This window comes from Polaromonas sp., assembly GCF_013817205.1.
Lineage (GTDB): Bacteria > Pseudomonadota > Gammaproteobacteria > Burkholderiales > Burkholderiaceae_C > Polaromonas.
On the sequence record NZ_JACDDD010000017.1, the window covers coordinates 7,603 to 51,763 of the forward strand.

A 44,161-nucleotide genomic window follows, 5' to 3' on the forward strand; every position below is an offset into this window, starting at 1 on the left:
GGGCTGCGCCGCCGTCAGAAACGCGGCCCAGTTGGCGTGGCGCGTGAGCTCGGCGTACTCGTGGTAATCCAGCCCGGCGCGCCGCATGTGTTTGTCGTCCATCGAAAACCCCAGCGGCTCAATCAGGTGCAGCCGGCAGCCGGTGTTCGCAGCAAGGCGGATCACGTTGCCCGTGTTGGGCGGGATTTCGGGCTCGACCAGAACAATGTTGAACATGGGCTGATTGTCGCCGCCGACAGTGGCTATTCGGTTCGGGCGAAAACCATCGCAGTCACAGTCGCTGCGCCGGCTTCACGCAAGGCCTGTGCGGCAGCAAACAGGGAGGCGCCGCTGGTCATCACGTCGTCGACCAGCAGGGCGCGGCGGCCGCGAAGGTCCGCCACCCGCAGGGGGTCAACGGCAAAGGCGTCCTGAAGATTGCGCAGGCGGGCTTCGCGCCCGAGCCGCGCTTGCGGCGCGGTGTCCCGGATGCGCAGCAGCAGGCGGGCGTCAGACCGGGCCAGGGTGCCGCTTTGCCGCGCCAGCGACGTGGCGAGTTCCCAGGCCTGGTTGAAGCCGCGCGACTGCAGCCGCTGCGCCGACAGCGGCAGGGGGATCAGCAAGTCGTCAGGACGCAGGCCGTGCAGCGTGTTGCGCACCCCGGGAACCTCCAGCAGCAGCGCGGCGAAGTTGTTCGCCCAGGCCGGGTCGTTGCCGAACTTGTAGCGGGCCACCAGGTCCGACCAGGGATAGGCGTAGGGCACGGCCGCAAAACAGGCGTCCAGGGGCGGCGGCTGGCGCACGCAGGCGGCGCAGCGCAGTGAAGGCAGCCCGCGACCCTTGGACAGGGCGGCCGGGAGCGTGAGCGCGCAGCTGATGCAGCGCGCGTGTACCTGGCCGAAGCGGCTGACGCAGGCGGCGCACACCCGGCGTGCCGGCCAGCTGTGGCAGACAGCGCACTGGCTGGCCACTGACCGCAGCAGCGAGGCCGGCGAAACCGGATAAAGCAGGCGCAGCGACATCGTGTCAATATACTCGGCGATTGTTTTCCAGCCCTCATGCCCACAGAACGCCCGCCCACCCTCGACCCGACTGCCGCGGCGCGCTGGCAGCGTGTGGCGCCGGCTGCCTCGCCGTGGTTGCATGAGGAAGTGGCGCAGCGCATGCTGGACCGACTGCAATGGATACGGCTGCAACCGCAAGCCTGGCTGCACTGGGGCGCCCTGCGCGGCGGTGTGGTGGCCCATGCCCGGCTCGCAGACCGCTATCCAGATTCAACGTGTTTTGTGCTCGAAGCCCATGCGGGACGTGCGCGAGAAGCTATCAAAAGCATAGCGGTTCCCTGGTGGCATCCGAAGCGCTGGACCGGCCCGGGCGTGCGATTCGACGCGCCGCCGCCGGGGACCGCAGACATGCTTTGGGCCAACATGGCTCTGCACGAGGCCGCCGACCCGCAGGTTCTGATCGCCGAGTGGCACCGGGCGATCCGGGTGGGGGGCTTTCTGATGTTTTCCTGCCTCGGGCCGGATACCGCACGTGAGTTGCGTGACATCTACGCCGCACTCGGCTGGCCGCCGGCCGGCCACCAACTGACCGACATGCACGACTGGGGCGACATGCTGGTGCAGGCCGGTTTTGCGGAGCCGGTGATGGACATGGAGCGCATCACGCTGACCTTTGAAACACCCGAGCGGCTGTTGCAGGAGTTGCGCGAACTTGGGCGCAATTTTCACCCGCTGCGGTTTCCGGCACTGCGCAGCCGTGCCTGGAAAGCCCGCCTGCTGCAGGCGCTGGACGCGCGCTTGCCGCGCGACGCGGATGGCCGCCTGGAATTGACCTTTGAAATCATCTACGGGCATGCGATGAAGGCGCAGCCCAAGGTCAAAGTCAGTGCCATGAGCGCGGTTTCCGTGGCGGACATGCGTGCGATGTTGCAGGGTTCTCGGCATCGACCCTGAGGGGAGGGCTGGCCTGTCCCCCCATGGCTTTGCACGGGGTAAACCCGGCTACAATCCAGACACAATTTTTGGGTATGTTCCCACGCACCCGCGGCCGAAAGTGTTTGATCGGCGCCATTTTTTGAGTCTTGCCCCGTGCCGCACGTCTCTCCGGCTTTTCGTTTCGCCACGGCTTCCGGCCAGGACGGTCAGGGCCAGCCGGCGGTCCAATGGCTTCTCAAGCGCAATTGCTCGGTCACACCGGCGCAGCTGGTGTGGCTGTACGTGTCGCTGTGCGTGCTGTCGCTGGGTATTGCAGGGTTCTTCTGGTCCCAGGGTGCGACTCTGGTGATGCCATTTGCGTGCCTGGAATTGCTGGTGGTTGGGGCGGCCTTTTCTGCCTATGCCCGGCATGCCACGGACGGGGAGCGCATCGTGTTGCAGGGCGGGCATCTGGTGGTTGAACTCGAAAGCGCGGGGCGCTTGGAGCGTGCGGAATTCAACCGGCAGTGGGTGCGTGTTGAGCCCAGGTGTGGTGACGGCTCGCTGATCGAAGTATCGGGGCAGGGCAGGTCGGTCAGTGTGGGGCGACATGTGCGTCCCGACTTGAGGCCGGCATTGGCCCGCGAGATCCGCCACGCCTTGCGCGGATGCTGAGACGGAGCCGGAAGCAGGGCGTGAAGTGGAGGGCTGATGCAGTGGGCCACATGGCTAACTTTATAATCAGCTGCTTAATCAGTCGGTAATTGAGGCAATAAAAGTGATCACGATGAACGCACGTACAACGATAGGATCGGGAATGAAGCACGCAGGCCGGGGTTTGATGTCAGTGGCTGCGAAAGCCGGTTCCGGGCTTGCCACCGCTGCAGCCCTGATGGGCGTCTGGGTCAGCACGGCCGCCCATGCGGTCAACGATTTGCCGGGCGGCCCGGCCGTGAATCAGCTCAACCTGCATCCTGCTGTGACCAAGATCGCCGAAGAGCAGCAGTGGCTGCACTGGTTCATGATGATCATCTGCCTGGTGATTTTCCTGGCGGTGTTCGGCGTGATGTTTTATTCCATCTGGAAGCACCGCAAGTCGGTGGGCCACAAGTCGGCGAACTTCCATGAGTCCACCACAGTCGAGATCATCTGGACCATTGTTCCCTTCGTCATCGTCATATTGATGGCGCTGCCAGCCACCAAGGTGCTGGTTGCCTCCAAGGACACCACCAGCGCCGATCTGACCATCAAGGCCACCGGCATGCAGTGGAAATGGGGTTACGACTACATCAAGGGCGAGGGCGAAGGCATCGGCTTTGTGTCAACGCTGGACAGCACGCACCGCGAAATGTCCAACAAGGGCGGCCCAGCCAAGGGGCAGGGCGTCGATGACTACCTGCTCAAGGTCGACAACCCGCTGGTGGTGCCGGTGGACCGCAAAATCCGCATCATCACGACTGCCAACGATGTGATCCACGCCTTCATGGTGCCGGCTTTCGGCATCAAGCAGGACGCGATCCCCGGCTTTGTGCGTGACACCTGGTTCCGTGCTGAAAAAACTGGCGACTTCTATGGCCAGTGTGCCGAGTTGTGCGGCAAGGAACACGCTTACATGCCCATCCATGTCAAGGTCCTGTCTGCCGAGGACTACAGCAAGTGGGTGGGCGTCAAGGTCAAGGAAGCCGCCGCGAAAGCTGACGATCCTTCCAAGGTCTGGGCTTTGCCCGAGTTGAAGGCTCGCGGCGAGAAGGTCTATGCCGCCAATTGCGCTGCCTGCCACCAGGCGACCGGCAAGGGCGCCGGCCCGATCAAGGCGTTGGACGGCTCGGCCCTCGTGGCTGACAAGGACCACGGCAAACAGATCGCCATCCTGCTCAATGGCGCAGCCGGTGGTGCCATGCCGCCGTGGAAGACACTGAGCGACACCGATCTCGCCGCCGTTGCGACCTACACCAAAAACAGCTGGTCCAACCAGACCGGCCAGATTGTGCAGCCTGCGGAATTCCAGGCCGCACGCAAGTAAGACACTTTTTCAGATTCAGGCTCGACCCCCGGTCAGCCGCAAAGACAAAGCTACAGGCACAAGCCACCAAAGGAAGCCAAGATGAGTGCAGTTCTCGACCATCATGATCACGCGCATGACGACCACGACCACGCCCCAACGGGCTGGCGCCGATGGGTCTTCGCGACCAACCACAAGGATATCGGTACGCTGTACCTGTTGTTCAGCTTTGCCATGTTTATGGTGGGCGGTATGCTGGCGCTAGGTATCCGTGCAGAGCTGTTTCAGCCCGGCCTGCAACTGGTGAACCCGGAGCTGTTCAACCAACTCACCACCATGCACGGCCTGATCATGGTGTTCGGCGCGATCATGCCGGCTTTTGTCGGCTTCGCGAACTGGATGATCCCGCTGCAGATCGGCGCGGCCGACATGGCGTTTGCGCGCATGAACAACTTCAGCTTCTGGCTGCTGATTCCTGCCGGCCTGATGATTGTTGGCTCCTTCTTCATGCCCGGCGGCGCCCCCGCAGCCGGCTGGACGCTGTACGCGCCACTGACCCTGCAGATGGGCCCCTCAATGGATGCCGGCATTTTTGCCCTGCACATCCTGGGTGCCTCGTCCATCATGGGGTCGATCAACATCATCGTGACCATCCTCAACATGCGCGCTCCCGGCATGACCCTGATGAAGATGCCGATGTTCTGCTGGACTTGGCTGATCACCGCTTACCTGCTGATCGCCGTGATGCCTGTTCTGGCCGGCGCCATCACCATGACGCTGACGGACCGCCACTTCGGCACCAGCTTCTTCAACCCCGCCGGCGGCGGCGACCCGGTGATGTATCAGCACATCTTCTGGTTCTTCGGCCACCCCGAGGTATACATCATGATCTTGCCGGCCTTCGGCATCGTCAGCCAGATCATTCCGGCATTCGCACGCAAGCGTCTGTTCGGCTACGCCTCCATGGTGTACGCCACCGGCTCCATTGCCATCCTGAGTTTTGTCGTGTGGGCTCACCACATGTTCACCACCGGCATGCCGGTGACTGGCCAGCTGTTCTTCATGTACTCGACCATGCTGATTGCGGTGCCGACCGGTGTGAAAATTTTTAACTGGATCGCGACCATGTGGAAGGGCTCGATGACCTTCGAGACGCCCATGTTGTTTGCGGTTGGCTTCATTTTTGTGTTTACCATGGGTGGGTTTACCGGCCTGATCCTGGCCGTGGCGCCGATTGACATCCAGCTGCAGGACACCTACTACGTGGTGGCCCACTTCCACTATGTGCTGGTGGCCGGATCCCTGTATGCGCTGTTCGCCGGTTATTACTACTGGGCGCCCAAGTGGACCGGTGTGATGTACAACGAACGCCGAGGCAAGATTCACTTCTGGTGGTCGTTGATCTCCTTCAATGTGACCTTTTTCCCGATGCACTTCCTGGGTCTGGCTGGCATGCCGCGCCGCTACGCCGACTACCCGATGCAGTTCGCCGATTTCAACGCGATCGCCAGCGTCGGCGCCTTCTTCTTCGGCATCGCGCAGGTCTACTTCTTCTTGTTCATCGTCCTGCCGACCATGATGGGCAAGGGCGAGAAAGCACCGCAACGCCCCTGGAATGATCCGGACGGCGCCGGCGCCGAAGGCCTGGAGTGGGAAGTTCCATCGCCCGCGCCTTTCCATACCTTCGAGACACCACCGCGCCTGGACGCCACAGCGACCAAGGTGATCGGATAATCGTCCCTAGACCGGACCATGCGCGCCATGACACCTGAACAGAAAAAGAACAACCTGCGGCTTGGCCTGACCCTGGCCTCGATTGCGGTCGTGTTTTTTCTTGGCTTCATGGCCAAGCTTGTGTTCTTCGGCCGGGGGTAAAACATGGGCCTGAAGCGCGAAAATTTCCGCATGGTGGGCAAGCTGGGCGTGATTGTGCTCGGCATGTTCTGCTTCGGTTACGCGCTGGTGCCCATCTACAAGGCGATTTGCGAAATGACCGGCATCAATGTGCTGGCCCTCGGTGACCGGCAGATTCCCGGCGCCACGCCGAAGATGTCGGCCAACACGCAAGTCGACACCACCCGCAGCATCACGGTCGAGTTTGACGCCAATGCGCGCGGTCCGTGGATGTTCAGGCCTGCGGTCAGCTCGATCAAGGTCCATCCGGGCGAACTGGCCACGGTGATGTATGAGTTCCAGAACGTGCAGAACCGCACCATGTCGGCCCAGGCGATTCCGAGTTATGCGCCCATGCAGGCGGGTTCACATTTCAACAAGCTCGAGTGTTTCTGCTTCAGCCAGTACACGCTGGCGCCCGGCGAAAAAAAGCAGTGGCCCGTGGCCTTTGTAATTGATCCCAAGCTGTCCAAAGACGTGACCACCATCACGCTGTCCTATACCTTCTTCGAAGTCGGTGGCAAGACGCCGGCGGCGCCGGTGGCCGCTGTTAACCGGGCTTCCAGAGTGGAGTCGGGCGCGTGAGCACGCCGGTGACTCAGCGCAGGGGCTCGATCTGGCGCACCGTCAAGGCGGTCGGCTGGTCCTTTGTCGGCCTGCGTGCCCGCAGTGACTACGAGCAGGACGTGGCGCAGCTCAACCCGGTGCACATCGTTGTGGTGGGGCTGGTCGGTCTGCTGGTGTTTGTCGGTAGCCTGATGCTTCTGGCGACCTGGGTGGTTGGCAAGTAGGCCGCAGGCCACCACGCCTTTGATCTATTGATTTCAAGAATTTAGCGAAAACAGGAGTTGGAAATGTCTTCAGCAGCGCATACAGGCACCCCGTATTATTTTGTTCCGGCGCCCTCGGCTTACCCGGTGATGACGGCTGTCGGGCTGTTCTTCGTGATCCTGGGTGCGGGTCAGTGGATCAACGGCTCCGGTTGGGGGGCCTGGTCGCTGGCCTTTGGCATGGTCTGGTGGCTGACGGTGCTGTTCTTCTGGTTTCGCGCAGCGGCGCGCGAAAGCGAAGGCGGCCTGTACGGGCACAAGATCGAGTTGTCCTACCGCTGGAGCATGAGCTGGTTCATCTTCTCGGAAGTGATGTTTTTCGGCGCCTTCTTCACGGCGCTGTGGTGGGCGCGCTCCCACTCACTGCCTGCGCTGGGCAGCCTGGAAAACGCGCTGCTCTGGCCTGACTTCAAGGCGGTCTGGCCCAGCTCCGTCCCCGGCGTGACCGGCTCCCCCGCCGACATCATCGAGCCCTTCACCACCATGGGCCCGTTCTGGCTGCCGACCATCAACACCGCGTTGCTGCTGACCTCGGGCGTGACGCTGACGATTGCCCACCACGCGCTGCGTGAAAACCACCGCGGCAAGACCATCGCCTTCATGTGGGTGACGGTGCTGCTCGGCATCATTTTCCTGTGTGTGCAGGGTTATGAATATTTCCACGCCTACAGTGACCTGAACCTGAAACTGAGCTCCGGCGTCTACGGCTCGACCTTCTTCATGCTGACCGGTTTCCACGGCTTCCATGTGTTTGTCGGCATGTTGATGCTGCTGTTCATCACGCTGCGCCTGCAAAGCGGCCACTTCACAGCCGACCGCCACTTCGGTTTCGAGGGTGCGGCCTGGTACTGGCATTTTGTGGACGTGGTGTGGCTCGGCCTCTACATCCTTGTGTATTGGATGTAACCCGGCCCCCCAGAAGAAAAGCGCCGCGAGGCGCTTTTTTTACTTGCCCGCCGGAATGCCGGTAGGCTGGATATAACCCATCTTCCAGGCGATCAGGATGCAGATGAACAGCACGATGGAAAAGCCGACACGAAATGCCAGCGCGCGTGCCATGTTGCTGGTTTTCGCCTTGCCGCCCGTGCCGTCCTTCAGCATGAAAAACAGCGCTGAGGCCAGGCTGGCGAGAATGGCCAAAAACGCGAATGCAACGAGGTAATTCATGAACCGGATTATCCGCGCATGAGTCCACGCCTGCTCCAGCCGCGTTTTGTGGTGCTGACGCTGGCGACCGTGCTGATGGTCGCCCTGACTTTTTCTCTGGGCCAGTGGCAAATGCGCCGCGCCGCGCAGAAACAGACGCTGCAGGCTGCCATTGATGCACAAAAAAGGCTTCCAGCCCTTGATGGACAAGTGTTAGCAGCTATCAAAAACGTAGCAAATGTGATGCACCGCGAGGCCACGCTGCAAGGCCACTGGCAAGCTGCGCACACGGTCTACCTGGACAACCGGCCCATGGACGGCAAGTCCGGCTTCTGGGTGATGACGCCGCTGCTGCTTGCCGGCACGGATCGGGCAGTTCTGGTACAGCGCGGCTGGGTGCTGCGTGACTTCACCGACCGCACCCGCTTGCCCGCCGTGCTGACGCCCGACGGTGTGGTCAGCGTCAGCGGACGCATGGCCCCGCCACCGTCCAAGCTATATGAGTTTGACGGGGCAGCGCAAGGCCGCATCCGGCAAAATCTCGACCTGACGGCTTTTGCTGCCGAAACCGGTTTGCAGCTGCTCCCGGTGTCCTTGCTGCAGACCGGCGCCGCCAGCGAGGGCTTGCTGCGCAACTGGCCGGCGCCCAATACCGGCGTCGACAAGCATTACGGCTATGCCTTCCAGTGGTTTGCGCTGTGCGCCTTGCTGGTCGGTCTGTATGTCTGGTTCCAGCTGCTGCTTCCGCGTCGCAGGTCTTCTGTCCCTTCTTCTGTTTCCGATGGCGATTCAACGTGACTCCTTCCCAGCCTCCCTCCCCCGTGCCAGCCGGCCGTGACCAGCCACTGGACCTGACCGTGCACAGCCTGCCGCAGGCCGGTGCGGCCGCTGCGATGGCGCGGCCCGACACGCGAAGGGGTCGCTGGAAAATGCTGGCCGTGCTGTTGGTGTGTGCCGCACCGGTGATTGCCTCCTACTTCACCTACTACGTGATCCGTCCGGAAGGACGGCGCAATTACGGCGAGCTGGTCGATCCGCAGCGGCCGCTGCCGGCGCTGGCCGCCGTGTCGCCTGAGGGCCAGCGTATCGAATTGCCCGCGCTCAAGGGGCAGTGGCTGTTGGTCAGTGTGGCCGGCGGGGCCTGCGACACTGTCTGCCAGCAGCACCTGTATTTCCAGCGCCAGTTGCGCGAATCGCTGGGCCGCGAAAAAGACCGGCTGGACCGCGTCTGGCTGGTCAGCGATGAGGCGGCGATCCCGTCGGCACTCAACACCGCCCTGCAAGGGGCCACCGTACTGCGTGTGGCGGGTCTGGAGCAGTGGCTGCGGCCCGCAGAGGGGCACAAGCTCGCGGACCACGTGTATGTGGTGGACCCGATTGGCAACTGGATGATGCGTTTCCCGGCCAACATGGACGCTGCCGGCGCGGCGCAGGCCAAGCGCGATCTGGAGCGCCTGTTGCGTGCTTCCAACTCCTGGGATAAAGCAGGCCGCTAGATATGACCCCCACGCTTTTCACTGCGCCTTCGGCTGCGTGTAATGCGCTGCCCCCCGGGGGGGCCGCTGCGCCTGCGGGCTGGCAGAGCCAGACCCGCGGCCCCCGCTTGCAGAAGCCGGGCACGACACATCCTCGTTTTTGCCAGTTCGAGCCGCGGAACCGGCTTTGCCGGGCCGCAGGCGGGCGGCCCCCTCGGGGGGCAGGCAGCGACACGAAGTGCGCGACCGTGGGAGCGCCGTGACCGATCTCTACAACCTCAGCCCGACGCTGCGCCTGATGGGCATGGGCCTGGTGCTGGCGCTGGGCCCGCTGGCCTGGGTCTGGCTGCGCAACAAAAACCAGCCGATGGCGCGGCGCCTGCGTGTACTGACCCTGCTGACGCTGTTCCTGACCTTCGACCTGGTGTTGTTTGGCGCCTTCACGCGGCTGACCGATTCGGGCCTGGGGTGCCCCGATTGGCCGGGCTGTTACGGCCACGCCAGCCCCGTGGGCGCCGCCCAGCCGATCAGTGAGGCGCAGGCGGCCATGCCCACCGGGCCGGTGACCCATTCCAAGGCCTGGATAGAAATGATCCACCGCTACCTGGCCACCGGCGTGGGTGTATTGATCCTGACACTGGCGGTGGCAACCTGGCTTGCACGCCGTGCGCAGAAGGGCTCCAGGCCAGCCGGGGCCGCGGAACCGGCTTTGCCGGGCCGCAGGCGCAGCGGCCCCCCCGGGGGGCAGCGACTTACACGCAGTGAAGAGTGTGGGGGCGTTATTTCTGTGTGGTGGCCGCTGGCAACCCTGGTCTGGGTCTGCATCCAGGGCGCTTTCGGCGCACTGACGGTCACCATGAAGCTGTTTCCGCTGATCGTGACCCTGCATTTGCTGGGCGGGCTGATCCTGCTGGCCTTGTTGCAGGCGCAGGCGGTGCGGTATGCGCAGGCCCACGAGGCGACGCGACCGGCGGTGTTGTCCAGCGGTGTCCGGATTTTGCTGGTGGCGACCTTTGTGCTGCTGTGGCTGCAGATCGCCCTGGGCGGCTGGGTCAGCACCAACTATGCGGTGCTGGCCTGCAACGAGTTTCCGGCCTGCCAGGGCAGCTTCTGGCCGGCCATGGATTTCCGCGAGGGCTTCACGCTCTGGCGTCATCTGGGTGTCGGGCGGGACGGCGACAACATCAGCTTTCAGGCGCTGACGGCGATTCACTATGTGCACCGGATCGCTGCTTATGTGGTGTTTACCGCCTTGCTGGCGCTGGCCTGGCAGCTCAGGCGCATTCCCGCGATGCGTTCTTATGGCAACTGGACGGCCGGTCTGGCGCTGTGGCAGTTCGCCACCGGCCTGAGCAATGTGGTGCTCGGCTGGCCGTTGGTCGCTGCGGTGTCACACACCGGCGGTGCAGCGGCACTGGCGGTGGTGCTGACCGGGGCGCTTTTTTCCAGCAGGCGGGTGCCGCACCCCGCAACTGCGGCAAAATTGAGGGCTTCCTCCTTATGAACCCCTCAGATTCCTCTGCCTCCGTGGCGATCCCGGCTTTTGTGCCGTCGAAGTTCGCGCAGTTCTATGCGCTGACCAAGCCGCGCGTGGTGCAACTCATCGTGTTTTGCGCGTTGATCGGCATGGTGCTGGCGGTGCCCGGCGTACCGGGCTGGGCAGAGATCAGGCTGGCCCTGATCGCCTGTGTCGGCATCTGGCTGGTGGCGGGCGCAGCCGCGGCCTTCAACTGCCTGGTGGAGCAGCAGATTGATTCGAAAATGAAACGCACGGCCTGGCGCGCCACGGCGCAGGGGCAGATCAGCAACCCGTTGACGCTGGCGTTTTCCAGCGTGCTGTGCGCCGGCGGCTCGGTGATCCTGTATGTGTGGGTGAATCCGCTGACCATGTGGCTGACGTTTGCGACCTTTGTCGGTTATGCGGTGGTCTACACCGTCATCCTGAAGCCGCTGACGCCGCAAAACATCGTGATCGGCGGCGCATCCGGCGCCATGCCGCCCGTACTGGGATGGGCCGCGATGACGGGCAACGTGGCGCCCGAGGCGTTGATTTTGTTCCTGATCATCTTCCTGTGGACGCCGCCGCATTTCTGGGCGCTGGCGCTGTACCGGGTGGAGGATTACCGCAAGTCCGGCCTGCCCATGTTGCCGGTGACCCACGGCAACGAGTTCACGCGCCTGCAGGTCTTTCTCTATACGCTGGTGCTATTTGCCGCCTGCCTGATGCCCTTTGTTTTCAAGATGAGTGGCTGGCTCTACCTGGCCGCGGCCATTGTCTTGAGTTTCGGGTTCAGCTGGTACGCCTGGCGGCTGTGGCGCAACTATTCCGACGCGCTGGCTCGCAAGACCTTCCGCTTTTCACTGATTCACCTCTCCGCCCTGTTTGCGGCACTGCTGCTGGACCACTACCTCGTATGAGCCTCTCTCCGATTTCTTCCGGCAAAAGGAATGCTATCAAGTTGATAGCTGGTGGCGCTTTGTTGACGGGGGCTGGCGGCTTTTTTGGCCTGATTTCTGGCTGTACCGATGCCAAACCGCAGTTTGCCAGCATCGACATCACCGGCGCTGACTACGCGAAGGACTTTGCGCTGACCGACCACAACGGCCAGATGCGCAGCATCAAGGACTTCGCCGGCAAGGTGGTCGTCATTTTCTTCGGCTTCACCCAGTGCCCAGATGTCTGCCCGACCTCGATGGCCGAGCTGGCCGAGATCAAAAAAATGCTGGGCGCCGACGGTGGCCGCCTGCAGGGGCTGTTCGTTTCGCTGGACCCGGAGCGCGACACGCCCGAGGTGCTGAAAGCCTACATGGCCAATTTCGATCCGGGCTTTCTGGCGCTGCGCCCGGACCTCGACAAGTTGCCGCAGGTGGCCAAAGACTTCAAGATTTTCTACAAGAAGGTCGAGGGCAAGACGCCGGGCAGCTATACGCTGGACCATTCCGCCGGGAGTTATGTGTTCGACCCGCAGGGCCGGGTGCGACTGTACAGCCGCTACGGCAGCGGCGCGCCGGCCCTGGCGGGCGACGTCAAGCTGCTGCTCAAGGGCCATTAAGTCCTTCCTGCGGGCAAAAAAAAGCCTGCAGACGATGGTCGAATGCAGGCTTTGCGCGATGGCCGCTGTCGCGGCATCACGGGCAAGGAGTCAGGCTCGCTCAGGCATAAGCGGCCAGGACCTTCTTCATTTTTTTCATGGCCGCCACCTCGATCTGGCGGATACGCTCCGCGCTGACCTTGTACTCGGCCGCCAAGTCGTGCAGCGTCATGCCGCCTGAGCCGTCGTCGTTGACCTTGAGCCAGCGTTCCTCGACGATGCGGCGTGAACGGTCATCCAGGCCTTCCAGCGCCGTCGTGATGCCGTCGCTGGCCAGGTAATCGCGCTGGCGCGACTCCATCAGCTGCGTCGGCTCCTGTGTCGCATCAGACAGGTAGGCAATCGGGCCGAAGGCGTCTTCACCGTCATCACTCGGGCTGGGATCGAGCAGCACGTCGCCGCCCGACATGCGCTGCTCCATCTCGATGACTTCCTCGCGTTTGACGTTGAGGGTTTTCGCCATCGAGCTGATCTGGTCTTCGGTCAGGGTGTCCCGGTGCGTCGCCACATCGGCGTCGTCCTTGAAGCCCTGCTTCATGGAGCGCAGGTTGAAAAACAGCTTGCGCTGGGCTTTGGTGGTCGCCACCTTGACCATGCGCCAGTTCTTCAGGATGTACTCGTGCATCTCGGCCTTGATCCAGTGCAACGCATAGCTGACCAAACGTACCCCCTGGTCCGGATCGAAGCGTTTGACCGCCTTCATGAGGCCGATATTGCCTTCCTGGATCAGGTCGGCGTGGGGCAGGCCGTAACCCAGGTATTTACGGGAAGTCGCCACGACCAGGCGCAAGTGAGAGAGCACCAACTTCCCGGCAGCGTCAAGGTCGTTGTTGTCCTTCAGGCTGCGCGCGAACTCCTGCTCCTGCTCCAGAGTCAGCATGGGTAGGCGGTTGACCGCAGAAATGTAAGCGTCCAGATTGCCCAGAGGCGGCAGCAGCGACCACGGATTGGCGCTCGCCAAGGCCGAGCTGGCGGGTGTCACTTTGGGGGAAAGTGCATAGGACATGAGGCAAAACTCCTTTTCTGAAGTCAAATATTAGCACTCTGTTAGAGAGAGTGCTAAACAATAGGTTCAATGACGTTGCATAGGGTCAGGCTATACGAGTAAACCCTGAGTCACTTCTATTGGTACTTTATCCTGCGCCTTGGTTCCCGCCGCTCATGTAGGAGAGCAACCACATTGCAGGCGGCCGAACAGGGGCTCTTGCGCGGGCAAGCGGCTGCAGCGTATCCGCCGGACGAGGCGGGGAGCAGGCGCTTGAGGTCAGGGCAGGCGTTTGTCGCCGCGTATTTCGCGGACTTCCACATCGACCACTTCGGCGTCGCGCGCCGCCGTGCTGCCTGGGGCGCCGGGGCGCGTCCAGAAGGAGTCAGGTGAAAATTTCTGGAAGCGCCCGAACACCATGGGTTGGGGTTTTTTGCCAGTGATCAGGGCCTTGAGCAGGCCCAGGGTCATCACGACCAGGGCCGCAGCCAGCAGGCTCACGGCAAACACCGCCGCAAACACCCAGAGAACCAGACGCAGGACAAAACGCAGAAAGCTGCTGATGAAGGAGGGCAAGTGTGGGTTCCCGTTAAAACCAGTTGGAACCAGATGCGGGCCAATGGTTGCACTTCAAGTTACCAGCGCAGGCCCAGTTTGGTGAAAAGCTTGCTCAGCACAAACAGCGGGCCCACCCACAGGTACTGGATGTCCTCGAAAAACGACGGTTTCTTGCCTTCCAGCTTGTGGCCGATGAATTGCAGTATCCAGGCGCCGACAAAAATCGCGACCGACAGCTCCAACACCAGCGAACCCATGGCAAACAGCACTGCCACGCTGAGCGCCGACCACAGCAGCATGGTCACCAGAAACGCCAGCGACAAGCGCACGTAATACACCATGCTCGCCGCGATGAAGGCATAGGCCACATAGGGATGCAGGGCAAACATCATGCCGACCAAGCTCAGCATGATGAGGGGGATGGCGATGAAATGAATGATTTCGTTTGCCGGGTTGCGGTGGCTTTCCTCGTAATGCGCCAGCAACTGGTCCACGCGGCGCACGCCGGCGGAGTCGGGGGAAGCGCTGATTGTCATGATGCTCTCCAGCGCCGGAAGGAATCCGGCATCAGAATCACTTTAAGGCATTCCGCTGCAACAGGTCATCAGGGGAATCACGGTTTGCGGCCCGCCCTCTGACGCCTGGGTGACGCTTCAGCTGGCGGTAATCCTGGCAGTGCGGATGATGCGGCTCCAGCGGTCGATCTCGCTTTTGAGGAACGCCCCGAACTCGTCCGCGCCTTTGCTTGTGACGCGGAAGCCCTGCAGGCGCGCGCGTTCCTCGACCTCGGCGCTGAACATGATCTTGATCATTTCGCGCGAATAGAGGTCCACGATGGCGTCCGGCGTTTTGGCCTGGATCATCGCGCCGGTCCAGTTTTCAACAAACAGTCCCGGCATGCCCGCCTCCATGGCCGTCGGCACGTCCGGGACCATGGGATGGCGGCTCAGGCTGCAGATGGCCAGGGCGCGCAGCTTGCCACCCTTGACGTGGGCAATCGACTCCGGAAAGTTGGAGAAGATCACATCGAGCTGTCCGCCGATCAGGTCGGTCATGGAGGGTGCGCCACCCTTGTACGGGACATGCGTCATCTGCGTCTTGTTCAGGTCGTTGAACAGCGCCATGGTCAGGTGCGGCGGTGTGCCGTTGCCGCTGGAGCCGGCGTTGAGCTGCTTTGTTTTCGACACGGCGATCAGGTCCTTGAAGTCCTTGATGGGGCTGCCGGCCGGCACCACCACCAGCATGGGAGAACCGGCCAGCAGCGCGACCGGGCGCAGATCTTTGGTGAAGCTGTAGGGCGCATTCGGGAACAGCGCCACATTGGCCGCATGGGTCAGCGTGATGGCCAGCAGGCTGCTGCCGTCGGGCGCCGATTTGGCGACCTGCTCGGCGCCGATCTGCGCATTGCCGCCGGCCTTGTTCTCGACCACCACCGGGACTTTCCAGGCTTCGGTGAGTTTTTGCGCCACGGTGCGCGCCATCATGTCGGTCAGGCCGCCGGGCGCAAAAGGCACGACGTATTTGAGGGTGCTGCCAGGTTTCGGAAAGGGCTGCGCCTGGGCCCAGGACGGGACCGAGGCCAGCATGGCCCCGGCGGCGGATGCGCCAACGATGTCTCGACGTTTCATGTCTGTCTCCTCTTTTTCAGGTTGAAGCCTGTCCATGCACGCCTGCCCTCGCAGAATGCGTCACCACCGACCAGCTTATGCCGCCAGCATTTCGAGCTGGTTTTTCAGGGCCTCCGGAATCGTCAGCCCAGATTGCGTTGCCTGTTGCTCCAGGCCTGTCCTGCGCGCGCCCGCCAGGCGCACCCCGTCGTCGAGCAGCATCTCGGCGATCAGGGTTTCCATGCGGTCCTCATACACCTCCCGGCCAGCCAGCGCCCCGGGGTCTATCACCACAAAGGCCTGGCCGATGCGTGGCGCATCACCTTCATCGACGAAAAACGACGAGGCTTCGAAGCCGAACTGGGCACCGATGACGGCGGTCACCAGCAGCTCGACGATCAGCGCCAGCATGGAGCCCTTGGGGCTGCTGACGGCGCCCAGGGGCAGCATGGAGCCGGCCAGCCCGGCCTGCGCATCGGTGGTCGGCTGGCCCTTGCTGTCCAGCGCCCAGCCCAGGGGAATGGGACGGCCTTCCTTCGCCGCCAGCATCACCTTGCCGCGCGCGACTTCGCTGAGCGACAGGTCGATCATCAGCGGGTCGGCGTTGCGACGCGGAAAGGCCGCCGCCACCGGGTTGGTGCCGAAAATCGGGTGTTTGCCGCCCGCTGCCGGCATGGCCGCCGGCGAATTGGCAAAGCCCAGGCCGACCATGCCGGCGTCAGCCACGGCGCGCAAGTGATCCACCAGTACGCCGCAGTGGTGGCTGTTGGTGACGCCGGCAAAACACACACCCAGTGATTGGGCCGTGGTGATCGCGGTGGCCACCGCCAGATCGCAGGCGGGAAAGGCCAGGCCTTGGTTTGCATCGACCAGCAGGGCTGCGCCTTTGTGGCGGGCGATCACCGCCTGTGCATGACCGTCGGCCCGGCCGTTGCGCAAATGCGTGGCGTACTGCGCCACGCGGCTCAGGCCGTGCGAGGCCAGGCCTTGCGCCTCGGCCCGGACCAAGGCCAGGGCCGTGCTGGCCGCCATGGCCTCGCCGGCGCCGGCCTTGCACAGTGCGCGTGTGACCAGCATGCGCGCTTCTTCCATCGACAGGTGAGACATTACTTCAGGCTTTCCAGAATTTTGTCGGCGATCATGAACGAGACCCGCTCATTGGCCTGACGGCTGAGGCCGGACACATGTGGCGTCAGCAACAGCCGTGGACAATCCTGCAGCATCGCGCTGGGCTGCAGCGGCTCCACGTCAAACACATCGATGGCTGCGCCGCCCAGTCGCCCGGCGCGCAGGGCGACCGCCACAGCCGCCAGGTCCACGATGTGGCCGCGCGAGGTGTTGATCAGGATGGCGCCCGGTTTCATCGTCGCGATTCGGGCAGCGTTGAACAGGCCGCGCGTCGTGTCCACCAGCGGCACGTGCAGTGTCACTACGTCCGCGTTGGCCACCAGCTCATTCAAGCCTACGGCCTGCACACCCGCTTGGGCAAACGCAGGCGCATCCCTGGCCAGCATGGCGTCGAAGGCGACGACCTTCATGCCCAAGGCTTGCGCCAGACGGGCGGTGGTCTGGCCGATGACGCCGAAACCGATGATGCCCAAGGTCTGGCCGGCCGTCTCGCGCCCCTCGCTCAAGGGGACGCGTGGCCACAGTCCTGCTGCCACCGCCGGGGTGGACGCATAAGCGGCGCGGAGCAGCATCATCGCGCTGGCGAGGACGTATTCGGCCACGCTGAGCGCGTTGGCGCCACTGGCCGGGATCACGCGCATGCGCCTGGCCTCGCAGCCGGCCACATCGATGTTGTCCAGTCCCACGCCGAGCCGGCCCACTACCTTGCAGCGCCCCAAGGCCGAAAGCAGGGCGTTTCGCACCTGCGTGCGGTTGCGCACGATCAGCACTTCGGCGCGCTGCGCCTCGGTCATCAGACGCGGCATGTCATCTACCAGCACAGGGTCGTAGAGGACGTCGTGGTCGGCGGCCAGCTGCGCCACGGCGCGCTCGTCCATGAACTCGCTGATGACAATGCGTGCCCGCGCCGTCACGACCTCTCCTGGACAGGTGTAAAGGCTGGGCAATTTTCCGCCGGGCCGCCCCAAGAAAAATCAGCCCTTTCCCCCCGCGAATGGGTCAGCGCACTGCCGGCGGCCCGCGAAGCGACAAGCGTGGGGGCCATATTCAGGCGGATTCGAACAGGCGTGTCAGTACAAACTCGCGATGTCCCAGTGCCTCAGCCGCCGTCAAGCGGCCGTTTGCCGTGCGCAACATGCTTTCCAGCAGCTTGTCACCCGCCTGGTCCAGCGTGATCTCGCGCTGCAGCAGCCCGGAGGTGTCCACATCGATGTGTTCGCTCATCAGACGCACTGTGCGCGGGTTGGAGCAGATCTTGATCACCGGGACAATCGCATTGCCGATCACATTACCCTGGCCGGTGGGAAAGAAGTGCACGGCGTAGCCGGAAGCGGCGCACAACGTGACCATTTCGGCGGCAGCGCTCGACGAGTCCATGAACCACAGCCCCGGGTGGGTGGGCATCTCGGCCTTGTCAATGACGCCGTCCACCGTGCATTTCTTGCCGATTTTCTGGATGTTGCCAAGCGCTTTTTCCTCGATGGTGGTCAGGCCACCCGCGATGTTGCCCTTAGTAGGCTGCGAGTCCGACAGGTCGCTGGTCTTGTGGCGGTCAATCATGGCCTGGTAGCGATCAAACATGAACATGAAGCGCTCGCGCACGGCATCGTTGGCGCAGCGGTCGGCAACGATTTTTTCCCCGCCGGTGATTTCGGAGGTTTCGCCGAAACACAGGTGGTTGCCCAGCGGGTGCAGCTTGTCGAAGGCGTTGCCAACGGTCGGGTTGGCGCCGCAGCCGGAGGTGGTGTCTGACTCGCCGCACTTGGTGGAAACCCAGAGGTCAGAGATCGGGCAGACCTCGCGCTGCTTTTCGCTGGCCCACTGCACATATTCGCGTGCCGCTTTGGAGGCACGCATGATGGTCTCGTGGTCGCCATGGCCTTCGATGCCGAAGCCCGTCACCGGCTTGCCGGTCGTGGCGATACCGTCCACCACCTTCTTGGTCCAGCTGTCCTCAATGCCGATGACCACGACGGCGGCGACGTTGGGGTTGCAGCCCGCGCCGATCAGTGTGCGGAAATGCAATTCCAGGTCGGCACCGAACTGTAGCCGGCCGTAGGGGTGCGGAATCGCCATTGCGCCCTTGATGTTGTGGGCCACGGCCTCGGCCGCGGCATTGGACAGGTCGTCCAGCGGGAGAATGATCACGTGGTTGCGCACGCCGACCCGGCCGTTTTCGCGGCGGTAGCCGAGGAAAGTGGTGTTTTTATCGATGACTGACATGGCATGTTCCTTGATGAATTATTTTTCAGTGATCGCCGTGGATCTGACCCAGCGTGACCGCTTCGCCTTCGCGTGCAAAGACCCAGGCCACTGGCGATGCCCACCCTGGTGGCAGGCGGCCGCAGGCCGCTTCGGGGGGTCACCAGCGTTTTGTCTTGATGTTGTGTACGTGCGCGTGCTGGCCGGCCTTGATGTCGGCCACGACCTTGCCCATGTCGATGCCGTATTTCCAGACGGTGTCGCCGGTGGCCATGTCCTTGAGTGCCACCTTGTGGCCGATGGGAATGTCCTGCTGCGCTTTCACATCGATCATGCGGTCTTCATCCATGATCCAGCCGGTCATGTCCATGCCCGACTTCACACCTTCCACCACCACCACCGCCACGGTGTCTCTGGCGTCATGCAATACAAAATGAATCATTGTTTCCCCGAGGACATAGTTGAATCGAGTCCTCAGTCTAGGCCACCGGAAGAGCCTGTCAATCAACTCATATAAATGACTTGTACTGGACCTGAGCGCGATGTTCAAATGGCGAAGTGCAGACCAACAAAAAATCCGTTCTCCCGAAAGTGGCGGCGGCAGATGATTCGCTGCCGCTGTATCGCCAGGTCAAGCGAGAACTGCAGAAAATCATTGAAGACGGCCACTACGGGCCGGGAAGGCCCCTGCCCAGCGAAGCCACGCTGGCCCTGGCCCTGCAGGTCAGCATCGGTACCCTGCGCCATGCAGTGGACGAGCTGGTGCATGAACATGTGCTGGTGCGCCGCCAGGGCAAGGGGACCTTTGTCGCGCCGCACAATCGCGCGCGTTTCATGTTCCAGTTCTTTCATGTGGAGCCGCGCTGGGACCCGGAAGATGACATGCCCCAGGAGCAGGTTTTTCCGGACATTGATTGCATCGCCTTTGCGCGCGAGCACGCCGATGAGGCCGAGGCGAAGGCCCTGCGCATCAAGCCCGGTGAAGCCGTGTTCCGGATAGAAAACAAGCTGGCGCTGCGTGGTCGTGTGGTGCTGCATGACCGGTTGACCTTGTCCGCAGCCATGTTCCGCCATCTCACCGAGAAGCGGTTTTCCGGGCGGCCCAGCACCATTTACGCGCTGTTTCAGACCGACTTCGGCATCACCGTGTTGCGCGCGCAGGAACGCGCCCGCGCGGTCGCGGCGGGCAGTGCGGTAGCGCGTGTACTGGGCCTGCCGGCAGGCACGCCGGTGATGGAAGTGCACCGGATGGCGCTGACCTTTGGCGACCGCCCCGTGGAGTACCGCGTCTCGACCATCAACACACAGGCACATGACTACGTCAGCATGTTGCCAAAGACGTCATGAGCCCGGGGAGGGTCATTGGCCGCTGGCGCACGCAAATAGGTGCGCATTTTCCCGGCGTGCTGGTGTGTGGGGTGATCGCTCTCGCGGCCACTTTTGTGTCAGAGCACTATGGCGGCCCGCAGCTGCTGTATGCGCTGCTGATCGGCCTGGCCTTCCATTTTCTCAATGGCGATCCGCGCGTGGTCCAGGGCATCAACTTTTGCGGCCGCACGGTGCTGCGGGTCGGCGTGGCTTTACTGGGTGCGCGCATCACCTTTGGGCAAGTGGCCGAGCTTGGCCTGCAGACGGCAATGCTGATGGTGCTGGCGGTGGTGCTGACCATCGTTTTTGGCCTGCTGCTGGCGCGCTGGCTGGGCTGCGCGCGTGACGAAGGGGTGTTGACCGGCAGTGCGGTCGCCATCTGCGGCGCGTCGGCTGCGCTGGCGGTCTCATCGGTGCTGCCGCAGACCCGCGAGAACGAACGTTTCACCCTGCTGGCCGTGGTCGGCGTGACGGTGCTGTCCACCGTCGCCATGGTGATCTACCCCTTCAGCCTGAATGCCATCGGCTTGACACCGGCGCAGGCCGGCATCGTGCTTGGCGGCTCCATTCATGACGTGGCGCAGGTGGTAGCCGCAGGCATGATGCTGGGCCCGCAGGCCGGTGACACCGCGACGCTGGTCAAGCTGTTTCGGGTGATGCTGCTGATGCCGGTGGTGCTGGTGATCGCAGTGCTTTACCGCAAGCATCCGGGCGTCAAAACGCCGGACACCGAGGTGCCACTGATCCCGGGCTTTTTGCTTGCCTTCATCGTACTGGTCATGCTCGCAAGTGTGGGCACCATCACCCCCGACATGACGCGGGTGGCGGGAGACGCTTCGCGCTGGATGTTGGTCACCGCGATTGCCGCGGCCGGTGTCAAGACCAGCTTTCAGGACCTGCTGAAGCTGGGCTGGAAGCCGGTGGCCTTGCTGCTGGGCGAAACGGTGTTTATCGTCGCTCTGGTGGTGGCCGGCGTGTTGCTGATGGGCCTGGGCCAAGTCTGACTCAGGCCAGCAGGGCTTGGGAAAACTCGCGCGCGTTGAAGGTTTCGAGGTCTTCGAGTTTTTCGCCAACACCGATGAAATACACCGGCACGGGCTTGAGCCCCGGCGAGGTTTTGACGCGCTCGTGCGCCCAGAGTGCAATCGCCGCGAGCACACCGCCCTTGGCCGTGCCGTCAAGCTTGGTCACGATCAGACCGGTCAGTTGCAGGATGTCATCAAAAGCCTTGACCTGGCTCAGCGCGTTCTGGCCGGTGTTGCCGTCAATCACCAGAAGAATTTCGTGCGGTGCCGTGCCATCTGCCTTGCTGACCACACGCTTGATCTTGCGCAGCTCTTCCATCAGGTGCAGCTGCGTCGGCAGGCGCCCCGCAGTATCGACCAGCACCACGTCCTTGCCGCGCGCCTTGCCGGCGCTGACGGCGTCGAAACTCACAGCTGCCGGGTCACCGCCTTCCTGGCTGACGATCTCGACCATGTTGCGGTCGGCCCAGACCTCGAGCTGCTCGCGCGCGGCCGCACGAAAGGTATCGGCCGCTGCCAGCAGCACGGACGCGCCTTCACTGGCCAAGTGCCGCGTGAGCTTGCCGATGGAGGTGGTTTTGCCGGCGCCATTGACGCCGGCGACCATGATCACCGTGGGCTTGAATTCGCCGATCACCAGCGCCTGCTCCAGCGGTTTGAGCAACTGCGTCAGCGCGTCGGTCAGTATGTTTTTCACGGCCACCGGATGGGTGACGCCGCTGTCCTTCACGCGGCGCCTCACCTCATCAAGCAGATAGGTGGTGGCGCCGGTGCCGGCATCGGCCATCAGCAGTGCTGATTCGAGGTCCTCGTACAGCTCCTCGTTGATCTGTGTGCCGGTGAACACGCCCGAGATGCTGGCGCCCGTCTTGTGCAGGCCCGAGCGGAGTTTGCTGACCCAATGCTCGCGCACTGCGGGCTGGGCACCGGGCAGCGGGATCTCGATCGGTGTGACCAGCGCACTGCCGATGAGACTGCCGCCCGGCAAGGGTGCGGGCGCCGGGCCCGGCGCAGCGATGTCGGGGGTGGGGAACGGCGGTGGCGCTGTCGGGGCGGCAGCGGGGGCGTCGGCAGGGTTTTTTTTCTTGAAGAAACTGAACATTGGGTGTGCTTTGGAGTCACACTATTCTATGAAACACAGGGGACGGCACTTCATGGGGTTATTGAATCGATCTTTCGCTGCATGGCGCGGCGCCGGCTTGCCACTGGCCTTGTGCCTCTTTCTTTCTCCCTTGGCCGTCCATGCGCAGCCGGCCGTTTTGCCCTCCGCATCGGTCACGCAGTTCCAGCTGGCCAACGGCATGACGGTGATTGTCAAGACCGACAGGCGGGCGCCGACGGCTGCCCACATGCTCTGGGTGAGGGTCGGCTCCATGGACGAGGTCGATGGCACCAGTGGGGTGGCGCACGTGCTGGAACACATGATGTTCAAAGGCACGCCCGATCTCAAGCCGGGTGAATTTTCGCGCCGTGTGGCGGCGCTGGGGGGCCGTGAAAACGCCTTCACTTCGCGCGACGCCACCGGTTATTACCAGCAAATTCCCTCGGACAAGCTCGAGGACGTGATGCGTCTGGAGGCAGACCGTTTTGCGCGCAACCAGTGGGCCGACGACGAGTTCAAACGCGAGCTTGAAGTGGTCAAGGAAGAGCGCCGGCTGCGCACCGAAGACGCGCCGCGCGCGCTGATGTACGAGACTGCGAACGCCATCACCTTTCTGGCCTCGCCTTACCGCCGGCCGGTGGTCGGGTGGATGAGTGACCTGGACGCGATGACCCCTGACGATGCCCGCGCCTTTTATCGGCGCTGGTATGTGCCCGCCAATGCGGCGGTGGTGGTGGCCGGCGATGTGGACGTGGCGCAGGTGCGGCGGCTGGCCGAGAAATATTACGGCAGCATTCCGGCCGGCGCCGTGCCCACGCGCAAGCCACGTGTCGAGCCCGCGCAGAGCGGCTTGCGCAAACTCGATTTCAAGGCGCCTGCCAGCCAGGCCTATGTGAGCCTGTCCTTCAAGGTGCCCGGCCTGCGCACGCCGGGGGCGGGTGCTGGCACCGGTGAAGCCTTCAACCGGGATGCGTTGGCCCTGACGGTGCTGTCGGCGGTGCTCGACGGTTACACCGGCGCGAGGTTGGACCGTGCGCTGACCCAGGGCGACCAGCGCCTGGCTGACAGCGCAGGCGCCTCCAACGGCCTCATCGGCCGGGGGCCCCAGCTGTTTTCATTGGACGGCGTGCCGGCCGAGGGCAAGACCGCGCAGCAGGTCAGCGACGCCCTGCGCGCGCAGGTCGCGCGGGTGGCCAGCGAAGGCGTCAGCGAGGCCGAGCTCAAGCGCGTGAAGACCCAGTGGATCGCCAGTGAAACCTACAAGCTCGACGCAGTGTTCAGCCAGGCGCGCCAGCTCGGCTCCTACTGGATCAACGACTTGCCGCTGGACACCGACGAACGCCTGATCAGCCAGTTGCGCAGCATCTCGGCGGCCGAGGTGCAAGCTGTGGCCGCGCGTTATTTTGGCGACGATCAGCTGACCATTGCAACCCTGCTGCCGCAAGCGCCCGATCCGTCGCGCCAGCCACGCGCGCCATCTGCAGCGGTTCGCCATTGAGCTGCTGGCTTTTCTCATCGATTATTCGGGACATGTTTGTGAAATTTGCTATCAAAACAAGAGCTGTTTGCGCTTGCCTGCTATGGGCTACAGGCCTTTTTGGCCATATATCCGTGATGGCCGCGATCCCCGTGCAGCAATGGACCCAGCCTAGCGGTACCCGGATCTACCTGGTGGAAAGCCCGGCCATTGCCATGGTGGACGTGCAGCTTGATTTCGATGCCGGCAGCCGCCGCGTCGGCGCGGATCAGGCCGGTCTGGCAGGTGCGACCGCCGCCCTGTTTTCCAAAGGTGTGGCGGTGCGCGGCGGCGCGCCGGCGCTTGATGAAAATGCACTGGGCGAGGCATGGGCCGATCTGGGGGCTGCTTTTGGTGCCTCGGCCGGTACCGACCGTTTCAGTTTTTCGCTGCGCAGCCTGACCGATCCAGAGCTGCTGAACCAGGCAGTGGCGCTGGCGGCTCGGCAAATTGCCGAACCGTCCTTTCCAGCCGATGTCTGGCAGCGTGACCGGCAGCGGCTGCTGGCGCAGTTGAAAGAGTCTTACACCCGCCCCGGCAGCGTGGCGTCCCGGGCTTATGGCAAGGCGGTTTACGGTGGCCACCCCTACGGCCATGAGGTCACGCCAGCCAGCCTGGAGCGCATCGGAGTGAGCGACATGCGGGCCTTTCACGCAAGCTACTTCACGCGATGTAATGCCCGGGTGAGCATTGTGGGGGCGGTGACGCGGGCCCAGGCCGATGGGCTGGTGACTGCCTTGCTGGGCCGCTTGCCACCCACCGACTGTGCGACCGCTGCTGCGCTGCCGCCTGTGGCCGAAGTGCCGGCGCTGCAAGCTGCCCGCGAGCTGCGCATTCCTTTTGATTCGGCGCAGGCGCATGTGCTCATGGGCCAGCCTGGCTTCAAGCGCAACGACCCGGATTTTTTCGCCATCACGGTCGGCAACTACATTCTGGGCGGCGGCGGTTTTGTCTCGCGCCTGACCGAGGAGGTGCGGGAGAAACGCGGCCTGAGCTACAGCGTGTACAGCGGCTTTTCGCCGGGCCGCCATGCCGGCGCCTTCACCATCGGCCTGCAGACCCGGCCCGACCAGGCGGCCCAGGCCGTCGAGGTAGCGCGCCAGGTGCTGGCGAAGTTTGTGGCTGAAGGCCCGACGGCGGCCGAGCTCAAGGCCGCCAAAGACAACCTGACAGGCGGCTTTCCGCTGCTGATCGACAGCAACGCCAAACTGCTGGGAAATTTGTCGAACATTGCCTGGAACGACTTGCCACTTGACTACCTTGACAACTGGACCGACCGGATTGCGAAGGTCACGGCGGCTGACATCCAGGCGGCATTTGCCCGCAAGCTGCAACCCGAAAAAATGGTTACCGTGACTGTGGGAGCCGCTCCATGAAGTACACCCCTGCCAAAGCAGCGCCGGCTTCCGGAAAGAAACCGGCGACACGCGCCAAATCCGGCAAGGTGGTGGCCCACAAAGCGGTACTCCCCGGCGAGATCCGCATCATTGGCGGCCAGTACAAGCGCACGAAATTGCCGGTGCCCGACAAGCCCGGCCTGCGGCCGACGCCAGATCGCGTGCGCGAGACACTTTTCAACTGGCTGGGCCAGGACCTCACAGGCTGGCGTTGCATCGATGTGTTCGCCGGCACCGGCGCGCTGGGCTTCGAAGCGGCGTCGCGCGGCGCGGCCGGGGTGCTGCTGTGCGAGCAGGACCTAGCCCTGGTGGCGCGCCTGAAGGCGTTGCAGCTCAAGCTGCAGGCTGACATGGTCCAGGTTGAACGCGGTGATGGCATCGCGCTGCTCAGGCGGCAGTCTCCGGGCAGCCAGCAATTGGTGTTTCTCGACCCGCCCTTTGATTCACCGCTGTTCGAGGGCGCGATCAAGGCCGCCGCCCAAGCCGTGGCCGAACCCGGCTACGTTTACCTGGAAGCGCCCAAGGCCTGGGACGACGATGCGTTGGCAGACTACGGCTTGAAGGTGCACCGCAGCGGCAAGGCCGGCGCGGTGTATTTTCACTTGCTGGTCCGCACCGGCCCTGCGGCCTAGGGGCCTGGCCCTGCAGGCGGCAGGGACACGCGCCCGTGCAGGGGGCCGGGCATAATTGACCCATGGCGACCCCCTCCCCACGCTCCCGTATTGCGGTTTATTCCGGCACCTTTGATCCCTTCACGCTGGGCCACGCCGACGTGGTCCGGCGCAGCGTGGGGCTGTTTGACGCGGTGATCATCGGCGTCGCGGCGGCCCACCACAAAAAAACACTGTTCAGCCTGGAGCAACGCATCGCCCAGGTGAAGGCCGAGACACGCGGCATGGGCGAGGTGAGCGTGCTGCCCTTCGATGGCCTGATCATGGATTTTTGCGCCGCGCAGCAGGCCGTTGCCGTGGTGCGCGGCATCCGCAACATCACCGACTTCGACTACGAGGCCCAGATGGCGGCCATGAACCGCAAGCTGCGGCCCGAAGTAGAAACCCTTTTTCTGCTGCCCGATGCGCCACTGCAATGCATCAGCAGCACCCTGGTGCGCGAGATCAGCAAGCTCGGTGGCGACGTGAGCCAGATGGTCAGTGCCGACATCGCCGCCGCCCTGCAGCAGGCGCACAAAAAGGGCTGACCATGGCCTTGCTGATCACCGACGAGTGCATCAACTGCGACGTGTGCGAGCCGGAGTGCCCCAACCAGGCCATTTACATGGGCCGGGAGATCTACGAGATCGATCCGCAGCGCTGCACCGAATGTGTTGGGCATTTTGACGAGCCGCAGTGTGTGCAGGTCTGTCCTGTGGCTTGTATCCCCCTCAACCCGGCTTTCATCGAGGATCGGGAAACGCTGTGGCAGAAGTACCAGCGGCTGCAGGCCGAATCTGCGGCTGCTGCGGTTCTAACGCGGGCTTTGTAAGCGATTTCATGTTCCAGCCCTCGCCCCGATTGCGCAGGCTGCTATGAAATTCATAGCGAGTTATTTCTTGCTGTTGAGATCCCGGACTTGATCCGGGAGCCATGTCGAAAACCCCAACGCCGTTCGGGCTGAGCCCGTCGAAGCCTTCAACAGCCGTAGTTCGCCAGCAAGCCGGGGGTTGCCCGGCGGCAACTCACTTTCTTTTTGCTTCGCCAAAAAGAAAGTAAGCAAAGAAAAGGCGACCCTACTGTCTGCGTCCCTCCGCTTCGCTGCGGGCAGTCTGCGGTGCTCGGTCCAGCCGGGGTCGAGCTCGAACTCGCCTTCGGCTCAAACAATCGCTCGCCCTGATCCGTCTGGCCCTGCGCTCCTCGGCGCATACAGAAGGGCGGGGGAAAGGGAAGACAAACACAAACCCGGAACTCAAATCCTGAGTCCTTGAAGCGCAAAGCGCTTCAAGGACGGGAATCCCAACGAACGGTCATGTTTGCACGCGAGCGCAGCGCACGCGGCCGCATGGAGTCCCCCTCCATCGCCCAGCGGGGCGAGGGAGTAGGGGTGGGAGTGGGGAGTTGAGACTACGGCCTAGGCAACGCCGGATCGCAGCGTGACGCAGCTGACGGAGTCGAGACCGAACTAGTCGTTCTCTGAGTCCTCAGGGTCAAGCTTCCTCGGTGGCTTGGGCCGCGGCGGCGCGCTGGTGTGTATCAGCATGGTGGCTTTTTCCATCTCGCCGGCCAGCAGTGCAGGGACGGCCTTGAGCGATCGCGCAATGCTGTCCTCGATCGCCACGCGATGTTCCTGCGAAGGCTTTTTCAGAACCCAGTTGATCACTTCTGCCTTGACCCCGGGATGCCCGACGCCGATGCGCAGCCGCCAGTAGTCGCCGGTGCCCAGTTGCGCATGGATATCGCGCAGGCCGTTGTGGCCGGCGTGGCTGCCGCCGAACTTGAGTTTGGCCTGGCCGGGAACGATGTCGAGCTCGTCGTGCGCCACCAGGATTTCTTCCGGCGCGATCTTGAAAAAACGCGCAAGGGCGGCGACCGATTTGCCGGAGACGTTCATGAAGGTCAGCGGCTCCAGCAGCCAGACGGTTTGACCGCCGATGGTGGTGCGGGCCACACGTCCGTGGTAACTCTTGTCGAGCACGGGCATCACCTTGAGCTCGCGCGCGAGCGCCTCGGTCCACCAGAAACCGGCGTTGTGGCGGGTGGCTTCGTATTCGGGGCCCGGATTGCCCAGGCCAACAAAAAGTTTGATCATGCGTCAGTCAGAAAGAAAACGGTGGAATCGGCCACGGGATTATCGGCGCAGCACGGCGTGACGCCCAAGAAAAAGCCCCTGGCCTCCGGGGAGGGCAGGGGCCGCTGGCCCTGTCGGGCCGCCGTGTGCCTCGAATTACTTCTTGGCGGCAGGCTTGGCAGCGTCGGCCTTGGCGCCAGCTTTGGCTTCCTTGGCGGCAGCCGCCTTGGCAGCTTTCGGATCCACCGGGGCGGCTGCGGCAGCGGCAGCTGCAGCATCGGCTTCGGCTTCTTCCGAGACGGAAGACACCGACACCAGCACGGGGTTGTCCTGGCCCTTGGCCACAAACTTCACGCCCTTTGGCAGGGTGATGTCCTTCAGGTGCAACGGGGCACCTTTTTTCAGGCCGCTCAGGTCGATGGCGATGAACTCTGGCAGGTCCTTGGGCATGCAGGAAATGCTCAGCTCGGTCATCACGTGGTTGACCAGGCAGTTTTCGGCCTTCACGGCAGGAGACTCTTCCTCACCGCTGTAGTGCAATGGCACCTTCATGGTCAGACGGGTGCGGGCGTCCACGCGCTGGAAGTCGATGTGCTGGACCATCTGCTTGTAGGGATGCATCTGCAGATCGCGCAGCAAAACCTTCTCGGTCTTGCCATTCAGTTCCATCTCGAGGACGGAGGCGTGAAAAGCTTCTTTCTTGATGGCGTGGAACAACGCGTTGTGATCGAGTTCGATCAGTGCGGGTTCACCGGTGCCACCGTAAACAATACCGGGCGTGCGGCCGGTGATGCGGAGACGGCGGCTCGCACCCGTGCCCTGCTTTGCGCGCTCAAAAGCGACGAATTTCATAATTAACTCCAATAAAGAACGGACCGCGACCAGTCTCGTTCTGGTTTAAAAGGCCATTGCCTTAAATGGCTGCTTTTGCCTCGTGATGAACATCACGAAACGAGGGCAGCTACCTTTTGTCCCAGATCAGAACAGGTTGTCCTGGTCCGAAAACAAACTCATGACCGACTCTCCCCTGGCGATCCGCTGGATTGTTTCGGCAATCAGCGGGGCCACGGAGAGCTGGCGAATTTTCTTGCAGTCCTGCGCGCTCTGGCTCAGCGGGATGGTGTTGGTGATCACCACTTCGTCGAGCGCGTCACCCTGCGTAATGCGTTCAATCGCCGGGCCCGAAAAAATCGGGTGCGTGCAATACGCGTAGACCTTTTTGGCGCCACGCTCCTTGAGCACCTCGGCCGCCTTGACCAGCGTGCCGGCGGTGTCGATCATGTCGTCCATGATCACGCAGTTGCGCCCGTCGATGTCGCCGATCACGTGCATCACTTCCGACACATTCGCCTTCGGACGGCGCTTGTCAATGATGGCCATGTCACAACCGAGCTGTTTGGCCAGCGCGCGTGCGCGCACCACACCGCCCACGTCGGGCGAGACCACCATCAGGTCGTTGTAGTTTTTCTGGCGCAGGTCACCCAGCAGCACCGGCGAGGCGTAGATGTTGTCCACCGGAATGTCGAAAAAGCCCTGGATCTGGTCGGCATGCAAGTCCATGGTCAGCACGCGCGAGACGCCGACGGCCTGCAGCATGTTGGCCACCACCTTGGCGCTGATGGGTACACGCGCCGAACGCGGGCGACGGTCCTGGCGGGCGTAACCGAAATAGGGGATGACCGCGGAAATGCGCTCGGCCGAAGCGCGCTTGAGCGCATCGACCATGATCAGCAGTTCCATCAGGTTCTCGTTGGTCGGTGCGCAGGTGGACTGCACCACAAACACGTCTCGCGCGCGGACGTTTTGCTGGATCTCGACCGTGACTTCCCCGTCTGAAAAGCGCCCGACATGGGCCGCGCCCAGCGAAATCCCCAGGTGTTGGGCGATTTCAGAGGCCATGCCCGGATTGGCATTGCCGGTGAAAAGCATGAAGTCGGGATGATTCGTTTGCATGTGGGGCCCAGCGGATGTCTAGGTGGGAAATCGTGGCTGAAATCAGGTCGGCAATAAAAGCATCAAAACACGGACGCCCTGTGCCGATCCCATGTCACGGCGGCGTGTCCGCAGTATCCGGCTGGCGCTCCAGCCGCGCGGGGGGGCGGGGCCGAAACCGACCGACCGGAGACACTCCACAGTCAGCGAGCACGAACCCTTTTCGTCGGGTCCTAAAAACACGGGCCCCACTCAGGGACCCGAAAACACGTCCCTTGCGGGACCTTGAGAATTTTGGCAGGGGTGGAAGGAGTCGAACCTGCGAATGCCGGAATCAAAATCCGGTGCCTTAACCAACTTGGCGACACCCCTACACAGGTCAACTGCAGAAAACTGCAATCAACCCTTTAATCGTTGTTCATGGAGACACATTCCATGGCCGTCATTTTACCAACCGGCCAGAGGATGTGCCTCCAGGTTGCTGCACTTGCGGACCTGCCAGCCGCCGGGCGCGCTGGCTAATTCCATCTCGTGCGGCAAATGCGCAAAAACCGCACTTCCCGAGCCAGTCATGCGGCCCTTGAGGCCTTGCATGGACAGCCAGTCGAGTGACTGGCCAACCTGCGGACACAGGGTCTGCGCGACTGGCTGCAAGTCGTTGTGGCCGAATCCGTAAATACGGCCGCTTGAGTTTGCAGCAAAGCCTTGGATTGTAGCAGTTTCTGTATCGCGTTTGAGTTGCGGTGCACGGAAAATCGCGTCGGTCGCCAGCCCCGCGGGTGGTTTCACGATGACAAAACGGGCTGCTGGCAGGGCCAGCGGCGTAAGCTGCTCGCCGATGCCTTCGACCCAGGCATGGCCGCCTGTTAAAAAAAAAGGCACGTCCGCGCCCAAGCCGAGTGCAATGTCTTGCAGCTTGCCGGGAGGCAGCTTCACACCCCAGAGCCGTTGCAAGGCCAGCAGGCAGCTGGCGGCATCCGAAGAGCCGCCGCCCATGCCGGCCTGGGACGGGATGCGTTTTTCGAGCCAGATGTCTGCGCCCAGCGCGGTACCGCTGGCCTGCTGCAGCGCCCGCGCCGCGCGCACTGCCAGGTCTTCCGCAGGCAGGGCGGGGTCCGGCGTGCCCACGTCGCTGCGCTGGATGCGGCCGTCACTGCGCAGCTCGAAATGCAGGGTGTCGCACCAGTCGATCAGCATGAACACCGACTGCATCAGGTGGTAACCGTCGGCGCGCCGCCCGGTGATGTGCAAAAACAAGTTGAGCTTGGCCGGGGCGGCGACGTCGTAGATCGCTTTCAGCGGGGAGCTCATTTCGCCAGCACAATGCGCAGGTCGGCGCGCGGTTGTGGCGCGGTGCGGCTGGCCGAAATGCGGCCTTCGGCATGTTGCGACAGATCGGCGTTCCAGCCGGCCAATGCGGTGTTTTTGCCGGCCAGCCAGTCGAACAATGCGGGCAGCGGCAGCGCAGCGCCGGTGGCTTTTTCAATCAGCGCATCGACCGAGTCAAAACGCTGGACCTGACCGCCCGAATCGAGCACAGCCTGCCCTGGCGACCAGCGCAGCACGGCCAGGCTGGTCCCCAGCGGGCTGTTGAGCACCAGCTCGCCCTGGTCGGGATTGCCGCTCAATTCGAAACCGGCAAAAAATGCCTGGACCGGTTCGCTTTGCACCTGCAGGCTGATGCGTCCCGACCAAGTCTCGGTTTGTGAGTCATTTCGGGCTTCAGCCCCCGCCTGGTGGGCGCATCCTGCTATCAAAAGCGTAGCAACAACAAGGCTGGCGACCATGGCCAGGCGCAGGCGTGCGAAAGTGCTCAAGGCGGGGCCTCTGACGTGACGCTCAATCACAGCCGCACACGCAGGCGCTTGAGCGTTTCAAGCAAGGTTTCGTTCTCGGGGTTGAGCAGCATGCCTTCCTTCCAGAGGGCAATGGCTTTGTCGCGCTGGCCCAGGCTCCACAGGACTTCACCATAATGCGCGGCGATTTCCGCATCGGGCTTGGCCTTGTAGGCGATCTCGAAAATCCGCGCGGCCTCGGCCTTGTTGCCCATGCGGAACTCCACCCAGCCCAGGCTGTCCTGGATGAAGGGGTCGGCGGGGGCAAATTCCAGCGCTTTCTGGATCAGCTGTTTTGCCTCGGGCAGACGCACATTGCGCTCGGCCAGCGAGTAGCCCAGAGCGTTGTATGCGTGGTGGTAGTCGGGCTTGAGCGCCCACAGCTGTCGCAGCAGGCGTTCCATTTCGGCGAGCGAACCGAGCTTTTCGGCCATCATGGCCTGGTCGTACAGCAGTTCGGTTTCGCCTGGAAACTGCGCGACCGCCTTGCTCAGCAGCTCGTAGGCGCTTTTGTAGTCCTTCTGGTCCCGAAGCAGGGCGATTTCGGCCATCAGCTTGATGCGTGCGTCCTCCGGCTTGCGCTCGGGCAAAGCCCGGATCAGCTGGCGTGCTTCGCTCAGCTTGCCCTGCTTGGCCAGCAGTGAGGCGCGTCGCGTCTGTGCTTGAACCAGCTCCTGGGAGTTGGAGATTTTTGCCAGCCAGCCGTCGGCGCCAGCGAAATCCTTGCGCTTTTCGGCCACCTGCGCCAGCGACAGGTAGGCTTGGGACAAGCCGCGTTGGGCCTGCTCGGTCTGCTCGCCCTGCAGGGCGAGCTCGACAAAACGCAGCAGCGAGGTTTGCGCCGCAGCCAGCTGGTTGTTCTGCAACTGCAGCGATCCTTGCACCAGCCAGCCCTCGGGGTAATCCGGTTTGTCACGCGTGACCATCTGCAGTTGCGCGCTGGCTTCAGCGTAGCGCTGCACATCCAGCAGGCTGCGCGCATAGGCCATGCGGATTTCCGGCAAGGCCTTGGGATTGCTTTCCAGGTATCTGCGCACCAGTGGTTCTGCACCAGGCAGCTTGGGGTCCATCAGTTCCAGCGCCAGCAGGGCCGGCCCTTCGGCGGCGGGCTCAAGCGCCTGCGCACGCTCTGCGGCCGCCAATGCGCCGGGCAGTTCGCCGGCAGCCAGCCGCATACGGCCCACCGCGATCCAGGCGGCGGCACTGGTCCCCGGCGCAGCGAGTTGCTGGGCAAGGGCCTGCTCCACCACCCCGGCCGCGAGTTTTTTGTCCGCCGCCCGGGCGTACAGGCGCGGCAAGGTGGCGATTGCCTGCGACTGTTCGGGCAGTGGCGCCAGCCGCAGTTCGGTACGCAGTGGCTCCACAGTTTCGGTGATGCGGTTCAGCGCGATCAGGATCTGCAGTACATAGCGGTTGGCCTCGCGCGAGGCTGGCTGCGCCTGGCGCCAGGCCTGCGCCGCCTGCAGGGCAGCGTCACCAGAGCGCGATTGCAGTGCGATGTCTGCAGCCCGCTGGTAAAGCTGGGGGTCGTTGGTTTTGCGTGCGGCGTCGAGGATCAGCGCAAACCCTGAGGCGGGCTCGCCGGAGCGGGTGTTGATCTCGCCGATCAGCAACTGGTAAAACAGCTCGCCGTCCAGGCTGGAAGGTGCAGGCGGCGCCTGGGCGGCGGCCGGTGCATCGGGACGTGCAGCTTGCGGCAGGGCGGGCGGCGCGGTCTGCCTGGATTGGGCCAGCGCCGCCGGCACAGCCAGGCAGAGCGCGGAAAGCGCGGTCAGGGCGCAGATCAGTGGTTTCATCGAGCCATGATAATTGAAGCAATGTGCCCCCGCCGGGCATGCCCATGATCGCCGTACGCCATGCCTGAACTGCCCGAAGTCGAAGTCACCCGCCTGAGTTTTGCCGACCGCATCGCGGGCGCCACCATACTGGGCCTGCAGATGGGCAAGCCGCTACGCTGGCCACTGGGCTGTGATCCCGTCCAACTGGTGGGCCAGACCGTGCTGCGGGTGCGGCGGCGCGGCAAATACCTGCTGCTGGACACCACGGGTGGCCTGTTGCTGATCCACCTGGGCATGTCGGGCAGCCTGGGTTTTGCCACAAACTTGCCGGCCCCGGGCAAACATGACCACTTCGACATGCGCACCACGGCGGGTTGCCTGCGTCTGCATGATCCGCGCCGTTTCGGTGCTGTGGTTTATGCGCCCGCCGAGGACGACACAGGCGCGCGCAAACTGCTGGGCCGGCTGGGGGTGGAGCCGCTGGGCCCGGACTTTGACGCGGTGGCCTTCCACGCCGCCCTGCAAGTGCGGCAAACGGCGATCAAGCAGGTTTTGCTAGCCGGCGAGATCGTGGTGGGCGTGGGCAATATTTATGCGTCTGAAGCCCTGTTCATGGCCGGCATCCGGCCCACGGTGCGGGCGGCCAAGATCAGCAAGCCGCGCGCTGCACGCTTGCATGCGGCAATCCGCGAGGTGCTGGCGCAGGCCGTGGCCAAAGGCGGCAGCACGCTGAAGGATTTTTCCAACGCCCAGGGCGAAAGTGGCTATTTCCAGCTGGAAGCCCGCGTGTACGACCGCGCCGGCCTGCCGTGCACCGTGTGCAGCGCGCCGATACGCAGCATGCGGCAGGGGCAGCGCTCCACGTTTTTTTGTGTCAACTGCCAGAAACCCTGAACACCGCACAGGCTCACCGGTGGCCGATTCTCGTGGGCGATGCTATATTGATTGACCTATGCCTGATCACCACCATGTCCTTTAACCAACAATTCGACCAGCACGGCGCCTGGCGGCGCGAATTCGCGCTGCGGCTCAAGCTGCTGTCCGAATGGCTGAAAGACCACGACCTGCTCAATGCCGCCGTGGAAGAGCGCCTGCTCCGGCTGGAAACGCAGGTGCGGTCCGACAAAGTGATGGTGGCGTTTGTCGCCGAGTTTTCGCGTGGCAAGTCTGAACTGATCAATGCGATTTTTTTCGCCGGTTACGGCCGACGCATCATGCCCGCCAGCGCTGGCCGCACCACCATGTGCCCGACCGAGCTCGGCTACGACGCCGAGGTTCCGCCTTGCCTTCGCCTGCTGCCCATCGAAACCCGGCTCAAACCCCAGGCCTTGATGGAGTGGCGCGCGGTCCCCGAAAAATGGACGCGCGTCGACCTCGACGTCAATGACCCGGTCCAGCTGGCCAAAGCGCTGGAAAAGGTCGCCGAGGTTCGCCATGTGACGCAGAACGAGGCGCGCGCCCTGGGTTTTTGGCATGACGAGGCCCCGCAGGACAACCCGCGCACTGATGCGCACGGGAAGGTGGAGGTGCCGCGCTGGCGCCACGCCCTGATCAACATCGCCCATCCGCTGCTCAAACAGGGTCTGGTCATTCTTGACACGCCTGGCCTCAATGCCATCGGCGCCGAGCCCGAGCTGACCGTCAGCCTGATTCCGCAGGCGCATGCGGTGGTATTCATTCTGGCGGCCGACACCGGCGTGACCAAATCCGACCTCGCGATCTGGCGTGAGCATCTGGTCACCGATGGCAACGACAAGGACGCCCGACTGGTGGTGCTCAACAAGATCGACACCTTGTGGGATGCGCTGAGCACCCCAACGCAGATCCAGGCGCAGATCGACCGCCAGCGTGCCAGCTCGGCCGACATTCTCGGTTTGCCGGTGACGAAAGTGATTCCTGTGTCAGCGCAAAAAGGGCTGGTCGCCAAAGTCACTGGCGACGACGAACTGTTGCAAGCCAGTTGCCTGCCCGCTCTTGAGCTGGCACTGGCCCAGGGTGTGATGGGGCAGCGGCAGAAAATCCTGCGGTCCGCGGTGACCGCCGGCATGGTCGAGCTGCGCGCCGAGGCTGGCCGTGTCATTCATATCCGCCGGCGCGACCTGTCCGAGCAGATGATGGAGCTGCGTGGACTGCGCGGAAAAAACACTTCAGTGATCAAACACATGCGCTCGCGCATCGAGCAGGAGCACACCGAGTTCAATACCAGTGGCGCCAAAATCCAGGCGGTGCGCTCAATCCACCTGAAACTGCTGCGCGAGGTTTTCAACCTGCTGGGCACGCCCACACTCAAAACCGAACTGGCGGAACTGACCCGCATGCTCAAGCAGCCGGGTATCAAGCTTGGCGTGAAAAGGGCTTATGGCGAGACCTTTGGCCGCTTGCGCGAAAGCTTGGAGAAAGCCAGACAGACCAGCGCAGAGATTCAGACCATGCTGGCCGAATCGTTCAAGCAGCTTAATTCGGAGTTCGGCTTTTCCCTGCAAGCCCCCAAGGAGCCGGAGATGTTGCGCTTTCTGACCGACCTGGAACAGATCGAACGCAGCCACCTGCAGTACCTGGGTGTGACCAACATCCTCAAGCTGGCGCAACCGGATTTTTCGGACCGGCTGGTGCGTGCGTTGGCGACGCGACTACGTGTGGTTTATGAAACTGCCCTGGGCGAAGTCGAGCTCTGGAACAAGTCGGCAGCCTCGCAGCTCGATGCCCAACTCAAGGAGCGCCGCAAAAATTTCAGCCGCCGTATTGAGGCGATAGAGCGCATTCAGCAGGCAGCCACCGGTCTTGACGAACGCATTGACGAAATCGAACGCCACGAAAACGCCATCACGGCGCTGGACGGCAAGCTTGACGAACTCACGGCACAGCTGAGCGATGCGCCCCCTGACCGGCCTGCCCAGGCGCCAGACACGCAAGCGGCTGCCCTGTTCCGCGCCGCCTGATCGCGCGATGGCGCTGGTTCGTACGCGCGGCGCTGCTGCGACCCAGATTGATTCCGAAAGCGCCTTACCCGAAACTCTAGAGGCAGCTGCGGCTTTGGCGCCGACTTTTGCCAACCTGCTGGTGCGCTGGCAAAAAAGCCACGGCCGTCACAGCCTGCCCTGGCAGAAAACGCGTGATCCCTACCGGGTTTGGCTGTCTGAAATCATGCTGCAGCAGACGCAGGTGGCCACAGTGCTGGACTATTACAAGCGTTTTTTGCAGCGTTTCCCGACGGTTGCCGATCTGGCGGCCGCATCGCCCGACGAGGTGCTGGGTCTGTGGAGCGGCCTCGGTTATTACAGTCGGGCGCGCAATCTGCACCGCTGTGCGCAGGATGTGATGCGCTTGCACGGCGGGCGGTTTCCAAAGACTTCGGGGCTGCTGCAAACCCTGCCGGGCATCGGGCCATCAACAGCGGCGGCGATTGCGTCGTTCTGCTTTTCGGAACGTGTAGCCATCCTTGACGGCAACGTCAAACGGGTGCTGACACGGCTCATGGCCTTTTCCGGTGACCTGGCCTCAAGTGCGCAGGAGCGGGTCCTGCTGGGCGTGGCGACGGTGCTGTTGCCGCGCCGCAAGCTGCGGGAGGACATGCCGCGTTACACCCAGGGCATCATGGACCTGGGCGCCACCATCTGCACCAGCCGCCAGCCGTCCTGCCCACTGTGCCCGGTGCAGAACCTGTGCGTGGGCCTGGCCAGCGGCGCACCCGAACGTTTTCCGGTCAAAACCCGCAAGCTCAAACGCAGCGCCCTGTCGCTGAGCCTGCTGTGGGCCGAGCGCGCTGATGGCGCGGTCTGGCTGGAGCGCCGGCCGGCGACCGGCATCTGGGGCGGGCTGTATTGTTTTCCGGTGTTCTCCAGCGAAGACGAGCTGCTGGCCTCCTTGCCAGCCACGTTGCAAGGCCAACTGCTGGCCGTGCCGCCGTTTGTGCATGTGCTGACGCACAAGGATTTGCGCTTGTCGCCGATGCGGCTGGCCCTCGCGGCAAAAGCGACCCGGGTGCAGCAGCTCCCCGGCGCCGGGAGCTGGTTTACGCGGGATGCATTGACGGTGCTGGGATTGCCTGCGCCGATACGCAAGCTGCTGGCCTGACTGCTGTCACTTTCAAGAGAAATATGCCGTTAGCCCTCGTCCATATTGCATGAGTAGCTATCAAATCAGGAGCATCAGGTGGTGTTTTGTGCCACGCCGGCCGGCGGTCACGGGAAAGCATCGAGCTCCCGGTGGCGCTTGACCGTGACCCAGTTGGCGCTGAACGCCTGCGCCAGGCGCTCAACCAGGTAAACCGAGCGATGCTGGCCGCCAGTGCAGCCTATGGCCACCGTCACATAACTGCGGTGGTCGCGCACCAGTGCTTGCAGCCAGTGACCAATGAACTGCTCAATGTGCTGGAACATGTCGTCCACCTCGGCGTGCGCCTGCAGGTAGCTGACGACCTCGGCGTCTTTTCCTGTCAGCGCACGCAGGCCCGATTCGTAGTGAGGGTTGGGCAGCATGCGCACGTCGAAGACATAGTCGGCATCAACCGGCACGCCCCGCTTGAAGGCAAAAGACTGGAACACCAGGGTCAGCTGGGCGGACGGCGAAGAGAGTAGCGCCTTCACGTAGCCTTGCAGTTGGGACGGCCGAATCATGCTGGTGTCGATCACGTGCGCTTGCTCGCGCAACTCACTCAGCAGCTCACGCTCCTCGTTGATGGCATCAACCAGCGCGCGCTGCTGGTCCGTGGCATCGCGGCCGGACAGCGGATGCAGGCGACGAGTTTCAGAAAAACGCCGAACCAGCGTGTCCGTGCTGGCATCGAGAAACACCGACTGCACCGCCACCCCCTGTTCACGCATTTGCCGCAGCTGTTGGGGCACCAGCGGCAGCGAGACCGCACTGCGCACATCCATGGCAATGGCCACCTTGCTGGCGCCATGCTGCTTTTCGAGCGCCACAAAAGACAGCAGCAGCTCGGGCGGCAGGTTGTCGACGCAGTAATAACCGGCGTCCTCCAGCGCATGCAGCGCCACCGACTTGCCCGACCCGGACATGCCGGTGATCAGCACCATCTCAAGCAAAGGAGTAGCGTTGACGGAGGTGTTCATTGACCCAGCATTTCCTTGGCGTGGGCCAGCGTGGTGCCCGAAAGTCTTTCACCGCCCAGCATGCGCGCCACTTCTGCGACGCGCTGCTCACCATGGACCGCTTCGACGGTGCTGGCGGTCTGGCCCTTGTCGCTGCGTTTGGCCACCATCAAATGCTGGTCGGCGCAGGCCGCGACCTGGGGCAGGTGGGTGACGGCCATGACCTGTCGGTCCTTGCCGAGCTGCTTCATCAGTCGGCCCACGGTTTCAGCGACCGCGCCGCCGACGCCGGAATCGACCTCGTCAAAAATCAGGGTCTGCGCCTGGCCGAGCTGGCTGGTGGTCACGGCGATGGCCAGCGCGATGCGCGACAACTCGCCGCCGGAAGCCACCTTGCCAACCGGCCGCGGCGTGCTGCCACTGTGACCGGCCACCAGAAACTCGGCCTGTTCCAGCCCGTATTGCGCAGGCTGGTCCAGTTTGCCCAGGGCGACCTCGAACTTGCCGCCCTGCATGCCCAGGCCCTGCATGGCCTGGGTGATGGCCTTGGCCAGCAGCGGTGCCGCCTTGGCACGGGCTTTTGACACGGCGCGTGCTTCGTCCATGTAGGCGTTTTTGGCCGCCTGCTCGGTTTTCTCCAGGCCGGCCAGGTCGGCAGCGGCATCGAGTTTCTGCAGCTCTGCGCGCCATGCGGACAGCAGCTCCGGCAGTTCGGCCGGTGTGCGTTTGTAGCGCCGCGCGAGGCTGACCCACAGCGCCAGGCGTTCGTCGAGTTCGGCCAGGCGCTGCGGCTCCAGCTCGGCATGGCGGGCGTAACCATTCAGCGAATGCACGGCGTCCTCGACCTGCGCCAGGGCACTGCCCAAAACCTCGGTCAGCCCTTTGAATTCGGGCTCAATATGCTCCTGATTTTGTAGCGCAGTGAGCGCGCGTCCCAGCAGGGCGGCGGCGTTGTCGTCAGCTTCCTGCAACGCATCGACCGCCGTCTGCACCGCGTCGCGCAGCGACTGCACATTGGATAGCCGGCTGTGCTGGGTGTTGAGTTCGTTCCACTCGTCGGCGCCGGGCGCCAGTTTGTCGAGCTCGCCGATCTGCCAGGCCAGGCGTTCCCGCTCGCGTTGCAGGCTGTCCTGTGCCTCGCGCGCATCGAGCAGCGCCTTGTGCGCACTGCGCCAGCCCTGCCAGGCCTGCTGCAGCGCTTGCGTGAACAGGCCAGCATAGGCATCCAGCAGGCCGCGCACCGCATCCGGCCGAGTCAGGCTCTGCCAGGCATGCTGGCCGTGGATATCGACCAGCAGGTCGGCAATTTCGCGCAATTGCGTGGCGGTGGCGGGGCTGCCGTTGATCCAGGCGCGGCTTTTGCCCTGGGCATCCACGGTGCGGCGCAGCAGCAGTTCATCATCGACGGCAAAACCGGCTTCGTCGAGCCAGCCGGCCAGCGCGGCGGGGGCGTCAAAGGTGGCGCTGATTTCACAGCGCTGGGCGCCTTCGCGCACCACGCCGGCATCGGCGCGCGCGCCGAGTGCCAGTTGCAGAGCGTCAATCAGTATCGATTTGCCGGCGCCGGTTTCGCCGGTCAGCACGGTGAAGCCGCCGTCCAGGTCCAATGTCAGCTCGTGCACGATGACAAAGTCGCGCAGGGAAATGTTCTTAAGGCTCATGCGACACCTTCATTCCAGTGGAGTTTTTTTCGCAGGGTGTCGAAGTAGCTCCAGCCTTTGGGGTGCAGAAAACACATCTGAAACTCTGACCGCCGCACGCTGATGCGGTCGCCGTGCAGCAGGCTGGCCAGCGACTGCATGTCGAAATTGGCACTGGCGTCACGCCCCGCGACAATCTCCACCGTGATCTCGCCCGCATCGGAAAGCACGATGGGCCGGTTCGACAGGGTGTGCGGCGCAATCGGCACCATCACCCAGCCGGCAATCGAGGGATGGATCAGCGGGCCGCCGGCCGACAGCGCATAGGCGGTGGAGCCGGTCGGCGAGGCAATGATCAGGCCATCAGCACGCTGGTTGGCCACGAAGCGGCCATCGACCTCGACCCGCAGCTCGACCATGCCGGCGGTAGCCCCGCGGTTGACCACCACATCGTTCATCGCGGTTGCGTTGAACACACAGCGGCCATCGCGCACTACCTTGGCCTGCATCATCCAGCGCCGGTCTTCCTCAAACTCGCCGCGCAGCATGGGTTCGAGCGTGGTCTGGAAATCCTCGAAGGCGATGTCGGTGATGAAACCCAGCCGGCCCTGGTTGATGCCGACCATGGGCACGCCGAACTGCGCCAACTGCCGGCCTATGCCCAGCATGGTGCCGTCGCCGCCGACCACCAGCGCCAGGTCGCAATGCGCGCCAATACCTGCCACATCCATCACCGGATGCTGGGAGAGGCCCGTGTTGCTGGCGGTGTCGCGCTCCAGCGTGACCTCGCAACCTTGCGTGTGCAGGAAGTTGGCAATTTCTTCCAGCGCCGAGCGTGAACCATGGGCGTGGTACTTCCCGATCAGGGCGACGTGACGGAATTGCGACTTCATCGTCAAATTACATCACAACATCCATGACAAGCTTCGTAGAATGACCCCATGCTTGACGAACGTGCCCGACTCCTGCTCAAGGCGCTGGTAGAGCGCTATATCGCCGACGGCCAGCCCGTGGGTTCGCGCACGCTGTCCAAGGCCTCCGGCATGGACCTGTCGCCGGCAACGATACGTAACGTCATGAGCGACTTGGAGGAGCTGGGGTTGATCGTCAGCCCGCATACCTCGGCGGGTCGCATTCCCACCGCACGTGGCTACCGGCTATTTGTCGACACCATGCTGACCATGCAGCGCGACCAGTTTTCGGCCGCCGGTGCGCTGACGCCCCCGCGGCTGGCACCGGACCAGCCGCAAAAAGTTTTCAGCAATGCGGCCAACATCCTGTCGAGTCTGTCGCAGTTTGTCGGCGTGGTGATGGCGCCGCGCCGCACCTCGGTGTTTCGCCACATCGAATTTTTGCGCCTGTCCGAAAAGCGCTTCCTGGTCATCATCGTGTCGCCGGACGGTGATGTGCAGAACCGCGTGATCTTCACCGAGACTGATTACACCCAAACCCAGCTGATCGAAGCCTCCAACTTCCTCAACTCACACTACGCCGGCATGGCCATTGAGGAAGTGCGTGAGCGCCTGCAGCGCGAGGTCGAAGCCCTGCGTGGGGAAATCGCCAGCCTGATGCAGGCGGCGGTGCAAGTCAGCTCCGAAGCCATTGAGTCGCGCGACGAGGTCGTGATTTCCGGCGAGCGAAACCTGCTGACCGTCAGCGATTTTTCGGGGGACATGGGCAACCTGCGCAAGCTGTTCGACCTGTTCGAGCAGAAGGCCCAGCTGATGCGCCTGCTCGACGTGTCCAGCCGCGCCGAGGGCGTGCGCATCTATATCGGCGGCGAAAGCCAGGTCGTGCCTTACCACGAGCTGTCGGTGGTGACCGCGCCCTACGAGGTCGACGGCCAGGTCGTCGGCACCCTGGGCGTGATTGGTCCCATGCGCATGCCTTACGAAAAGATGATCCAGATCGTCGACATCACCGCAAAGATGGTCAGCAGCGCGCTCAGCCACAGCAAGTAGCGACGCCTTACAATCTGCGCTGGCGACGTGGGGCGTTAGCTCAGTTGGTTAGAGCAGAGGACTCATAATCCTTTGGTCCACAGTTCAAGTCTGTGACGCCCTACCATTTATTGTTGAATAAAATCAAGGACTTAGCGGTTTTTCTGCTAAGTCCTTTTTCCGTTTTGGTGTAGAAAACTTGGGCTTCGGTACGATTCCGGTACAGTACTCGTGAGCAGTACTGAAAAAAGACCCTATGCCCACCATCGTAAAGACGCCTTCGGGCACCTGGAAAACGGTAATTCGTAAGACGGGTTGGCCGACAGTTATCAAAACCTTTCGCCTGAAGAAGGACGCGGAGGATTGGGGGCGGAGAACGGAAGATGACATGGTGCGCGGATTGTTCATACAACGAGCATCATCTGAGCGATTGACGCTTGAGATGGCCATGAAGCGATACCTGGCCGAAATCACACCGAACAAAAGGCCATTGACGCAGCGCGGTGAACTTCGTTGCTCATTGCCGGTTATCAAATTCTTTGGAAAGTACTCACTGGCAGCTATTTCTCCTGAGTTGGTGGCCAAGTACCGAGACATGAGGCTGGCAGGAGAAGATCGCCTCAAAGACGGAAAGCCTCGGCCCCGCGCTCCCAACACCATTCGCCTAGAGCTATCGTTGCTCGGTCACCTCTTCACAATTGCGATGAAGGAATGGGGTGTAGGACTGCCCCATAACCCTGTGCTTGGAATCCGGAAGCCGGCGCCAGGCCCTGGACGCAACAGGCGTCTTACAAAGGCGGAGGAGAAGAAGCTTTTTGCAGCGGCTGATGCTCATACAAACCCAATGCTTGGATGGATTGCGCGAATCGCGTTGGAGACTGGTATGCGTTCTTCCGAAATCGTAACCTTGCGGGTGGAGCAAGTGGATACGAAGCGGAGAATTGTGAAGCTTGAAAATACTAAGAACACAATGCCCAGAACGGTACCGCTCTCGCTTGCTGCGAAGAAGTTATTTGATAGCGCCCTTGCAAATCCAACACGCCCGGAAACAACGAATCTTATTTTCTTTGGAGAACCAGGTGTTGACGGAGCTAGACGTCCATACAACTTCAACAAAATTTGGCTCGACATAAAGTCCCGTGTGGGGGTCGAAGATTTTCACTTTCATGATCTGCGACATGAAGCCGTCAGTCGGTTCGTTGAGGCAGGTTTTTCTGATCAAGAAGTCTCAGCGATCAGCGGCCACAAGAGTATGCAGATGCTCAAGAGATACACCCATCTTCGTGCTGAAGATTTAGTTTCTCGCCTAGACAATCTTGCTAAACGTCGAGTCGATACGCAGCAGGCAAAGACTTCAAAGCCTTAGAAACAGACTGCTGTGAAACTCCGCAGCGTTGGCTGATTTCTAATTGTGTAAAGCCTGCAGCTCGCAGCGTGACCATGAATTTCTTTATGTCACTTACTTTGTGCAGAACAAGTTGGCTGGCGTGGTCTCTCAGCTCTGCTTTTTCATCTGGATAGAGAAGCTTCTGATTGATGACCGCAATATAAAAATCGTCTACGACCACATTCCCAGATGATGCAAGGCGTTTCGAAATACTTTTGCTTTGATACGTGAGACGCTGAGCTTCAAGTTCAAATTTACCTCGTGTTCGTTTGGCGCGCTGATACTCTGCATTCCAGCTCCCATCTTGATTTTGAGGTCGATGCTTGATGCAATATTTGCTGCTCAGGCTTGCCACCAAATCACCATTTTCATGCTGCCAGTTGGTTTCTCTAAAAACTAGATCGGCATCAAGATATAACTGCACCTCAGTCTTTTGCCCACAAAAATCACAATGAACGCGATGACGACGAAGAGCATTGATGCTGGCTACTGCCGTACTAAATTTCGGTCCTTTGGAAGAGCAAGCTACTGAATCGCCCCGGGTTTCATGGAGGCTGTTTGGTTTAAGTCATGCCTCCACCGTGGAGGCTTGACTGGCGAGTTGCCGGTAGTAGTTTGCCTCAGCTTCTGCCGGAGGTATATATCCGATAGGG

At 62.7% G+C, this 44,161-nt stretch carries 47 protein-coding genes and 2 tRNA genes; 26 read left to right on the forward strand and 23 right to left on the reverse strand.

Going from position 1 to position 44,161, the window contains the following annotated elements:
• Together H0W47_RS05970 and H0W47_RS05975 are read right to left on the reverse strand one after the other, a co-directional pair.
• Nucleotides 1-216, reverse strand: a 216-nt coding sequence (locus tag H0W47_RS05970) for a tRNA (cytidine(34)-2'-O)-methyltransferase (protein WP_296921848.1), incomplete at its 3' end; no start/stop codon positions are given.
• A 26-nt stretch (nucleotides 217-242) separates the two neighbouring features.
• On the reverse strand, nucleotides 243-1,001 hold the full coding sequence (locus H0W47_RS05975; RefSeq protein WP_296921850.1) for a ComF family protein: 759 nt from the start codon (nucleotides 999-1,001) through the stop codon (nucleotides 243-245).
• Between the two features lie 36 nt (nucleotides 1,002-1,037).
• On the opposite strand from H0W47_RS05975, the gene H0W47_RS05980 reads away from it, so the two are divergent.
• From H0W47_RS05980 to H0W47_RS06015, 8 genes are all read left to right on the forward strand, one after another.
• Nucleotides 1,038-1,937: a biotin synthase gene (locus H0W47_RS05980; RefSeq protein WP_296921851.1), complete on the forward strand. Its 900-nt coding sequence runs from the start codon at nucleotides 1,038-1,040 to the stop codon at nucleotides 1,935-1,937.
• 135 nt (nucleotides 1,938-2,072) lie between these two features.
• The gene (locus tag H0W47_RS05985; protein ID WP_296921853.1) at nucleotides 2,073-2,573 is read left to right on the forward strand and encodes a DUF2244 domain-containing protein; all 501 of its coding nucleotides are present in this window, start codon (nucleotides 2,073-2,075) and stop codon (nucleotides 2,571-2,573) included.
• A gap of 217 nt (nucleotides 2,574-2,790) precedes the next feature.
• Complete coding sequence (coxB, locus tag H0W47_RS05990) at nucleotides 2,791-3,921, forward strand: cytochrome c oxidase subunit II (protein ID WP_296921929.1); 1,131 nt, start codon at nucleotides 2,791-2,793, stop codon at nucleotides 3,919-3,921.
• 81 nt (nucleotides 3,922-4,002) lie between these two features.
• Entirely contained in the window at nucleotides 4,003-5,634 is a 1,632-nt protein-coding gene (ctaD, locus tag H0W47_RS05995) for a cytochrome c oxidase subunit I (protein ID WP_296921855.1), read from the forward strand.
• Nucleotides 5,635-5,661: 27 nt separating this feature from the next.
• Nucleotides 5,662-5,775 (forward strand): cytochrome oxidase small assembly protein, encoded by a 114-nt coding sequence (locus H0W47_RS06000; protein ID WP_296921857.1) that lies wholly within the window; start codon nucleotides 5,662-5,664, stop codon nucleotides 5,773-5,775.
• A gap of 3 nt (nucleotides 5,776-5,778) precedes the next feature.
• The gene (locus tag H0W47_RS06005) at nucleotides 5,779-6,378 is read left to right on the forward strand and encodes a cytochrome c oxidase assembly protein (protein WP_296921859.1); all 600 of its coding nucleotides are present in this window, start codon (nucleotides 5,779-5,781) and stop codon (nucleotides 6,376-6,378) included.
• Complete coding sequence (locus H0W47_RS06010) at nucleotides 6,375-6,584, forward strand: DUF2970 domain-containing protein (RefSeq protein ID WP_296921861.1); 210 nt, start codon at nucleotides 6,375-6,377, stop codon at nucleotides 6,582-6,584. Before H0W47_RS06005 ends, H0W47_RS06010 begins: the two co-directional genes overlap by 4 nt.
• Nucleotides 6,585-6,647: 63 nt before the next feature.
• Nucleotides 6,648-7,529, forward strand: a complete 882-nt coding sequence (locus H0W47_RS06015; RefSeq protein WP_296921863.1) for a cytochrome c oxidase subunit 3 — start codon at nucleotides 6,648-6,650, stop codon at nucleotides 7,527-7,529.
• Nucleotides 7,530-7,568: 39 nt separating this feature from the next.
• Here the strand turns inward: H0W47_RS06015 and H0W47_RS06020 are convergent, their stop codons facing one another.
• Nucleotides 7,569-7,790, reverse strand: a complete 222-nt coding sequence (locus H0W47_RS06020; RefSeq protein ID WP_296921864.1) for a twin transmembrane helix small protein — start codon at nucleotides 7,788-7,790, stop codon at nucleotides 7,569-7,571.
• An 18-nt stretch (nucleotides 7,791-7,808) separates the two neighbouring features.
• Here H0W47_RS06020 and H0W47_RS06025 point away from each other — a divergent pair, with 18 nt between their 5' ends.
• The 5 genes from H0W47_RS06025 (at nucleotide 7,809) to H0W47_RS06045 (ending at nucleotide 12,297) form a co-directional block, all read left to right on the forward strand.
• Nucleotides 7,809-8,567 carry an SURF1 family protein gene (locus tag H0W47_RS06025; protein WP_296921866.1) on the forward strand — a complete coding sequence of 253 codons (759 nt, stop codon included), beginning with the start codon at nucleotides 7,809-7,811 and terminating at the stop codon, nucleotides 8,565-8,567.
• A 23-nt stretch (nucleotides 8,568-8,590) separates the two neighbouring features.
• A complete protein-coding gene (locus H0W47_RS06030; RefSeq protein ID WP_296921931.1) occupies nucleotides 8,591-9,265 on the forward strand; it encodes a hypothetical protein in 675 nt (224 codons plus the stop codon).
• A gap of 277 nt (nucleotides 9,266-9,542) precedes the next feature.
• The gene (locus H0W47_RS06035) at nucleotides 9,543-10,748 is read left to right on the forward strand and encodes a heme A synthase (RefSeq protein WP_296921933.1); all 1,206 of its coding nucleotides are present in this window, start codon (nucleotides 9,543-9,545) and stop codon (nucleotides 10,746-10,748) included.
• Nucleotides 10,745-11,662, forward strand: a complete 918-nt coding sequence (gene cyoE / locus H0W47_RS06040) for a heme o synthase (RefSeq protein ID WP_296921868.1) — start codon at nucleotides 10,745-10,747, stop codon at nucleotides 11,660-11,662. Before H0W47_RS06035 ends, cyoE begins: the two co-directional genes overlap by 4 nt.
• The gene (locus tag H0W47_RS06045; protein ID WP_296921870.1) at nucleotides 11,659-12,297 is read left to right on the forward strand and encodes an SCO family protein; all 639 of its coding nucleotides are present in this window, start codon (nucleotides 11,659-11,661) and stop codon (nucleotides 12,295-12,297) included. The genes cyoE and H0W47_RS06045 overlap by 4 nt, the downstream gene beginning before the upstream one ends.
• Nucleotides 12,298-12,397: 100 nt before the next feature.
• Here the strand turns inward: H0W47_RS06045 and rpoH are convergent, their stop codons facing one another.
• The 8 genes from rpoH to H0W47_RS06085 form a co-directional block, all read right to left on the reverse strand.
• Nucleotides 12,398-13,342 carry an RNA polymerase sigma factor RpoH gene (gene rpoH / locus H0W47_RS06050; RefSeq protein ID WP_296921872.1) on the reverse strand — a complete coding sequence of 315 codons (945 nt, stop codon included), beginning with the start codon at nucleotides 13,340-13,342 and terminating at the stop codon, nucleotides 12,398-12,400.
• A gap of 258 nt (nucleotides 13,343-13,600) precedes the next feature.
• A complete protein-coding gene (locus tag H0W47_RS06055; protein ID WP_296921874.1) occupies nucleotides 13,601-13,897 on the reverse strand; it encodes a hypothetical protein in 297 nt (98 codons plus the stop codon).
• Nucleotides 13,898-13,956: 59 nt separating this feature from the next.
• Nucleotides 13,957-14,415: a DUF962 domain-containing protein gene (locus H0W47_RS06060; RefSeq protein WP_296921876.1), complete on the reverse strand. Its 459-nt coding sequence runs from the start codon at nucleotides 14,413-14,415 to the stop codon at nucleotides 13,957-13,959.
• Nucleotides 14,416-14,532: 117 nt separating this feature from the next.
• Nucleotides 14,533-15,507, reverse strand: coding sequence for a tripartite tricarboxylate transporter substrate binding protein (locus tag H0W47_RS06065; RefSeq protein ID WP_296921878.1), 975 nt, complete (start codon nucleotides 15,505-15,507; stop codon nucleotides 14,533-14,535).
• A 75-nt stretch (nucleotides 15,508-15,582) separates the two neighbouring features.
• Nucleotides 15,583-16,593, reverse strand: a complete 1,011-nt coding sequence (locus H0W47_RS06070; protein WP_296921880.1) for an Ldh family oxidoreductase — start codon at nucleotides 16,591-16,593, stop codon at nucleotides 15,583-15,585.
• Complete coding sequence (locus H0W47_RS06075) at nucleotides 16,593-17,492, reverse strand: NAD(P)-dependent oxidoreductase (RefSeq protein ID WP_296921935.1); 900 nt, start codon at nucleotides 17,490-17,492, stop codon at nucleotides 16,593-16,595. Before H0W47_RS06075 ends, H0W47_RS06070 begins: the two co-directional genes overlap by 1 nt.
• A 169-nt stretch (nucleotides 17,493-17,661) precedes the next feature.
• Nucleotides 17,662-18,837 carry a UxaA family hydrolase gene (locus tag H0W47_RS06080; protein WP_296921882.1) on the reverse strand — a complete coding sequence of 392 codons (1,176 nt, stop codon included), beginning with the start codon at nucleotides 18,835-18,837 and terminating at the stop codon, nucleotides 17,662-17,664.
• 139 nt (nucleotides 18,838-18,976) lie between these two features.
• A complete protein-coding gene (locus H0W47_RS06085; protein ID WP_296921883.1) occupies nucleotides 18,977-19,258 on the reverse strand; it encodes a UxaA family hydrolase in 282 nt (93 codons plus the stop codon).
• A 116-nt stretch (nucleotides 19,259-19,374) separates the two neighbouring features.
• On the opposite strand from H0W47_RS06085, the gene H0W47_RS06090 reads away from it, so the two are divergent.
• Nucleotides 19,375-20,163 carry a GntR family transcriptional regulator gene (locus tag H0W47_RS06090; RefSeq protein ID WP_296921885.1) on the forward strand — a complete coding sequence of 263 codons (789 nt, stop codon included), beginning with the start codon at nucleotides 19,375-19,377 and terminating at the stop codon, nucleotides 20,161-20,163.
• Nucleotides 20,160-21,188 carry a putative sulfate exporter family transporter gene (locus H0W47_RS06095; protein ID WP_296921887.1) on the forward strand — a complete coding sequence of 343 codons (1,029 nt, stop codon included), beginning with the start codon at nucleotides 20,160-20,162 and terminating at the stop codon, nucleotides 21,186-21,188. The genes H0W47_RS06090 and H0W47_RS06095 overlap by 4 nt, the downstream gene beginning before the upstream one ends.
• 1 nt (nucleotide 21,189) lies before the next feature.
• Here H0W47_RS06095 and ftsY read toward each other — a convergent pair whose 3' ends face one another.
• Nucleotides 21,190-22,311 (reverse strand): signal recognition particle-docking protein FtsY, encoded by a 1,122-nt coding sequence (gene ftsY, locus H0W47_RS06100; RefSeq protein WP_296921889.1) that lies wholly within the window; start codon nucleotides 22,309-22,311, stop codon nucleotides 21,190-21,192.
• Between the two features lie 52 nt (nucleotides 22,312-22,363).
• Between ftsY and H0W47_RS06105 the strand changes: the two genes are divergently transcribed.
• The 5 genes from H0W47_RS06105 to H0W47_RS06125 all read left to right on the forward strand — a co-directional run bounded on the left by H0W47_RS06105 (nucleotide 22,364) and on the right by H0W47_RS06125 (nucleotide 26,706).
• Nucleotides 22,364-23,809 carry a pitrilysin family protein gene (locus H0W47_RS06105; protein WP_296921891.1) on the forward strand — a complete coding sequence of 482 codons (1,446 nt, stop codon included), beginning with the start codon at nucleotides 22,364-22,366 and terminating at the stop codon, nucleotides 23,807-23,809.
• A 116-nt stretch (nucleotides 23,810-23,925) separates the two neighbouring features.
• The gene (locus H0W47_RS06110; RefSeq protein ID WP_296921893.1) at nucleotides 23,926-25,203 is read left to right on the forward strand and encodes a pitrilysin family protein; all 1,278 of its coding nucleotides are present in this window, start codon (nucleotides 23,926-23,928) and stop codon (nucleotides 25,201-25,203) included.
• Nucleotides 25,200-25,856 carry a 16S rRNA (guanine(966)-N(2))-methyltransferase RsmD gene (rsmD, locus tag H0W47_RS06115; RefSeq protein WP_296921895.1) on the forward strand — a complete coding sequence of 219 codons (657 nt, stop codon included), beginning with the start codon at nucleotides 25,200-25,202 and terminating at the stop codon, nucleotides 25,854-25,856. Before H0W47_RS06110 ends, rsmD begins: the two co-directional genes overlap by 4 nt.
• A gap of 62 nt (nucleotides 25,857-25,918) precedes the next feature.
• Complete coding sequence (coaD, locus tag H0W47_RS06120) at nucleotides 25,919-26,422, forward strand: pantetheine-phosphate adenylyltransferase (RefSeq protein WP_296921897.1); 504 nt, start codon at nucleotides 25,919-25,921, stop codon at nucleotides 26,420-26,422.
• 2 nt (nucleotides 26,423-26,424) lie between these two features.
• Entirely contained in the window at nucleotides 26,425-26,706 is a 282-nt protein-coding gene (locus H0W47_RS06125) for a YfhL family 4Fe-4S dicluster ferredoxin (protein WP_296921899.1), read from the forward strand.
• 633 nt (nucleotides 26,707-27,339) lie between these two features.
• Here H0W47_RS06125 and pth read toward each other — a convergent pair.
• The 7 genes from pth to H0W47_RS06160 form a co-directional block, all read right to left on the reverse strand.
• The gene (gene pth / locus H0W47_RS06130; protein ID WP_296921901.1) at nucleotides 27,340-27,966 is read right to left on the reverse strand and encodes an aminoacyl-tRNA hydrolase; all 627 of its coding nucleotides are present in this window, start codon (nucleotides 27,964-27,966) and stop codon (nucleotides 27,340-27,342) included.
• Nucleotides 27,967-28,101: 135 nt separating this feature from the next.
• Nucleotides 28,102-28,797, reverse strand: a complete 696-nt coding sequence (locus H0W47_RS06135) for a 50S ribosomal protein L25/general stress protein Ctc (protein ID WP_296921904.1) — start codon at nucleotides 28,795-28,797, stop codon at nucleotides 28,102-28,104.
• A 126-nt stretch (nucleotides 28,798-28,923) separates the two neighbouring features.
• Nucleotides 28,924-29,898: a ribose-phosphate pyrophosphokinase gene (locus H0W47_RS06140; RefSeq protein WP_296921906.1), complete on the reverse strand. Its 975-nt coding sequence runs from the start codon at nucleotides 29,896-29,898 to the stop codon at nucleotides 28,924-28,926.
• Nucleotides 29,899-30,172: 274 nt separating this feature from the next.
• Nucleotides 30,173-30,249 (reverse strand) — tRNA-Gln (locus H0W47_RS06145).
• A 75-nt stretch (nucleotides 30,250-30,324) separates the two neighbouring features.
• Nucleotides 30,325-31,176, reverse strand: coding sequence for a 4-(cytidine 5'-diphospho)-2-C-methyl-D-erythritol kinase (ispE, locus tag H0W47_RS06150; protein WP_296921937.1), 852 nt, complete (start codon nucleotides 31,174-31,176; stop codon nucleotides 30,325-30,327).
• An 8-nt stretch (nucleotides 31,177-31,184) separates the two neighbouring features.
• Nucleotides 31,185-31,694: an outer membrane lipoprotein LolB gene (locus tag H0W47_RS06155; protein WP_296921908.1), complete on the reverse strand. Its 510-nt coding sequence runs from the start codon at nucleotides 31,692-31,694 to the stop codon at nucleotides 31,185-31,187.
• A gap of 26 nt (nucleotides 31,695-31,720) precedes the next feature.
• Complete coding sequence (locus tag H0W47_RS06160) at nucleotides 31,721-33,508, reverse strand: tetratricopeptide repeat protein (protein WP_296921910.1); 1,788 nt, start codon at nucleotides 33,506-33,508, stop codon at nucleotides 31,721-31,723.
• A gap of 60 nt (nucleotides 33,509-33,568) precedes the next feature.
• On the opposite strand from H0W47_RS06160, the gene mutM reads away from it, so the two are divergent.
• The 3 genes from mutM (at nucleotide 33,569) to mutY (ending at nucleotide 37,564) form a co-directional block, all read left to right on the forward strand.
• The gene (mutM, locus tag H0W47_RS06165) at nucleotides 33,569-34,384 is read left to right on the forward strand and encodes a bifunctional DNA-formamidopyrimidine glycosylase/DNA-(apurinic or apyrimidinic site) lyase (RefSeq protein ID WP_296921911.1); all 816 of its coding nucleotides are present in this window, start codon (nucleotides 33,569-33,571) and stop codon (nucleotides 34,382-34,384) included.
• Nucleotides 34,385-34,458: 74 nt separating this feature from the next.
• Entirely contained in the window at nucleotides 34,459-36,429 is a 1,971-nt protein-coding gene (locus H0W47_RS06170) for a dynamin family protein (protein WP_296921913.1), read from the forward strand.
• Nucleotides 36,362-37,564: an A/G-specific adenine glycosylase gene (gene mutY, locus H0W47_RS06175; RefSeq protein WP_296921915.1), complete on the forward strand. Its 1,203-nt coding sequence runs from the start codon at nucleotides 36,362-36,364 to the stop codon at nucleotides 37,562-37,564. The genes H0W47_RS06170 and mutY overlap by 68 nt, the downstream gene beginning before the upstream one ends.
• Before the next feature lie 107 nt (nucleotides 37,565-37,671).
• On the opposite strand, the gene rapZ is transcribed toward mutY, so the two are convergent.
• The 3 genes from rapZ to H0W47_RS06190 are packed head-to-tail and all read right to left on the reverse strand — an operon-like array spanning nucleotide 37,672 to nucleotide 41,074.
• The gene (gene rapZ, locus H0W47_RS06180; RefSeq protein WP_296921917.1) at nucleotides 37,672-38,562 is read right to left on the reverse strand and encodes an RNase adapter RapZ; all 891 of its coding nucleotides are present in this window, start codon (nucleotides 38,560-38,562) and stop codon (nucleotides 37,672-37,674) included.
• Entirely contained in the window at nucleotides 38,559-40,202 is a 1,644-nt protein-coding gene (gene recN, locus H0W47_RS06185) for a DNA repair protein RecN (RefSeq protein ID WP_296921919.1), read from the reverse strand. Before recN ends, rapZ begins: the two co-directional genes overlap by 4 nt.
• Nucleotides 40,199-41,074 carry an NAD kinase gene (locus H0W47_RS06190; RefSeq protein ID WP_296921921.1) on the reverse strand — a complete coding sequence of 292 codons (876 nt, stop codon included), beginning with the start codon at nucleotides 41,072-41,074 and terminating at the stop codon, nucleotides 40,199-40,201. Before H0W47_RS06190 ends, recN begins: the two co-directional genes overlap by 4 nt.
• Nucleotides 41,075-41,122: 48 nt before the next feature.
• Here H0W47_RS06190 and hrcA point away from each other — a divergent pair, with 48 nt between their 5' ends.
• The 3 genes from hrcA (at nucleotide 41,123) to H0W47_RS06205 (ending at nucleotide 43,487) form a co-directional block, all read left to right on the forward strand.
• Nucleotides 41,123-42,142: a heat-inducible transcriptional repressor HrcA gene (gene hrcA, locus H0W47_RS06195; protein ID WP_296921923.1), complete on the forward strand. Its 1,020-nt coding sequence runs from the start codon at nucleotides 41,123-41,125 to the stop codon at nucleotides 42,140-42,142.
• A 29-nt stretch (nucleotides 42,143-42,171) separates the two neighbouring features.
• Nucleotides 42,172-42,248 (forward strand) — tRNA-Ile (locus H0W47_RS06200).
• A gap of 129 nt (nucleotides 42,249-42,377) precedes the next feature.
• Nucleotides 42,378-43,487 (forward strand): site-specific integrase, encoded by a 1,110-nt coding sequence (locus tag H0W47_RS06205; protein WP_296921925.1) that lies wholly within the window; start codon nucleotides 42,378-42,380, stop codon nucleotides 43,485-43,487.
• Here H0W47_RS06205 and H0W47_RS06210 read toward each other — a convergent pair.
• Nucleotides 43,441-43,932 (reverse strand): helix-turn-helix domain-containing protein, encoded by a 492-nt coding sequence (locus H0W47_RS06210; RefSeq protein ID WP_296921927.1) that lies wholly within the window; start codon nucleotides 43,930-43,932, stop codon nucleotides 43,441-43,443. The genes H0W47_RS06205 and H0W47_RS06210 overlap by 47 nt on opposite strands.
• Nucleotides 43,933-44,161: the final 229 nt, after the last annotated feature.

Coding starts and splice junctions, on each gene's coding strand:
- H0W47_RS05975 (WP_296921850.1), bottom strand. CDS start 1,001: ATGTCGCTGCGCCTGCTTTATCCGGTTTCGCCGGCCTCGCTGCTGCGG.
- H0W47_RS05980 (WP_296921851.1), top strand. CDS start 1,038: ATGCCCACAGAACGCCCGCCCACCCTCGACCCGACTGCCGCGGCGCGC.
- coxB (WP_296921929.1), top strand. CDS start 2,791: ATGGGCGTCTGGGTCAGCACGGCCGCCCATGCGGTCAACGATTTGCCG.
- ctaD (WP_296921855.1), top strand. CDS start 4,003: ATGAGTGCAGTTCTCGACCATCATGATCACGCGCATGACGACCACGAC.
- H0W47_RS06000 (WP_296921857.1), top strand. CDS start 5,662: ATGACACCTGAACAGAAAAAGAACAACCTGCGGCTTGGCCTGACCCTG.
- H0W47_RS06005 (WP_296921859.1), top strand. CDS start 5,779: ATGGGCCTGAAGCGCGAAAATTTCCGCATGGTGGGCAAGCTGGGCGTG.
- H0W47_RS06015 (WP_296921863.1), top strand. CDS start 6,648: ATGTCTTCAGCAGCGCATACAGGCACCCCGTATTATTTTGTTCCGGCG.
- H0W47_RS06020 (WP_296921864.1), bottom strand. CDS start 7,790: ATGAATTACCTCGTTGCATTCGCGTTTTTGGCCATTCTCGCCAGCCTG.
- H0W47_RS06025 (WP_296921866.1), top strand. CDS start 7,809: ATGAGTCCACGCCTGCTCCAGCCGCGTTTTGTGGTGCTGACGCTGGCG.
- H0W47_RS06035 (WP_296921933.1), top strand. CDS start 9,543: ATGGGCATGGGCCTGGTGCTGGCGCTGGGCCCGCTGGCCTGGGTCTGG.
- cyoE (WP_296921868.1), top strand. CDS start 10,745: ATGAACCCCTCAGATTCCTCTGCCTCCGTGGCGATCCCGGCTTTTGTG.
- H0W47_RS06045 (WP_296921870.1), top strand. CDS start 11,659: ATGAGCCTCTCTCCGATTTCTTCCGGCAAAAGGAATGCTATCAAGTTG.
- rpoH (WP_296921872.1), bottom strand. CDS start 13,342: ATGTCCTATGCACTTTCCCCCAAAGTGACACCCGCCAGCTCGGCCTTG.
- H0W47_RS06060 (WP_296921876.1), bottom strand. CDS start 14,415: ATGACAATCAGCGCTTCCCCCGACTCCGCCGGCGTGCGCCGCGTGGAC.
- H0W47_RS06065 (WP_296921878.1), bottom strand. CDS start 15,507: ATGAAACGTCGAGACATCGTTGGCGCATCCGCCGCCGGGGCCATGCTG.
- H0W47_RS06070 (WP_296921880.1), bottom strand. CDS start 16,593: ATGTCTCACCTGTCGATGGAAGAAGCGCGCATGCTGGTCACACGCGCA.
- H0W47_RS06075 (WP_296921935.1), bottom strand. CDS start 17,492: ATGGACGAGCGCGCCGTGGCGCAGCTGGCCGCCGACCACGACGTCCTC.
- H0W47_RS06080 (WP_296921882.1), bottom strand. CDS start 18,837: ATGTCAGTCATCGATAAAAACACCACTTTCCTCGGCTACCGCCGCGAA.
- H0W47_RS06085 (WP_296921883.1), bottom strand. CDS start 19,258: ATGATTCATTTTGTATTGCATGACGCCAGAGACACCGTGGCGGTGGTG.
- H0W47_RS06095 (WP_296921887.1), top strand. CDS start 20,160: ATGAGCCCGGGGAGGGTCATTGGCCGCTGGCGCACGCAAATAGGTGCG.
- ftsY (WP_296921889.1), bottom strand. CDS start 22,311: ATGTTCAGTTTCTTCAAGAAAAAAAACCCTGCCGACGCCCCCGCTGCC.
- H0W47_RS06105 (WP_296921891.1), top strand. CDS start 22,364: ATGGGGTTATTGAATCGATCTTTCGCTGCATGGCGCGGCGCCGGCTTG.
- H0W47_RS06110 (WP_296921893.1), top strand. CDS start 23,926: ATGGCCGCGATCCCCGTGCAGCAATGGACCCAGCCTAGCGGTACCCGG.
- rsmD (WP_296921895.1), top strand. CDS start 25,200: ATGAAGTACACCCCTGCCAAAGCAGCGCCGGCTTCCGGAAAGAAACCG.
- coaD (WP_296921897.1), top strand. CDS start 25,919: ATGGCGACCCCCTCCCCACGCTCCCGTATTGCGGTTTATTCCGGCACC.
- H0W47_RS06125 (WP_296921899.1), top strand. CDS start 26,425: ATGGCCTTGCTGATCACCGACGAGTGCATCAACTGCGACGTGTGCGAG.
- pth (WP_296921901.1), bottom strand. CDS start 27,966: ATGATCAAACTTTTTGTTGGCCTGGGCAATCCGGGCCCCGAATACGAA.
- H0W47_RS06135 (WP_296921904.1), bottom strand. CDS start 28,797: ATGAAATTCGTCGCTTTTGAGCGCGCAAAGCAGGGCACGGGTGCGAGC.
- H0W47_RS06140 (WP_296921906.1), bottom strand. CDS start 29,898: ATGCAAACGAATCATCCCGACTTCATGCTTTTCACCGGCAATGCCAAT.
- H0W47_RS06160 (WP_296921910.1), bottom strand. CDS start 33,508: ATGAAACCACTGATCTGCGCCCTGACCGCGCTTTCCGCGCTCTGCCTG.
- mutM (WP_296921911.1), top strand. CDS start 33,569: ATGCCTGAACTGCCCGAAGTCGAAGTCACCCGCCTGAGTTTTGCCGAC.
- H0W47_RS06170 (WP_296921913.1), top strand. CDS start 34,459: ATGTCCTTTAACCAACAATTCGACCAGCACGGCGCCTGGCGGCGCGAA.
- mutY (WP_296921915.1), top strand. CDS start 36,362: ATGCGCCCCCTGACCGGCCTGCCCAGGCGCCAGACACGCAAGCGGCTG.
- rapZ (WP_296921917.1), bottom strand. CDS start 38,562: ATGAACACCTCCGTCAACGCTACTCCTTTGCTTGAGATGGTGCTGATC.
- recN (WP_296921919.1), bottom strand. CDS start 40,202: ATGAGCCTTAAGAACATTTCCCTGCGCGACTTTGTCATCGTGCACGAG.
- H0W47_RS06190 (WP_296921921.1), bottom strand. CDS start 41,074: ATGAAGTCGCAATTCCGTCACGTCGCCCTGATCGGGAAGTACCACGCC.
- hrcA (WP_296921923.1), top strand. CDS start 41,123: ATGCTTGACGAACGTGCCCGACTCCTGCTCAAGGCGCTGGTAGAGCGC.
- H0W47_RS06205 (WP_296921925.1), top strand. CDS start 42,378: ATGCCCACCATCGTAAAGACGCCTTCGGGCACCTGGAAAACGGTAATT.